66 protein-coding genes (1 of these 66 cut by a window edge) are annotated in these 57,671 nt (G+C 36.2%); 15 read left to right on the forward strand and 51 right to left on the reverse strand.

The features are described 5' to 3' along the window. Positions 1–122: 122 nt before the first annotated feature. Both NLJ82_RS21005 and gpr read right to left on the reverse strand, forming a co-directional pair. Complete coding sequence (locus NLJ82_RS21005; RefSeq protein ID WP_000534316.1) at positions 123–485, reverse strand: YqxA family protein; 363 nt, start codon at positions 483–485, stop codon at positions 123–125. Next, a complete protein-coding gene (gpr, locus tag NLJ82_RS21010) occupies positions 485–1,588 on the reverse strand; it encodes a GPR endopeptidase (RefSeq protein WP_000662638.1) in 1,104 nt (367 codons plus the stop codon). Before gpr ends, NLJ82_RS21005 begins: the two co-directional genes overlap by 1 nt. A 181-nt stretch (positions 1,589–1,769) precedes the next feature. On the opposite strand from gpr, the gene rpsT reads away from it, so the two are divergent. Continuing rightward, on the forward strand, positions 1,770–2,027 hold the full coding sequence (rpsT, locus tag NLJ82_RS21015; RefSeq protein WP_001274011.1) for a 30S ribosomal protein S20: 258 nt from the start codon (positions 1,770–1,772) through the stop codon (positions 2,025–2,027). Positions 2,028–2,111: 84 nt separating this feature from the next. On the opposite strand, the gene holA is transcribed toward rpsT, so the two are convergent. Further along, positions 2,112–3,122, reverse strand: coding sequence for a DNA polymerase III subunit delta (gene holA, locus NLJ82_RS21020; protein WP_001279920.1), 1,011 nt, complete (start codon positions 3,120–3,122; stop codon positions 2,112–2,114). Between the two features lie 345 nt (positions 3,123–3,467). Here holA and NLJ82_RS21025 point away from each other — a divergent pair, with 345 nt between their 5' ends. Then, positions 3,468–3,602, forward strand: a complete 135-nt coding sequence (locus NLJ82_RS21025; protein WP_000997609.1) for a YqzM family protein — start codon at positions 3,468–3,470, stop codon at positions 3,600–3,602. 26 nt (positions 3,603–3,628) lie between these two features. On the opposite strand, the gene NLJ82_RS21030 is transcribed toward NLJ82_RS21025, so the two are convergent. The 3 genes from NLJ82_RS21030 to NLJ82_RS21040 all read right to left on the reverse strand — a co-directional run bounded on the left by NLJ82_RS21030 (position 3,629) and on the right by NLJ82_RS21040 (position 7,185). Continuing rightward, positions 3,629–5,950: a DNA internalization-related competence protein ComEC/Rec2 gene (locus NLJ82_RS21030; protein ID WP_001993183.1), complete on the reverse strand. Its 2,322-nt coding sequence runs from the start codon at positions 5,948–5,950 to the stop codon at positions 3,629–3,631. Between the two features lie 14 nt (positions 5,951–5,964). Beyond that, positions 5,965–6,522, reverse strand: coding sequence for a ComE operon protein 2 (locus tag NLJ82_RS21035; protein WP_000439783.1), 558 nt, complete (start codon positions 6,520–6,522; stop codon positions 5,965–5,967). Between the two features lie 63 nt (positions 6,523–6,585). Then, positions 6,586–7,185, reverse strand: coding sequence for a helix-hairpin-helix domain-containing protein (locus tag NLJ82_RS21040; protein WP_002028509.1), 600 nt, complete (start codon positions 7,183–7,185; stop codon positions 6,586–6,588). A 77-nt stretch (positions 7,186–7,262) separates the two neighbouring features. Here NLJ82_RS21040 and comER point away from each other — a divergent pair, with 77 nt between their 5' ends. After that, the gene (gene comER / locus NLJ82_RS21045; RefSeq protein ID WP_001020538.1) at positions 7,263–8,090 is read left to right on the forward strand and encodes a late competence protein ComER; all 828 of its coding nucleotides are present in this window, start codon (positions 7,263–7,265) and stop codon (positions 8,088–8,090) included. 170 nt (positions 8,091–8,260) lie between these two features. On the opposite strand, the gene NLJ82_RS21050 is transcribed toward comER, so the two are convergent. The 8 genes from NLJ82_RS21050 to NLJ82_RS21085 all read right to left on the reverse strand — a co-directional run bounded on the left by NLJ82_RS21050 (position 8,261) and on the right by NLJ82_RS21085 (position 13,390). Continuing rightward, positions 8,261–9,010: a class I SAM-dependent DNA methyltransferase gene (locus NLJ82_RS21050; protein ID WP_001105568.1), complete on the reverse strand. Its 750-nt coding sequence runs from the start codon at positions 9,008–9,010 to the stop codon at positions 8,261–8,263. Then, positions 9,007–9,363, reverse strand: coding sequence for a ribosome silencing factor (rsfS, locus tag NLJ82_RS21055; RefSeq protein WP_000653200.1), 357 nt, complete (start codon positions 9,361–9,363; stop codon positions 9,007–9,009). The genes NLJ82_RS21050 and rsfS overlap by 4 nt, the downstream gene beginning before the upstream one ends. Further along, positions 9,360–9,929, reverse strand: coding sequence for a bis(5'-nucleosyl)-tetraphosphatase (symmetrical) YqeK (yqeK, locus tag NLJ82_RS21060; RefSeq protein ID WP_001078246.1), 570 nt, complete (start codon positions 9,927–9,929; stop codon positions 9,360–9,362). Before yqeK ends, rsfS begins: the two co-directional genes overlap by 4 nt. Next, positions 9,919–10,488 (reverse strand): nicotinate-nucleotide adenylyltransferase, encoded by a 570-nt coding sequence (gene nadD, locus NLJ82_RS21065; RefSeq protein ID WP_001226058.1) that lies wholly within the window; start codon positions 10,486–10,488, stop codon positions 9,919–9,921. Before nadD ends, yqeK begins: the two co-directional genes overlap by 11 nt. 131 nt (positions 10,489–10,619) lie before the next feature. Beyond that, a complete protein-coding gene (yhbY, locus tag NLJ82_RS21070) occupies positions 10,620–10,913 on the reverse strand; it encodes a ribosome assembly RNA-binding protein YhbY (protein WP_000955224.1) in 294 nt (97 codons plus the stop codon). A gap of 5 nt (positions 10,914–10,918) precedes the next feature. Further along, entirely contained in the window at positions 10,919–11,752 is an 834-nt protein-coding gene (aroE, locus tag NLJ82_RS21075) for a shikimate dehydrogenase (RefSeq protein WP_000812086.1), read from the reverse strand. Between the two features lie 15 nt (positions 11,753–11,767). Continuing rightward, positions 11,768–12,874 carry a ribosome biogenesis GTPase YqeH gene (gene yqeH, locus NLJ82_RS21080; RefSeq protein ID WP_000140795.1) on the reverse strand — a complete coding sequence of 369 codons (1,107 nt, stop codon included), beginning with the start codon at positions 12,872–12,874 and terminating at the stop codon, positions 11,768–11,770. 3 nt (positions 12,875–12,877) lie between these two features. Next, positions 12,878–13,390, reverse strand: coding sequence for a YqeG family HAD IIIA-type phosphatase (locus tag NLJ82_RS21085; RefSeq protein WP_000765311.1), 513 nt, complete (start codon positions 13,388–13,390; stop codon positions 12,878–12,880). A 247-nt stretch (positions 13,391–13,637) separates the two neighbouring features. On the opposite strand from NLJ82_RS21085, the gene NLJ82_RS21090 reads away from it, so the two are divergent. Further along, a complete protein-coding gene (locus NLJ82_RS21090; RefSeq protein WP_000850094.1) occupies positions 13,638–13,793 on the forward strand; it encodes a sporulation histidine kinase inhibitor Sda in 156 nt (51 codons plus the stop codon). Positions 13,794–13,939: 146 nt separating this feature from the next. Here the strand turns inward: NLJ82_RS21090 and NLJ82_RS21095 are convergent, their stop codons facing one another. After that, positions 13,940–14,728, reverse strand: a complete 789-nt coding sequence (locus tag NLJ82_RS21095; protein ID WP_001254997.1) for a phosphatidylserine decarboxylase — start codon at positions 14,726–14,728, stop codon at positions 13,940–13,942. A 290-nt stretch (positions 14,729–15,018) separates the two neighbouring features. Next, on the reverse strand, positions 15,019–15,732 hold the full coding sequence (gene sigK / locus NLJ82_RS21100; RefSeq protein WP_000051382.1) for an RNA polymerase sporulation sigma factor SigK: 714 nt from the start codon (positions 15,730–15,732) through the stop codon (positions 15,019–15,021). A gap of 258 nt (positions 15,733–15,990) precedes the next feature. Here sigK and NLJ82_RS21105 point away from each other — a divergent pair, with 258 nt between their 5' ends. Then, complete coding sequence (locus NLJ82_RS21105; protein WP_000667453.1) at positions 15,991–16,221, forward strand: hypothetical protein; 231 nt, start codon at positions 15,991–15,993, stop codon at positions 16,219–16,221. A gap of 54 nt (positions 16,222–16,275) precedes the next feature. Here NLJ82_RS21105 and NLJ82_RS21110 read toward each other — a convergent pair whose 3' ends face one another. After that, positions 16,276–17,769 carry a YcdB/YcdC domain-containing protein gene (locus NLJ82_RS21110; RefSeq protein ID WP_001072073.1) on the reverse strand — a complete coding sequence of 498 codons (1,494 nt, stop codon included), beginning with the start codon at positions 17,767–17,769 and terminating at the stop codon, positions 16,276–16,278. 144 nt (positions 17,770–17,913) lie between these two features. Further along, positions 17,914–18,063 (reverse strand): 50S ribosomal protein L33, encoded by a 150-nt coding sequence (gene rpmG / locus NLJ82_RS21115; protein WP_001265617.1) that lies wholly within the window; start codon positions 18,061–18,063, stop codon positions 17,914–17,916. Between the two features lie 338 nt (positions 18,064–18,401). Here rpmG and NLJ82_RS21120 point away from each other — a divergent pair, with 338 nt between their 5' ends. After that, the gene (locus tag NLJ82_RS21120; RefSeq protein ID WP_000456217.1) at positions 18,402–19,052 is read left to right on the forward strand and encodes a GTP pyrophosphokinase; all 651 of its coding nucleotides are present in this window, start codon (positions 18,402–18,404) and stop codon (positions 19,050–19,052) included. A 54-nt stretch (positions 19,053–19,106) separates the two neighbouring features. Here the strand turns inward: NLJ82_RS21120 and NLJ82_RS21125 are convergent, their stop codons facing one another. Both NLJ82_RS21125 and NLJ82_RS21130 read right to left on the reverse strand, forming a co-directional pair. Further along, positions 19,107–19,571, reverse strand: a complete 465-nt coding sequence (locus NLJ82_RS21125) for a hypothetical protein (RefSeq protein ID WP_001201014.1) — start codon at positions 19,569–19,571, stop codon at positions 19,107–19,109. 54 nt (positions 19,572–19,625) lie between these two features. Beyond that, positions 19,626–21,011, reverse strand: a complete 1,386-nt coding sequence (locus tag NLJ82_RS21130; protein ID WP_000714927.1) for an alkaline phosphatase — start codon at positions 21,009–21,011, stop codon at positions 19,626–19,628. Positions 21,012–21,272: 261 nt separating this feature from the next. Here NLJ82_RS21130 and NLJ82_RS21135 point away from each other — a divergent pair, with 261 nt between their 5' ends. Both NLJ82_RS21135 and NLJ82_RS21140 read left to right on the forward strand, forming a co-directional pair. Continuing rightward, positions 21,273–22,106: a GNAT family N-acetyltransferase gene (locus tag NLJ82_RS21135; protein ID WP_000691513.1), complete on the forward strand. Its 834-nt coding sequence runs from the start codon at positions 21,273–21,275 to the stop codon at positions 22,104–22,106. A 15-nt stretch (positions 22,107–22,121) separates the two neighbouring features. Then, a complete protein-coding gene (locus tag NLJ82_RS21140) occupies positions 22,122–23,006 on the forward strand; it encodes an alpha/beta fold hydrolase (RefSeq protein ID WP_000819828.1) in 885 nt (294 codons plus the stop codon). Positions 23,007–23,042: 36 nt separating this feature from the next. Here NLJ82_RS21140 and NLJ82_RS21145 read toward each other — a convergent pair whose 3' ends face one another. The 3 genes from NLJ82_RS21145 to NLJ82_RS21155 all read right to left on the reverse strand — a co-directional run bounded on the left by NLJ82_RS21145 (position 23,043) and on the right by NLJ82_RS21155 (position 24,966). Beyond that, positions 23,043–23,543, reverse strand: a complete 501-nt coding sequence (locus tag NLJ82_RS21145) for a DoxX family protein (protein ID WP_000236600.1) — start codon at positions 23,541–23,543, stop codon at positions 23,043–23,045. A gap of 265 nt (positions 23,544–23,808) precedes the next feature. Then, on the reverse strand, positions 23,809–24,345 hold the full coding sequence (locus NLJ82_RS21150; RefSeq protein ID WP_000267387.1) for a hypothetical protein: 537 nt from the start codon (positions 24,343–24,345) through the stop codon (positions 23,809–23,811). Positions 24,346–24,363: 18 nt separating this feature from the next. Then, positions 24,364–24,966, reverse strand: a complete 603-nt coding sequence (locus tag NLJ82_RS21155; protein ID WP_000766606.1) for a histidine phosphatase family protein — start codon at positions 24,964–24,966, stop codon at positions 24,364–24,366. Between the two features lie 170 nt (positions 24,967–25,136). On the opposite strand from NLJ82_RS21155, the gene NLJ82_RS21160 reads away from it, so the two are divergent. Beyond that, entirely contained in the window at positions 25,137–25,475 is a 339-nt protein-coding gene (locus tag NLJ82_RS21160; RefSeq protein WP_000871756.1) for a hypothetical protein, read from the forward strand. A 75-nt stretch (positions 25,476–25,550) separates the two neighbouring features. Further along, entirely contained in the window at positions 25,551–25,673 is a 123-nt protein-coding gene (locus NLJ82_RS21165; RefSeq protein WP_000071861.1) for a DUF4023 domain-containing protein, read from the forward strand. 47 nt (positions 25,674–25,720) lie between these two features. On the opposite strand, the gene NLJ82_RS21170 is transcribed toward NLJ82_RS21165, so the two are convergent. Next, positions 25,721–26,953, reverse strand: a complete 1,233-nt coding sequence (locus NLJ82_RS21170; protein WP_000819448.1) for an eIF2A-related protein — start codon at positions 26,951–26,953, stop codon at positions 25,721–25,723. 228 nt (positions 26,954–27,181) lie between these two features. On the opposite strand from NLJ82_RS21170, the gene NLJ82_RS21175 reads away from it, so the two are divergent. From NLJ82_RS21175 to NLJ82_RS21185, 3 genes are all read left to right on the forward strand, one after another. Then, positions 27,182–29,935: a S8 family serine peptidase gene (locus NLJ82_RS21175; RefSeq protein WP_000754187.1), complete on the forward strand. Its 2,754-nt coding sequence runs from the start codon at positions 27,182–27,184 to the stop codon at positions 29,933–29,935. A 191-nt stretch (positions 29,936–30,126) separates the two neighbouring features. After that, entirely contained in the window at positions 30,127–31,881 is a 1,755-nt protein-coding gene (locus NLJ82_RS21180; protein ID WP_000163098.1) for an aromatic amino acid hydroxylase, read from the forward strand. Continuing rightward, positions 31,862–32,176: a 4a-hydroxytetrahydrobiopterin dehydratase gene (locus tag NLJ82_RS21185; protein WP_000979545.1), complete on the forward strand. Its 315-nt coding sequence runs from the start codon at positions 31,862–31,864 to the stop codon at positions 32,174–32,176. Before NLJ82_RS21180 ends, NLJ82_RS21185 begins: the two co-directional genes overlap by 20 nt. Before the next feature lie 16 nt (positions 32,177–32,192). Here NLJ82_RS21185 and NLJ82_RS21190 read toward each other — a convergent pair whose 3' ends face one another. Both NLJ82_RS21190 and NLJ82_RS21195 read right to left on the reverse strand, forming a co-directional pair. Continuing rightward, the gene (locus NLJ82_RS21190; RefSeq protein WP_000009820.1) at positions 32,193–33,050 is read right to left on the reverse strand and encodes a VOC family protein; all 858 of its coding nucleotides are present in this window, start codon (positions 33,048–33,050) and stop codon (positions 32,193–32,195) included. Between the two features lie 21 nt (positions 33,051–33,071). Then, positions 33,072–33,476, reverse strand: coding sequence for a DoxX family protein (locus NLJ82_RS21195; protein ID WP_001071560.1), 405 nt, complete (start codon positions 33,474–33,476; stop codon positions 33,072–33,074). 156 nt (positions 33,477–33,632) lie between these two features. On the opposite strand from NLJ82_RS21195, the gene NLJ82_RS21200 reads away from it, so the two are divergent. Continuing rightward, entirely contained in the window at positions 33,633–34,178 is a 546-nt protein-coding gene (locus NLJ82_RS21200) for a helix-turn-helix domain-containing protein (protein ID WP_001020700.1), read from the forward strand. 32 nt (positions 34,179–34,210) lie between these two features. Here the strand turns inward: NLJ82_RS21200 and NLJ82_RS21205 are convergent, their stop codons facing one another. From NLJ82_RS21205 to NLJ82_RS21265, 13 genes are all read right to left on the reverse strand, one after another. Then, positions 34,211–34,588, reverse strand: coding sequence for a hotdog family protein (locus NLJ82_RS21205; protein WP_000025005.1), 378 nt, complete (start codon positions 34,586–34,588; stop codon positions 34,211–34,213). Positions 34,589–34,715: 127 nt separating this feature from the next. Beyond that, positions 34,716–35,174, reverse strand: coding sequence for a GNAT family N-acetyltransferase (locus tag NLJ82_RS21210; RefSeq protein WP_000276115.1), 459 nt, complete (start codon positions 35,172–35,174; stop codon positions 34,716–34,718). 56 nt (positions 35,175–35,230) lie between these two features. Beyond that, positions 35,231–35,737 carry a GNAT family N-acetyltransferase gene (locus tag NLJ82_RS21215; RefSeq protein ID WP_000469123.1) on the reverse strand — a complete coding sequence of 169 codons (507 nt, stop codon included), beginning with the start codon at positions 35,735–35,737 and terminating at the stop codon, positions 35,231–35,233. A gap of 306 nt (positions 35,738–36,043) precedes the next feature. Further along, positions 36,044–36,442, reverse strand: a complete 399-nt coding sequence (locus tag NLJ82_RS21220; protein ID WP_001258430.1) for an ankyrin repeat domain-containing protein — start codon at positions 36,440–36,442, stop codon at positions 36,044–36,046. Then, entirely contained in the window at positions 36,409–37,227 is an 819-nt protein-coding gene (locus NLJ82_RS21225) for an ABC transporter ATP-binding protein (protein WP_000626548.1), read from the reverse strand. Before NLJ82_RS21225 ends, NLJ82_RS21220 begins: the two co-directional genes overlap by 34 nt. After that, positions 37,214–38,242, reverse strand: a complete 1,029-nt coding sequence (locus NLJ82_RS21230; RefSeq protein WP_000445956.1) for a FecCD family ABC transporter permease — start codon at positions 38,240–38,242, stop codon at positions 37,214–37,216. The genes NLJ82_RS21225 and NLJ82_RS21230 overlap by 14 nt, the downstream gene beginning before the upstream one ends. A 5-nt stretch (positions 38,243–38,247) precedes the next feature. Beyond that, on the reverse strand, positions 38,248–39,195 hold the full coding sequence (locus tag NLJ82_RS21235; RefSeq protein WP_000748490.1) for a helical backbone metal receptor: 948 nt from the start codon (positions 39,193–39,195) through the stop codon (positions 38,248–38,250). Positions 39,196–39,354: 159 nt separating this feature from the next. Further along, a complete protein-coding gene (locus NLJ82_RS21240) occupies positions 39,355–39,582 on the reverse strand; it encodes a YrhC family protein (protein WP_000661449.1) in 228 nt (75 codons plus the stop codon). 126 nt (positions 39,583–39,708) lie between these two features. After that, positions 39,709–42,312: a bifunctional acetaldehyde-CoA/alcohol dehydrogenase gene (gene adhE, locus NLJ82_RS21245; protein WP_000260475.1), complete on the reverse strand. Its 2,604-nt coding sequence runs from the start codon at positions 42,310–42,312 to the stop codon at positions 39,709–39,711. Positions 42,313–42,571: 259 nt separating this feature from the next. Continuing rightward, positions 42,572–43,705, reverse strand: a complete 1,134-nt coding sequence (locus NLJ82_RS21250; RefSeq protein WP_001201909.1) for a bifunctional cystathionine gamma-lyase/homocysteine desulfhydrase — start codon at positions 43,703–43,705, stop codon at positions 42,572–42,574. A 3-nt stretch (positions 43,706–43,708) separates the two neighbouring features. Further along, positions 43,709–44,632 (reverse strand): O-acetylserine dependent cystathionine beta-synthase, encoded by a 924-nt coding sequence (locus tag NLJ82_RS21255; protein ID WP_001103857.1) that lies wholly within the window; start codon positions 44,630–44,632, stop codon positions 43,709–43,711. An 82-nt stretch (positions 44,633–44,714) separates the two neighbouring features. Beyond that, on the reverse strand, positions 44,715–45,410 hold the full coding sequence (gene mtnN / locus NLJ82_RS21260) for a 5'-methylthioadenosine/S-adenosylhomocysteine nucleosidase (protein ID WP_001217039.1): 696 nt from the start codon (positions 45,408–45,410) through the stop codon (positions 44,715–44,717). Positions 45,411–45,424: 14 nt separating this feature from the next. Further along, on the reverse strand, positions 45,425–46,063 hold the full coding sequence (locus NLJ82_RS21265; protein WP_000536319.1) for a class I SAM-dependent methyltransferase: 639 nt from the start codon (positions 46,061–46,063) through the stop codon (positions 45,425–45,427). 136 nt (positions 46,064–46,199) lie between these two features. On the opposite strand from NLJ82_RS21265, the gene NLJ82_RS21270 reads away from it, so the two are divergent. After that, complete coding sequence (locus tag NLJ82_RS21270) at positions 46,200–46,415, forward strand: YrzA family protein (RefSeq protein WP_000010984.1); 216 nt, start codon at positions 46,200–46,202, stop codon at positions 46,413–46,415. Positions 46,416–46,450: 35 nt separating this feature from the next. Here NLJ82_RS21270 and NLJ82_RS21275 read toward each other — a convergent pair whose 3' ends face one another. The 12 genes from NLJ82_RS21275 to alaS form a co-directional block, all read right to left on the reverse strand. Then, positions 46,451–47,101 (reverse strand): YrrS family protein, encoded by a 651-nt coding sequence (locus NLJ82_RS21275; RefSeq protein ID WP_000897107.1) that lies wholly within the window; start codon positions 47,099–47,101, stop codon positions 46,451–46,453. Positions 47,102–47,217: 116 nt separating this feature from the next. Further along, positions 47,218–48,972 (reverse strand): peptidoglycan D,D-transpeptidase FtsI family protein, encoded by a 1,755-nt coding sequence (locus tag NLJ82_RS21280; RefSeq protein WP_000403940.1) that lies wholly within the window; start codon positions 48,970–48,972, stop codon positions 47,218–47,220. 92 nt (positions 48,973–49,064) lie between these two features. Then, on the reverse strand, positions 49,065–49,541 hold the full coding sequence (greA, locus tag NLJ82_RS21285) for a transcription elongation factor GreA (protein WP_000179963.1): 477 nt from the start codon (positions 49,539–49,541) through the stop codon (positions 49,065–49,067). Between the two features lie 278 nt (positions 49,542–49,819). Then, a complete protein-coding gene (udk, locus tag NLJ82_RS21290) occupies positions 49,820–50,458 on the reverse strand; it encodes a uridine kinase (protein WP_000537087.1) in 639 nt (212 codons plus the stop codon). A 17-nt stretch (positions 50,459–50,475) separates the two neighbouring features. Further along, entirely contained in the window at positions 50,476–51,756 is a 1,281-nt protein-coding gene (locus tag NLJ82_RS21295) for a peptidase U32 family protein (RefSeq protein ID WP_000217969.1), read from the reverse strand. Positions 51,757–51,774: 18 nt separating this feature from the next. Then, entirely contained in the window at positions 51,775–52,704 is a 930-nt protein-coding gene (locus NLJ82_RS21300) for a peptidase U32 family protein (protein WP_000742781.1), read from the reverse strand. A 7-nt stretch (positions 52,705–52,711) separates the two neighbouring features. Then, entirely contained in the window at positions 52,712–53,353 is a 642-nt protein-coding gene (locus tag NLJ82_RS21305) for an O-methyltransferase (protein ID WP_000389089.1), read from the reverse strand. A 202-nt stretch (positions 53,354–53,555) separates the two neighbouring features. Continuing rightward, on the reverse strand, positions 53,556–54,626 hold the full coding sequence (gene mltG / locus NLJ82_RS21310) for an endolytic transglycosylase MltG (RefSeq protein ID WP_000230081.1): 1,071 nt from the start codon (positions 54,624–54,626) through the stop codon (positions 53,556–53,558). A gap of 215 nt (positions 54,627–54,841) precedes the next feature. Continuing rightward, on the reverse strand, positions 54,842–55,120 hold the full coding sequence (locus NLJ82_RS21315) for a DUF1292 domain-containing protein (protein ID WP_000392731.1): 279 nt from the start codon (positions 55,118–55,120) through the stop codon (positions 54,842–54,844). Positions 55,121–55,132: 12 nt separating this feature from the next. Next, positions 55,133–55,546 (reverse strand): Holliday junction resolvase RuvX, encoded by a 414-nt coding sequence (gene ruvX, locus NLJ82_RS21320; protein WP_001221196.1) that lies wholly within the window; start codon positions 55,544–55,546, stop codon positions 55,133–55,135. 3 nt (positions 55,547–55,549) lie between these two features. Further along, positions 55,550–55,816 (reverse strand): IreB family regulatory phosphoprotein, encoded by a 267-nt coding sequence (locus NLJ82_RS21325; RefSeq protein WP_000348590.1) that lies wholly within the window; start codon positions 55,814–55,816, stop codon positions 55,550–55,552. Positions 55,817–55,892: 76 nt separating this feature from the next. Then, positions 55,893–57,671, reverse strand: the 3' portion of a protein-coding gene (gene alaS / locus NLJ82_RS21330; protein ID WP_000811836.1) for an alanine--tRNA ligase. Its footprint extends 864 nt past the window's final position; the window shows 1,779 of its 2,643 coding nt (coding positions 865–2,643); its start codon lies off the right edge, out of view — the gene reads right to left on this strand; it ends in the stop codon at positions 55,893–55,895.

Raw genomic sequence — 57,671 nt, forward strand, 5'->3', positions numbered from 1 at the left:
TGCTTACAATACAAATCATTCTATTTATATCTTATGCGAACAAACCATAAGAGACAAACCTTTTTCAAATTAAAGAACGGCTGTCTTACAAACCTGTAAAACAACCGTCCTCCGTTTGACTCTTAACTAAAAATCCCTTTTACTTTCCCAACAACTATATCTGTTCCAAACTTTGTTATTTCATAGGCAACGCTTGCTATCGCCATACCCATTCCTTCTACAATATTAAAACTTTTTAAGCTTTCTAATTGTTTTTGTTTTTCAGTAGCGGAAAACGAACCTTCCAAAGTTTCTGATTCAGTGGCCTCACCTTTTGTTCCTGTCATATGAGCGATTTGTTCATACGACATTTGCTGATAACCTTTCATACTTTTCAACCCATGATTTGCAAGTGCCACCCCTGCTATTACCATAAGTAAGCATATAGCCACACTACATATACATAAAAGCGAAAAGCGGCTTACATGATTATCGTCACTTCCCATCAATGTGTATATGCTCCTGTATTATCTTGGTCAATTTGATGATGCAGCGCTGCATTTAAACCACTTGCTATTACATTTGCCATATCCTCTATGAAAGCATCCACTTCTTTCGGAGTCACCATTAAATTATGACCAAGAGGAGATAACACTTCATAAATTAATTTTCTCTTCTCTTCATCTTCCAGTGTACCTACAGCACCTAAAAACATATTCCGGCTCTTTTCATCCGGCATATCCTCTTCTGTTAATTTTTTCTTTTCTCCAAATGTAAAACCAGCCGGCAACAAAGATCGGGAAGGTTTATTTCCTTCTTTCATCTCCCGGCCAAAATGTTTCAAAATAAAATCAATTGTATCGCTTGTAATCGAAACGGCATCCACCACAGTCGGAACACCAATTGCGATAACAGGAATACCTAATGTTTCTTTACTGAGTTCCTTACGTTTATTCCCAACACCCGACCCTGGATGAATTCCTGTATCAGAAATTTGTATCGTACTATTTACCCTTTCAATAGAACGAGCAGCTAATGCATCAATTGCAATGACAAAGTCTGGCTTTGTCTTCTCAATGATTCCATAAATAACATCGCTCGTTTCAATTCCTGTAATCCCCATTACCCCCGGCCGAATTGCACTAACAGGCCTAAACCCTTCTTCTACACTTTCAGGTTGCAATTGAAACAAATGTCTCGTTACCAATACATTTTCTACAACTATCGGTCCAAGCGCATCCGGCGTTACATTCCAATTTCCAAGACCAACAATTAAACAACTCGCTTCTTTCGTAACGCCAACCTCTTCTAAGAAATAAGAAAATTCTTTTGCAAAAATACGCTCTACTTTTTGTTGCAGCTCCGTATCTTGTTGACGTATACCTTGTACTTCAAGCGTTAAATAATTTCCAGGTTTTTTACCCATCGATTCCGAGGCAACTTCATCAATCGTTACTTTCGTAATGGTAATACCTTCTTCTTCCCTCTCTTTTACAACAACTCCTTGTATCCCTTGTTGCTCTTCTTGGCGCTCTTGCAGCATTTGATGTGCCTCTACAGCAAGGTCCGTTCTAACACTATATTTACTTAAATCTAGTGGTTCTTTCATCGTATCTCCTCCGTCATTCATAGTAAATATCGTTAGATTTCCCAAAGTTATATAAGGTCATTCTTTCCTTTACGTGAAATTTCATGGATATACTATTGCAATTCTCTTCACCGTTTGATAGAATATCACTTGTTCTATGTTATGAATCGAGTCATTCGATTGCACCAGGGAGGTGAAAAGTATGGCAAACATCAAATCTGCTATCAAACGCGCTAAACTTAGCGAAGAGCGTCGTGCACATAACGCTTCTATCAAGTCTGACATGCGTTCTGCTGTTAAAACTGTAGAAGCTTTAGTTACTAATAACGATCTTGAAAATGCTAAAGAAGCTTTCAAAACTGCTTCTAAAAAACTTGACAAAGCAGCTCGTAAAGGTCTTATCCACCAAAACGCTGCAGCTCGTCAAAAATCTCGCTTAGCGAAACAAGTAAACGCGTAAGGCGTTTAAAAAACGATCCATTCGGATCGTTTTTTTATATACAAAAAAGTTCACGCTCTTAGCACGTGAACTTTTTTTGTTTCATCACATATGATTTAACCGCATTAAGAAAAACTCGAGCACAAGTTTTTTATCCATTTTTCCCGTTTTCATACTATAATCAGCTTCCGCTAATTCCATTATCACTTTTTTTAATTCTTCAAAAGAGAAAAACTTCGTTTGATTCATCGCTAATTTTACACGATATGGATGCACACCAATATGAGACGCGATTTGATTTTGGCCGTAACCACGCTGCTGTAACTCTTTCACTTGATGCAGTAAACGGAATTGACTTACTAATAACGCAAGCAATTTAATAGGTTCCTCCTGCTGCGTAAATAATCCATCCAAAATTTGCATCGCACCCGCGATATCTTTTTTCACCACTTTTTCTGTCAAAGCAAACACATTTTGTTCAACTGATTTTGGTACAAGCTCTGCAACGAGTTTTGGTGTAATCTCTCCGCCCATACCGACGTATAACGTTAACTTGTCCATTTCCTTCGCCAACATTGTTACATTACTTCCCACAAGCTCTAACAACAAACTAACAGCCGCATGATCAATATGCACATGTACTTCATCCGCCCGAGCAACAATCCACTTCTGAACATCCTGCACTTGCATTGCATTCGCTTCTACTACATCCGCTGTTTTCTTTAACAGTTTAGTAATTTTTTTTCGTTCATCAAGCTTTTCGTAAGGCGCAACAAAAACAAGAATAGAAAAGGGAGAAGGTTCCCCGATATATTCTTCTAAAATTTTTATATTTTGTTCCAATTTTTCTTTTTGTGAAGTTAAAAAGAGCGGTGATTTTATTAATAGCACTTTACGTTCTCCGAAAAAAGGAAGTGTACGTGCATCCTCAACCACATCTTCTAAATACGCTTCTTCTAAATCATATGTAACAACATTAAACTCGCGATCTTCCTCTTCAAGCGCTTCTGTTGTAATAAGCTTTATCGTTTCATTTATAAAAAACGCTTCCGTTCCATACAGTAAATATAATGGAGCAAACTGCTTCTTTTTAATCTTTTTATGTATATCACTCATACTTTTTCCTACTCCCTAACTTGGCAATATATATTTATACTAATGCCCTAGCTTTTGTTTTACAAGTACAAAGGAACAGGCAATATAACCCGTCCCTTTATTTATATTAAACGCCACGCAATAAGCCCCGGGTTTCTTATTGGTGTGCGGTAATCACCTTCCCTTTATTATTCGCAATAAAAATTCGAGTATAAGTGCCAACTGTTAACATGCTTGGAAACAAAAATTCACATTACTTCATGATCTAAAAGTAGTAAAAACGCTCTATTTCTCCTCACATGGAAATTGTAGATTTTTTTCTGACAATATTTTATACTAAAGTGGAATGTTGGGGAGGGATTCTAAATGAATGATTTTGAACAAAACGTTCAAAGTAAACGCAATGACGCTATTGATTCAGGGGTAGGATTTATCGTCTCATTTGGTTTTTTCGCAACACTTTTCATCATTGCAACTGTTATTAAATTTATCGGTTCTTAAAGACTGCTGCTTACTGGCAGTCTTTTTTATCTATTATGTGTTTCATCATATGTGATTTTGCTGCGAAAGGTTCCGTTTTCCCCTTTAAAAACATAGGAGATAGCCCCTTGCTTATCCGTACGCCATATTTCAATCCCCCTCTTCTCAAAACGCTCTATAACGTCCTTATGAGGGTGCCCATACCTATTACGCTCACCGGCAGAGATAACCGCTATATTAGGCTGTACGACGCTCAGAAAAGTTGTTGTAGATGACGTATTACTCCCATGATGAGCAACCTTTAAAACATCCGCTCGCAACTCTGGATACGTAGCTACTAAAAACTTCTCACCTTCTTCTTCTAAATCACCTGTAAACAACCACGTTAGTCCTCCTAATTTTGCCAACATTACAATTGAAGCGTTATTTTCACTGCTCTCCTTCCCTGTTGGCGCTAATACGAAAAATTCCGCTCCATTTATGCTCCAACTTTCTCCTTCTCTCACTTCTCTTATTTTCACTTCCTTTTCTAAAGCCTGTTTCTTTACTATTTTTTCTAATTCCGCATCTTGTTCCTTTCGGCCAAATACAACTTCTTTTACGGTTATATTTGATAATAACTGTTGCGCAGCACCTATATGATCCGCATCTCCATGCGTTATAATTAATTTATCGATCTTTTTAATACCTTCCTTTTGTAAATAAGGAATCAAAATATCATTTCCGACAGAAAATTCATGCTTTTTACGTTGCCATTCTTCCTTGTTTAGACGAATTGTTCCACCAGTATCAATGAGGTAAATCTCTTGATCATACGGGAGGCGAATTAATATTGCATCTCCCTGTCCAACATCGAGAAAGGTAACACTTCCACTTTCTCGAAAATACGGATATACATAATGGCATGTACTAATAAAAAGAAATACACCCGCAGATATAAACAGAATCCCCTTCGTCATTCGCCTTTCCCAAACCATCAATATACTAATAATACTCACGCAATATAGGGCTACAAGAAGTATAGGTGTTTGTCCGAAATTAAGACGGGTAAATGGTAAGTTTTCGCAATAACTTAAAAAATCATTAGAAAGATTCAAACCTATTGATAATACATTCCCAAGCCTTTTTGCAAGAAACGGAATGATCGGTATACATATCAAAATAACAATACTGCACGGCAATACAACGAGAGATAAAAACGGAACGTATAGGATATTTAAGAAAATACTATATGGAGAAAAATAACCGAAGTGATATAACAAAATCGGAGTACTAACGAGCTGTGAAATGAAAGAAATATAAATAGAATTTCGAATTACTCCATTACCACTCTCTAGTAAAAGCGGGGCAGATAAAAGTAAAGCAAAACTACCGACGAAAGAAAACTGAAAACCAATATTAAACACGAGATATGGATCAAATATAAGCATACATATAGCTGTTATACTTAAAGCATCTAAGCTAGATAAACGAATAGAACACATAAAAGCAATTAACATGAAAACTCCTGTTAGAGAAGCTCTTATAACAGATGGTGACGCTCCTGCTAAAATCATATATAGAGGAATGCAGAAGATAAGACATACTGTTGCTACCTCCCTTGTCACACCGCTTTTTAGCAAAATAAAATACACGATTACCATTAACAATACGATATGCGATCCTGAAATCGCCAACAAATGCACGAGACCGAATTGTTGATATTGCTCTTCAACTTCAAATGTCATTTGTTGTCTATCACCAAATACTAATGCATTCATAAAAGCACCTGATTGTTCTGGAAACATTTCTGTAACTTCTGAGATTGCTTGTTGCCTCAAAAGAAGAATCCATTGCACGAGTGACAACGATGTTTTATGGCATTCAGAAATATATGTAGCGTCCAATATGAAATGAATATTTTGCTTATATAAATAATCACGATAATTAAACCCATGGAAATTCCGAGCTATTTGTGGTTCTTTCCTCTCACCTTCGAATACACATGATACTCCTGCATGTAATTGTCGCATCTGTTTCTTTTCCAAAGCTGATTTCATTTTGTAACTTAACTGCACTATATTTTTATTCTGATCTTCAATTTGAAACGAGAGGCGATCTCCATTAATAAGAGGTGTATTATGTATCACTCCTCTTGTAGCTTCATAGGACTCTCCCAGAGGCTTGTTTTGTCCTTGAACATACGTGGTGTACATAGCGCCACTTAAACACGCTATCATACAATAAAAGAAGGTTTTACGCGAAGTACGATATAAACAAAAGAAAACATATACAACGAGACAACAAGTCAGCAATACAACTGAAGAGGAGAAGGCAATTGCAATCCCTATTATAAATGAGATTGCAACATAGCCCCATTGTCCTTGCAACTCATACCCACTCCTTATAGCATCATTTTTGCTTTCGTGAATACATGCTGTAATTCTTCCATTGATAAGTTCTCTTTTTCTAAAGATGCAAATAGTTCTTTTAACTCCATATGACGTTTTTGATCCTCTAATGCTGCAATATCATATTCTAGCGGAACGTGTTTCACCGTTACATTCGCTTTTTCAAATAACTCTACGGCATACGGATGATTTTTATAATCCTGTGCATAATAAACTGCTGTAATACCACTTTGAATAATCGCCTTACAACATTGTAAACAAGGAAAATGCGTAACATAAATTTCCGCTTCCTCCGTTTTCACGCCAAATTTTGCACATTGTAACAAAGCATTCATTTCTGCATGAATTGTACGAACACAATGATTATCAATAACGTAGCATCCATCATCTATACAATGTACGCCACCTTTAATTGAACCATTATATCCACCAGCAATAATTCGTTTATCACGAACAATTGTCGCTCCTACTGCAAGCCTTGTACATGTACTACGTAAAGATAACAAATGGCTTTGCGTCATAAAATATTGATCCCATGAAATTCGTTCCATATTCTTCACCTACTTTTTTGTCTACTTGTAGTGTAGCGAATGAAGAAAAACTTCGTCAATCTTTTACGGAATAATAATTTGATCTTTTATTTTCTCCAAAGACTTCACACCAATCCCATCAATCTCTAACAAATCTTCTATTTTTTGAAACGGACCATGTTCCTCTCGATATTTCAAAATACTTTCCGCTTTCCGAGAACCAATACCTGTAATTTTTTCAAGTTGTTCTTTAGAAGCTGCATTTATTTGAACTTTTCCCTCTCCCTTTGAAACAGCAGCTCCCTCTTGCACTTGTTCGTTTTTATTCGGTACATAAAGAAGCATTTGGTCTTGTACCATTTGCGCTAAATTTACCTTCATCCTATCTGCCTCAGGCAAAAAACCACCTGCTTTTTCAATGGCATCCTTGACCCGGTCCCCTTCTTTCATTTCATACACCCCCTCTTTAACAACAGCCCCTTTCATATCAATTACAATTATTTTTTTCTGCTGCTTTGTATCCGATATTTTCGGTTTACTTTTCTTCTCTATATCTTTCGCTTGAACATCCGTTGCAATAGCTGATTGCTCTGTATGCTCGTTCGTTTTCCAGAAAAGAAGAAAAAGCACAGTTCCAATAATAGCTGCTAATCCTAACCATTTCTTTGGAAAATCCCACATCATTTTTCACCTCTAATCATAAATTTATAACATCATTCATATTGTTTAGGAGAAAGCTGTTACGAAGGAGGGATGAAACATTGAACATAGGAATTATAGGGACAGGAAACATGGGGAATATACTAATCGATGCATTTTTAGAAACCCGTGCTACCAAACCTTCGTGCCTTACGATCATTAATCGAACGCCCGCCAAAGCATATCATATAAAGGAAAAATACCCTTCTGTTCATATAGCCAAAACTATTGATGAGGTAATCGAACGATCGCATCTTATTTTTATTTGTGTAAAGCCGATAGATATATACCCAATCTTACAAAAATACGCCGAACATTTTTCTGATGAAAAGTGCTTAGTTTCTATCACAAGTCCAATATCTCCATCACAATTAGAGACACTTGTACCTTGCCATGTTGCTCGTATTATTCCGAGCATTACAAACCGCGCCCTATCCGGCGCATCACTATTTACATTTGGAAGTAACTGCTCTGAAGAATGGCAACAAAAACTATTTCGCTTATTCAAAAACATTTCTACTCCCCTTGTAATAGAAGAAGATATAACGCGCGTTTCATCTGATATAGCAAGCTGCGGCCCTGCATTCTTTAGTTATTTATTACAATGTTTCATTAATGCTGCTGTAGATAGAACAAATATTACACATGAAGAAGCCACTACTTTAGTAAGTGAAATGGTCGTTGGAATGGGGAAACTACTCGAAAAAGGAATTTTCACATTGCCTACTTTACAAGAAAAAGTATGTGTGAAAGGCGGCGTTACAGGAGAAGGTATTCGGGTTTTAGAAGAACATGTTGGAGATATGTTTCATAAATTAATCGAGCGGACACACGAGAAATTTGATGAAGATTTAAAATGCGTTGATCAGCAATTCAATAAACACACATAATAAATACGTCATCGTCATTCCAAATCCTTTTTATAAATACTTAATTTTTCACATTACATTTTACTTAAACTAGCATTTTCACAATTCACGTATGTCATTTTCTTATTATCCTAGAACTAAAATTACAGCTTCTTCACAAAACAAAAGCAACCTTCTCGGTTGCTTTTGTTTTATCCGTTTTTCTTCGCCATGAAGAAAATACGCTCTGTTTGTTCTGTAACTTCAAGTCGCTCAAAGTCACCAGTTACACGAAGCACTGTAAAACCAGCTTCTTCAAGCCATTTCGTTAACTCTTCAACCGGATATGCACGTTGTACGTGACATTCGTCAAAACGATGGTACACATCTTCTTCTGGGTCTTGAACAAAGAATGTTAAATCATGTTCTACACTGTTTGAATCTTCACCAGGGAAGCAATTCCAAATAAGAGATATTTCTTCTCCATTCACTGTGTATGTTTCATTTTGAAATACATGATGTATTTTATATAAAGAATGTACATCAAATAAAAACAAACCATCTTGACGTAAATGATGAAACACTCTTCGGAATGTTTCTTGCACTCCATCCTCTTGCAATACATAGTTTAATGAATCACAAAAGATCGTTACACAGTCAAACTCACCTGGAACATCAAGCTCCCGCATATCTTGTTGGTAAAAAGGAATAAAATATCCTGCCTCGCCTAGTTTTTGCTGTGCGACTGCTAACATTTCTTCCGAAAGATCGACACCGATTACATCGTAACCCTTTTGTACAAGCGGAAGCGTTACATTACCAGTACCGCATGCTACATCAAGAATCTTCGCCTCTTTCATATCCGCTTGCTGCAAGCTTTCCTCTGTGAATTCCACCCATTTATCATAAGGGACATCATTCATTAGTTCATCGTACAGCAACGCAAATTGCTCGTAGTTCATTGGCCTAACTCTTCTGTAATATCTTCACGTGGCACATCGCCCCATAGACGCTCTAAATTATAGTGATTACGCTCATCTTTATGGAATACATGAGCAACTACATCTCCAAGGTCAACTAATACCCAGCGAGCTTCGTCAAAACCTTCCATACGTTGTACGTCGATTTGGAACTCGTGTGCTTTCGCTTTAATTTCACGTGCAATTGCTTGCACTTGCTTATCTGAGTTACCGTGACAAATAATGAAATAATCTGCAATTGGTGAAATACCTTGCATATTTAGGACAACCATATCTTCTGCTCTCTTATCATCAGCTGCTTTTGCTGCTAATACTAATAAATCTTTATCTTTCATTTACTCATTTCCTCCTTGATAACTGCATTGTATGTTTGGAATGTTAATGGATAAATCGTTTGATCTTTTTCCATTAAAAATTGAATTGTTCTCTTTAGCGCAAATAATAAAGCTTGATCTATATCCGTATATGCGAGTTTACGAGCTTCCTCCACCCCTGGAAACTTTCGCCCAGGCTCAATGTAATCAGCTACATAAATTACTTTATCTAACATCGTCATTTTCTCATGACCACTTGTATGATATGTAATAGCTTGCAGGATTTCAGGATCTGTAATACCTACTTCTTTTTCTACTAAGTATGCCCCAACAGGTGCATGCCATAACTCTTTGTTATAACAAAGTAAATCTTTCGGCAAACCTTCACTTTTAATGATCTCTTCCATCTCTGAAATCGCTCTACACTTCGCATAATCATGGAATATAGCTGCAACTTCAGCCTTTTTTTCATCCACACCGTATAATTTAGCAAGTTCAATTGCCGTCTCCATTACACCAATTGTGTGTATATAACGTTTTTCATGCATTTGTTGTTTCACAATATGAAGTGCTTCCTCACGATTCATACAACCCATTCCTCTCGATATATACCTGTACTTTTTCAGGAAGTAAATATTTGCATGTTTTCTTCTCTTTATATCTCTCACGTAATAAAGATGAAGAAACTGCAAACTCCGGAATTTCCACAGTGGTGATAGGATAAGGTGTATGCAATGTATAACCTGGTCTTGCAACCCCAACAAACGTTACAAGATCAAGTAACGCTTCAATGTTATACCACTTCGGTAAATACTCAACCATATCTCCACCAATAATAAAGTGAAACTGCACATCCGGATGCTTCTTCGTTAATTGTAGCATAGTGTCATACGTATAAGATGGGCCCTTCCTGCTTAGCTCTTCTAAACAAATAGAAAAATGTTCCTCTTCCTCAGTCGCAAGTTCTAACATTTGTAAGCGACTTTCTACACTTGTAATATTCCGCCCTTGTTTATGCGGCGGAATTTGGTTCGGTAAGAACCATACTTCTTCTAAATTCAAAGCATGATATACTTCATTTGCAATGAGCAAATGTCCATAATGTGGCGGATCAAATGTACCGCCAATGATGCCAATTTTTCTCAAAAGAAACGCCCCTTCCTTTTACATACAGCAACTCTCTTCATTTCCATCCGAAGAGAGTTTACTGTTAATAAAAGTTCAATTGGTTTCGATCTCTACACCATTGCTAGTGATAAAAATAGCATATGCTATTTTTATCGAGGAAGTTTAATTTGCTTGTTTTCTCTTGATTCTTTGTATAAAACAATTGTACTTCCAATTACTTGAACGATTTCCGCACGTGCACCTTTTGCAAGCTCTTCTGCAACTTCACGGCGATCGAATTCACAGTTTTGTAGCACACTTACTTTAAATAACTCACGAGCTTCTAAAGTATCTGCAATTTGTTTAATCATATTTTCATTTACTCCGCCTTTTCCTACTTGAAAAATTGGTGTTAAATGATGTGCCTGTGCACGTAAAAATCTTTTTTGTTTTCCTGTTAACATATATGTTAGCCTCCAAGCTTTCTTATAACTAATTGTTTCATTCGTTCGATATTTGGCGTGCGCCCTGTCCACATTTCAAATGCAAGCGCTCCTTGATAAACAAACATATCAATACCATTTTGAATCATTGCACCTTGCTCTTTCGCCTCACATAAAATTTTCGTTTCAAATGGATTATAAATTATATCTGATACAATCGTTCCCTTTTTCAACGAAGAAATTTGTAACGGCGTATGTTCGACACGTGGATGCATACCTATCGTTGTCGTCTGAATGATAATATCATAATTCTCTTGTTCTTCTGTTGCTTCCTCTAACGATAAAGCAACAGAATGAACAGTAGCCGTACATGCAGTAATAAGTTCTTTCGCCTTATCTACTGTACGATTCGCTACATCAATCTCTTTCACACCTACATCAGCAAGTGAAAAATAAATAGCTCGACTAGCACCACCTGCGCCAAGCAATAAAATACGTTTCTCTTGAAGTGGTTCACTACTAATTGACTGTAGCGCTTTGACAAAACCAATTCCATCTGTATTGTAGCCAATCAATTTCCCATCCTTATGAACCACCGTATTTACTGCACCAATTTGTTTTGCTAGCGGGTCAATCTCATCCAAATAATCCATAATCGCAACTTTGTGCGGAGTTGTTACATTAAATCCTGAAATACCTAACGCTTTTAAACCTCTTACTGCTTCCCCTAGCACTTCCTCTTTAACAAGAAAGGCATGATAATGGGCATCCATATTCAAGTGTTCAAATGCATCGTTATGCATAACGGGTGATAATGAATGTCCAATTGGATTTCCGATTACACCATATAATTGTTTCATAAATCCCTCTCCATATTAAATTAAAGATTTACGCAATGAAACACTTACTCCTTTTGGTACGTGTGCAACAATTTTTGCTCCCGGTTCGTTCACAGTAACCCATCCTAATCCAGAGAATACAACATCCGTTTTTGGTTCACGAATATTAAACTCGTATTTCACTAGCTCTGGCATATTTTCTAATTCTTCTGGTGTTGGCGGGCTTAGTAAATCCCCTGCATGATTTTTATACAATTCATCTGCTTTCTCAAGCTTTGTACGATGGATTGTTAAACGATTTGAGAAGTGACAAGTAAATGCGCGACGACCGCCACTTACGTAATCAAAACGTGCCAATCCGCTAAAGAACAATGTTTGTTCTTCATTTAATTGGAATACCATTGGCTTAATTTCTTTTGTTGGTGTAATAAGCTTTAAGCTTTGTTTTCCAACATAATGAGCCATTTGATGGTGGTTAATAATACCTGGCGTATCATATAAAGAAGATTCTTCGTCTAACGGGATATCAATTAAATCAAGCGTTGTTCCTGGGAAATGAGATGTTGTAATTACATTTTCAGTCTCATCACTAAATTCTTTAATCATACGATTAATGAATGTTGATTTCCCTACATTTGTACATCCAACAACGTAAACATCTTTTCCGCCGCGGTAATACTCAATCGCATCTGCCAGCTCAGCAATCCCTTGTCCTTTCGCTGCACTAATTAAAAAGACATCTTCTGGCTTTAATCCTAGCTGCTTTGCACTATAGCGCATCCAATGCTTTACTTTATCATGTTTTACTGACTTAGGAATTAAATCCGCTTTATTCCCAACAAGTAATACTTTATTATTTCCCACGAAACGATGTAAGCCAGGTAACCAGCTACCATTAAAATCGAAAATATCTACAATTTTAACTACTAACGCATCCGATTTTCCAATACCGTTTAGAATACGTAGGAAATCATCATCTGTTAATGAGACATCTTGAATTTCGTTATAATGTTTCAATCGAAAACAGCGTTGACAAATTACTTGTTCTTTTTCTAAAGATGAGGCAGGAGCATATCCCACTTCATTTTTATCTTCTGTTTGAATTTCTACACCGCAACCAATACATTTAATTGTTTCAGTCAAACTTTATTCCTCCCAGTTAATTAAACCTTTTTTCTTCATGTTTCTCATAATTCTTCGTTCAATTTTTCGATTAAAGCGCGTTACTAATCCGTCTGTTTGTGCTACTGGTACAACTAAAATTGTATGCAGTCCAACTCGGTTTCCACCTAACACATCTGTCAGTAACTGATCCCCAATTACTACAACTTCATCTGGTTGCAACTGCATCTCTCGTATCGCACGCTTAAACGCACGAACAAATGGCTTACGCGCACTATGAATAAATGGAATGCCTAATGGATCAGCAAAATCTTTCACTCGTTGCTCATTATTATTTGAAACGACCGTTACTTGAATGCCTTGCTCTTTCATTTTCAAAAACCATTCTTCAAGTTGTGGCGTTGCATTTGGACGATCCCATTCAATTAAAGTGTTATCTAAATCAGTAATAACACCTTTAATTCCACGTTTCTTCAAATCTTCTGGTTGAACATGATATACATTTTTCACATATTCATTTGGTAAAAATAGTTTCAATTTCTTTCACCTCTTTGAGGAGTTTTCATAAAAATTTTTCGACAACATATTTCGATATATGGCCTGTGGATAAAATTGTACACATTTTCCACATTAATATTTCAGTTAATTTGGAATTTACTAACAATCTATACACATTTTATCCACCTAGGTATGTGGATAACCACCCGTTTGTGACTGTCATATTTTTTTGGTACATTAAATGCAACAACGAATCAATCCTTATATTATTAGGAGGTGACTCACCTTGAAAACAAAACATATGGAACAGTTATCTACTGAGTTACTCACTGAGTCTTATTATAAAGCAAAAGAACTAAAATTAAATCCCGACTTCATTTTACTTATAAAACAAGAAATTATTAGACGCTCATTAGAGGACAAGCTTGTCAAATCGTCTTGATTACATATAAAGAGGAATTTTAATTAACTAACTTGTAAAAAGAGCCATCCTGCGATGGCTCTCGAATAAACAAGTACTCCCATCTAGGGAATTTCATCATTACGCATCTTTGTCCATAAATCTTGCTTACAGTTATAAAATCTTTTTTACTTATGAGCCAATCGAGTAGCAATCTTTTCACCAAGGCGAAGCTCTTGTCCACTCTTCAATTCTTGCACTACTTCTATCATATCTTTTTCAAACAATAACACAACTGTTGAACCGAATGTAAAGTATGCCATTTCTTCACCTTTTTGAACAGTGTCTCTTTCATGCAGCAGCTCAATACTATTTACAAACATAGCTCCTACTTTTACAAGCGCCATATGTTCACCGTCACTATTCACTTCTGTAACGGAGCGATAGTTTTTTGACAATGGTTCTTTCCCGTATTCCATACCAGCTGCATTTACCGGATATGATTTTCTACCGAGTACAAATCTTTCAGTCACAGAACCAGAAAGCGGACTATGAATACGATGATAATGACTTGGGCTTAAATAAATAACCATATATGTACCACCTGCATATCGCTGTGCACGTTCTTCATTACCTAGCATATCCACAATCGAATAACGCTTGCCTTTAATATCAAATGTTTTTGTGTCCTCAATAGGACCGTGATCAGCAAAAACACCATCAACAGGACTAACGATACTCGATGCATCTGTATCAATACTACGCTTTCCTTCTTTTAGCTTACGTGTAAATAATTCATGCAATGTTCTATATTCCTTCAAACCCTTTTCCATCTCATCTTGATTAATTTGAAATACTTTCGCATACGATGGAATAATGATAGAGCTCAAACGAGATTGTGCAAATTTACGTAATATATAAGAAGTAAAACGACCATTTGTAAGTTCGATCATAAGTCGATATAATGTACGTCGCAAATTGCGGAACCTCCTAATCAGTCTATAACTTTAGCTTCCCCTTCTTTTCCTTCTATATCATATGTAAAATTAGTTCTTATTCCCACATATCATATAGAACCGCCATATTATACATGCAGAAAACTAAGTACGGTATCATTCTTAAATTGTTTAGCACCTTCTAATATTACAGATAGAATCCGTCATTTTCAACAGTGAACATGGATTTCTTCTGAACACAACTCTTTTTCTTTCCTTATTTCCAAAAAGAAAAGCAGCCCATTTTAAAATACAGCTGCTTGTAATGTACATTATTCTTTTGCTTTTTTCTCTTTCTCTGCTCTTACAAATTCATGGAACATTTTCATTAAAGCGCGCTTTTCAATTCTTGATACGTAGCTTCTGGAAATACCAAGTGCCTTCGCAATCTCTCGTTGCGTCTTCTCCTTATCAAGCCCCAGTCCAAAACGCTTCACGATTACTTCTTTCTCTCGTTCGTCTAAAATATCGATATACTCTTTAATCTTTTCTAACTCCATACTAAGCTGGATCATATCAATTACATCTTCAGACTCCGATTTTAATATATCAATAAGCGATATTTCATTCCCCTCTTTATCTTGCCCAATTGGATCATGAAGTGAAACGTCCTTTTTCGTTTTCTTTAATACACGTAAATGCATCAAAATTTCATTTTCAATACAGCGTGCTGCGTATGTTGCAAGTTTCGTTCCTTTTCCTGCCGAATAGCTCTCGATTGCTTTAATGAGCCCGATTGTACCAATTGAAATTAAATCTTCTGCATCTTCCCCTGTATTTTCAAATTTTTTAACGATATGAGCTACAAGCCGTAAATTATGTTCAATTAACAGATTCCTCGCTTGAGCATCACCTTGCTCCATTAACTCTAAGTACTTTCTCTCATCGTCTGATGATAATGGCTGCGGAAACGCATTGTTCTTCACATAAGAAACAAAAACAAACACTTCTCGAACCATATATCCAATTGCGGCGAATAGACTCAAACCTTTCACCTCCGCCAAAATAGTGGTCTTTACTAAGTGTATGTGGGCATGAGGTTGTTTGTGTCTGTACGATATCATTCCCGTATGTTTTTAAGCATAATAATTGTCTCATAAAGCTTCACTACGTATACTTAAACAAAAGATTGGAGAGTGGAATATGAAATATTTCATTTCCCTCTTGTACCTGAGTAGCTTGTAAGAGATGAACTCCTTGTACGCTCTTGCAAGCTACTTGTACTACAAGGAGGGATTACAAATATGAAATTTGAAAGAACACGTGCTTATACAAGACACCAACGTCAACGTACAATGCGTCGAAAAATGAATATTGCAAAACACGCATGGGGATATACTCCTGAAATTGCCGGTATTTTTGCAAAAGGAAAAGTTCACTGTTCTTGTGGAATGTGTACAATAAAGTGGAGAACAGAAGGACCGCCTGCTAGTGTACAGAAGTGGTTATATAAAATTGATACATACGAAGAATAATCGTTCTTTCTAAAAAAGGTCTTCTCTCGAAGACCTTTTTCCCTATTTAAAAGTTTATTTACTCCAAATTTTCTCCCCTGTATGCGCATCAATATAACGAATTTCTCGACTACAGTCGAAGGGTTCTTTATGATTTTCATCCGTTGTTTGTTTATATAGCAATTGATATATCGTTTCCTCTACATCATGATCTATAGACCATTCTAATTTAACTCGGATAGCATCTCTGTATATTTCTAACGCTCCTTCTTTCGTTACTTTTGGTGTTGTTTCGTATGTAAGTAATTTTTTTATAAGGTTGCTAGACTCTCCAGAGTAGTGCATCACAGCACCGTTTTCCGCATTAATGTTAATCATAAATTGGTTATACTCTGCCGGAATATCATTTATATATATAGAAAAAATAAATCTTTCAATCCCATCTTCAGCTTCTTCACGTTCCTCCCAAAGACGCAGATATTGTGTGATATCTGGAATAACTTGTTCCAAAAATTGAAGTGCTTTTTGTAAACATTCCTCTCTAGGCAGTATTTGCTTTACTTCTTTATCATCTGTCAATTTTATAAAACCAGTTAATTCATTGGTTAATTTATCAATTGTAACGCTGACTAAATTATCATATTTCAGCATCGGTAAATGCTTTTTAAAGAATTCATTCATTAAATATGGATTCTTTTCTTCTTTCTGTTTTTGTAATTCCCCCTTCAAAACAAATTTCATCCTTATTTCATTATCATTTTCCGTCTCATCTACTTTTGCAAATCTTTCTTTATCCCAGTCAAATAATACGAATATGTCATCTTGCCGGCTACCTTTTTCTATTTTTTCAACAACTACTGCTGGCGGTAATTTATAATGTTCTGGCCCATATAAATCTTTACCTGTACTTGCATCAATACATGCATGACTAGGCTCTGGTTCATATACAAGATGGTACCCTTTTACTTCTTCCCCGTTTTCATACTCACATGAAGAGTATGTAAAATCTACAAATACAAGTCTCATATCTTGTCTAGCTTTCAAATTTTCTAAAACGACGTTCTTCTCAACAATGTCACTTGGCCATGATGGTTTTTTCTCTATCGCTTTTTGTCCATTGTAATGGAAATTCACAACATTTCCTGAAGAGTGAACTTGCACAACACACCCTGTATTCGGCAATGGATAGCCATTTACTTCTTGCATATAATTTACTTCTTTCCAACCGTGCCAATCATCCTTAACAGTTACATATGTATAAAATTCATATCCTTCTTTTGTATATTTTTTTAAGAATGTATTTGCAATCTCTCTTGCTTTATTATCCTCTATCACTTCCTCACCGCTTGAAAAAGAATCCTCCTCTTCTACCCTAAAGTCAATTAAATTACCAGTATGTCTATTCAACGTAATCTGTATTGTTTTCTCCTCATCCGCTTTATGCTCCCACCATAATAGATGATATGGGTCATCCACACCTTCTTGATCATCTACAACAAGCCTATAATCATCTGGAATGTCCATAATATGAGCCACTTGCTCTTTTCTTTCTTTATCTTTTTGATTCATCATACCGCTCCCTTTATTACAATTTAAGGTAATTATAACAAACAAAAGAAATATAAAGTGAAACTTTAATCAGCCCTCACCAATCGGGCTTTTACGGGCAAATAGCGGGATAAACGAAAGAAGACTAGAGATATCTCTAGTCTTCTACTTCGTTTCACGATGTAACGTTACTCGCTTTAATCGTGGACAATATTTTTTTAGTTCGATGCGCTCTGGATTGTTTCGTTTATTTTTTTTAGAAATATAATTACGATCACCGCACTCTGTACAAGCTAATGTAATATTTACACGCATATGTAATTCTCCTTTCTTTTAAAGATCGCAAACTAAAACGTAATGATTACGATTTAAATATTATATAACTTCATTCTATTTGTCAATTGCAAAAAAAGACAAAAAGCTGAAACAATTAGTTCATACGAAATTCACACGAATCTATTACTATAGGAATTGTACATAGTGAATTTATTAACAATCACGTTTATTCATATAGAATTTTTATTGGAAAGGAGTTGAAAGTATGAAAACTAAATATCGCTTTATGATCTCATCATTTGCTGCTTGCGCCTACATGATTTGGTGTTTAGTATAATAACAACCTCACTTGTAAATAGGAAAAGGTGTGTATATAAATGGAATATAATCAATCAACAGTTAACTACTGGAAAGCTTTTGTACTACCATATACATTTGCTTTAGAAGAGTTAAAAACTAAATTTGAAATTATGAACCGGGAAGCCCAATTTTTAGAGGATTACAACCCGTTTGAACATATAAAAACAAGATTAAAACAACCTGAAAGTATTATTAAAAAACTTGAGCGTAAAAATTTATTACCGACAGTTGAAAATGCGCAAACGCATTTACAAGACATCATTGGCATTCGTATTACATGTTGCTTCGTAGAAGATATCTATCATTTGAAAGAAGTCATTCAAAAGCGTGAAGATATGGAAATCATAGAGGTAAAAGATTATATCGCTAATCCAAAACAAAATGGATATAAAAGTTTACACATGATTATTAAATATCCTTTATCACTGAATTCTGGTACAAAAGAAGTCTTTGCAGAAATTCAGTTACGTACGCTCGCAATGGACTTTTGGGCAAGTTTAGAACATAAACTTTATTATAAATATGAAGGAAAAATACCTGAGTATTTAAAAGATGAACTACATGATGCCGCAATGAAAGCTGAAGATCTTGATAATAAAATGGCAACCATTCGCCAAGATATTGATGATATCGAAGCATGCTCAGATCAAATTATGTTACCACTATAAAAAAAGGTTCTCGTCAATGAGAACCTTTTTGCGCTATTTACGGAAAATTTCACTTTATTTCTTCTCTATCGTGCGAACCTCTTCAATTTTCCAGCCATCCTCTTCTTTTCCAAGTGCATACTGTACTTTTTTCTGAAGAGTGATTTCTCCATCTATTTCCTTTTCTTTTGTTTCAACAACAACATATCCTGGTTTACTAGCTTTTATGTCTATATGTTCCAATTCAATTTTTTTATTTCCCTTTTGAAAAGCTGCTTCTTTTTGCGTTTTTAAGTCTTCAGCACTAGGCATGTTCTTTGAAAATAACTCCATATGTTCAGTAAGATTTTTTTCATTTGTCGTCCGTACAAATTTCTCTATCACACCTTGAATCGTTTTCTCTTCTTCTTTCGTTATTTGTACCTTTCCTTCAGCTTTTGTAGTAGCTTTTTGTTCTATCTGATTCTCTTTGGATTGACATCCAACTAGCAATAATACACCTATTAGAAAGGGTCCTATCCCCCTGAAAAAAGCTCTCATCTTCCCATCTCCTAAAAAGAAAAGTGAGGCATTTCGCCTCACTTTCGTTTATAATTAGCGTCTTCCTTTATTCGGGTCGCCACCGCCAACAATATCAAAGACACGTTTCGCGATATTTGTATTCTCTTGAACGCCAGAGAACAAGTATTTACCAGGGCCAAATGCATATACGTTTACATCTTCTCCTGTATGTCCACCTGTTGTCCATCCTGTAACCGAACGCTTATTGAAAATATCTTCAATCGCATTATCAATCTTTGTTACATCTTTTGAAGGAGCAATATCATTTACCGCTTTAATTTCTTCAGGTGTTAATTGTAAATCAATATATTTTTTCAATGTTTCTTCTACATTTGCACCGTTTGCAATCTCATTTGCCATAAAGTCTGGTGTGCGTTTTGCAGCTTTAATTGGATCTACTTTAAAGTTATACTCACCATTTGCACCTAAAGATAATCCACCAGTAGCGTGGTCTGCCGTTGCAATAACTAACGTATTTTTATCTTTTTTCGCAAACTCAATCGCAGCTTTAAATGCTTTTTCAAAGTCTTCCATTTCACTCATTGCACCAACGATATCATTATCGTGTCCTGCCCAGTCAATTTGACTTCCTTCAACCATTAAAAAGAAACCTTTTTTATTTTTGTTCAAACGCTCAATTGCTGCATTTGTCATTTCTTCTAATGAAGGTGTCTTCTCATTGCGGTCAATCATTTTATCTAAACCGCCTGGTGCAAATAAACCAAGAATTTGATCATTTTTATCATTTAACAATTGATCTCGATCTGTTACGTAACTATAACCAGATTTCTTAAATTCTTCTGTAAGATTGCGATCTTTTCTAACAAAGTTTTTTACGCCGCCGCCAAGCATAACATCTACTTTATGCTTCCCTTTAATTTTCTCATCAAAATAATCATTTGCAATTGCGTCCATATTTTTACGACTAATGTCATGCGCACCGAAAGCAGCTGGTGTTGCATGTGTAATTTCAGAAGTAGCAACTAGTCCTGTTGATTTCCCCTTTTCTTTCGCTTGTTCAAGAACAGTCTTCACTTCTGCTTTATCATTATCAACTGCAATTGCCGCATTATATGTTTTAATTCCTGCTGACATAGCTGTTGCTGCAGATGCAGAGTCTGTGATATTTTCATGTTCATCTTCTGGATATGTCTTTTGTGTTCCTACAAGATGTTTATCAAACTCTGTAGATTCCATCTCAAAAGTTTTTGGATTATCTTTCATATAACGGTGAGCTGTCATATATGAAGGGCCCATACCATCCCCAATTAATACAATGACATTTTTAATCTTTGCATTGCTTCCGTTCTCATCTGCACTCACTTCACTAGAACGTGTAAAATTCCATGTTGCTACCGAAGTAACTGCTAATGATGCCACAACTGCAAATGGCCATGCTTTTTTCACAAACTTTTTCACTGTCTTGTCCCCCTAATTAGGTTATTCATTTCCCACTATCAAATTTAATAGAAGACTATTAAGAGAAAATTAGTTATATGTAAATTTTTTGTTAACTTATGTAAATATCAGTTATAATTTGTATAAGTTTGTCTTTTCATATCAACCATCTTCACCTTTACAATCAAAATATAAACAAGTTGGATTTCATTTAACGTAAATCTCTTATTTAACATTTTCCATCTACTTTTATGCAAATTAATAGAAATGTGGTGAGCATTTATGAAAATAATAAAGCTTGATGAATCTTTTATTTTTGATTTACTCGACCTTTGTAAAGCTATTGGATGGTTACAAAATAAAGCATTTATGAAAAAACAATTCGAAATGTATCTTTCTCTCGGTACACTTGTCGGTTATATGCATGAAAATAAACTGATTGCAGCTGGAGGAGTCTTTTCTTTTAAAGAAAGTTTTTCTACTATTGGCATGTTAATCGTCCATCCTCATTTTCAAAGACAAGGCATCGGGCGTATTTTGCTTAATCACTGCTTAGAACACACTCTTACAAAACAACCAATTGCACTTATTGCAACAAAAGCTGGCGAGCCTCTGTATACATCATGCGGATTTCAAACAGTAACGACGATTCATCGTTTTGAAAAACAAACTACTAAGACACATATCACTCATACAAAACAAATAAAAGAAAAAGATCTTATATCGCTTATTTCCCTCGATCAAATTACAACTGGTGCCGATCGTTCTTTACTTTATTCATTACTATTACCAAGAACGAGCCACTCTTTTAAAATTGAGAGACATAACTGTATAGAAGCTTTTTCCTTATGCATACAAAAAGATAATATATTATGTATCAATCCACTTATCGCCAAAAGAGAAGAAGATGCTATTCAATTACTACAAAACATATGTGAATGTTGGAATGGTACAGTAAGAATTGATGTCCCACATTCACAATTTTCATTTCGCAAATTTCTTCAAATAGAAAATTTCCAAGAAACGCTCCTTTCACCTCTTATGATAAAAAATGGTAGCGAACTTCCTGGAAATCGTAATATGCTATTTGCTATGATAGATACAGCGTTATGTTAGAAAGGGGACACCTAATTGAAGCGATTTAGCTATTTTATGGTAGGTTGTCTTACTCTTACACTATTAGTAGGATGTAGTGCAGCAGAAAAGCCAGTAGAACAAGTAAAACAAGTTAAAAATACACTTACAGCAAAACTAGCTACCGAGGAAAAAATGGTAGAAATAGATGGTCAAACCATTTACTTCAAAAAGATTGGCAATGAAAAACCACCTTTACTTATGATCCATGGATTTGGAGGATCGTCAGATGGTTTTCAAAAGATTTACTCAGACTTAGCAAAAGATCATACAATTATTTCTGTAGATGCTTTAGGATTCGGGCGCTCATCTAAGCCGATGGATTTTTATTATTCTTTCCCAACTCATGCAAATTTGTATTATAAATTAATGAAAAAACTAGGTTACGATTCGTTTGCAATATTGGGCCACTCAATGGGCGGAGAAATTTCTCTTAATTTAACATATTTATATCCAGAATCCGTTACCCACCTTATTTTAACTGATGCTACGGGCGGTCCTCATACACTCGTTAATAAACAAGGATCACCAAGACCACAGTTGTCGACTGATTTAAATACCGTTTCTGCCATTGCAGATTATGATGAGAGCAAAGTGAAATTTAAACGTAATGATGAAGAGCATTACAATAAAATGAAATTATGGCCTAGACGTCTTCAAATCAACGCAAATGAAATAAAACAACCGACCTTAATTATATGGGGAAGAAATGATAGTAGCGTTTCGTGGAAAGAAGGAGAAACGTATCATCAATTCTTAAAAAATAGCACTTTCCATATTATCGAGAAAGGCTATCACGCACCATTTCGTCAGGAACCACAGGAGTTTGTAGGGTATGTGAAAGATTTCTTTGGCAAAAACCCTATAATAACTGAAAAATAAACGGGTATCTCATTTTGAGATACCCGCTTTCATATATTAAGCAGCTTGCTTTTGGCGTTTTTGAGTTTTTGAACCTAATACTTTTGGAATAACGAAACCATCTATTCCAAATTTCCCAGCGTTCATACCGGACACAAGAACAAACATAGATAAGATAACCATTTCAGGGTTCACACCAATTGACCCACTAAACATATAGGAAAAGTTCATTACAAGACCGAAAAAGACCGCTGTTTTTGTTAAACAGCCTACAATTAAACCAATTCCGACTAAAATTTCTCCCCACGTTACAAGTGTATTAAATAGATCAACGTTTGGAATTGCGAAATCTTGTAAAAATGATGCCCACCAAGATTGAACAGCCGGTTGTGCTCCTTTAGATTTTTCAATTGCACCTTGTAAATAACCCGTTGCATCGAATCCTTTCCCTTGTAGTTTTCCAATTCCAGCCATTAACCATGTGTAACCAAGATACACTCGAATTACCGCTAACACAAAAGAAACTGCTTTGTTTTCTCTTAAAAATTGAATAACCATATATTCCTCCTAAATTTGTAATTAAGTTAGTTACAAGTTATAAAATAACATTAGTTACTTATTTTTTAAAATGTTAATTATGAATAATTCGTGAAATGTGTAGGAAACATCAAAAACTAACGTTTATATAGTAACTTTTATTACCTGTAAAAACTTGAACATATCATACCATAAGTGATAATGGTTTTCATTGAAGAAAATGTAAAAAAAATGTGAGTTAAATGTGAAACACGTTTATTCGAATATAGAATAAACGTGTTTCACACTACTTATATAATCGAAATGTATGTGTCTCTTTATCAATTAACCGTGCTTCTTCAAAAGCCTCTCCTAACGTTTTTTCATGGTTAATAAGCCCGTAAAATAAGCGTATTGTAAACATAAGTGCTGCATTTGCATCTACATAATCTATCGATCCAATATACGATTTCGCTCCACTGCGTAAAAAAGATTCTGCTAGTTTTTTCTCCCCTAACGTACACCCGCTATTCACAATATTTGTATTATGCAATTTTGCATATTTATAAATTTCTTCTGCACCAAAGTATCCGCTCGGTTCATCTTGTTCATATATATCTTCACCTAACTCTTCCATGACAAACTTGCCTTCCTCACCATGAAAGCAAAAGACGACATAATTAATATCGTTATATAAACCCTTTCCAGAAAGAATATCGATGAATTCTTTCGGTCTACTAATCCAGTACGTTATAACTTTCGCCCCAAAGTATTCAAGTGATGCTCGGATTGATTGTGCCTCTAAATCAGAATTAAAGCCAACTACTAGTGCAACATTCCACATACACCCACCATCCTATAATTAGATCTCCTCAATCAAAATTTTAAGGGATACATCCATTTCATATATACCCGTTTCTTGCAAAAAATCAGCTCTAGTTAAAACGACTTTTTGTAAATATTGCCGATACGCAGTAATTGTCCCGTCGTGAGATACAATGCAAATTCTTTCAGCGCCTAGCTGACAACACCAAAGAAGAAATTCATCTACGATTTGCTGAAAACGATTCTCTGGAATAGTATTTATACCTTCCGTCCATAGCTGTTTATTTGTACTTTTCTCTATCAGAAAATGTGGAAATAAATTTGTTATTACCCCCTGATCTACTATGTGGTCACATGGTAATGTTTTTGCTCCTTCTCGATAAGGAAAAATACGTGGGGATGCATATGGATGGACGATTTTTTGACAAGCTACTTTCTCACTCCATATCGCCGCCGTTTGTAAAGTTCTAATTGTAGGGCTAGCGATTAATATATCCGTTTCCTGTAATGGTACATTGTATTGAATGAATCCAGCCTGATTCCTTCCCTCATCCGTTAATGGTGGATGAAGCACTTTTAAACTTGCCGGCAAATCTTTTGTATGTTCTCCTTCACCGTGCCGAACAAAGATGAGTTTCATACCCATCCTCCTCTCACTATAAAATCCTCTTACATATTTCTTCCCTATTCCATCCTTTATTCCTGCTATATGAAACATCGATATGTAAAAAATATTTGACACAACGAATTGGAAAACATTACAATTATATGTGTAAAATACTTTTTACAAGAGAGAGGAGAAACATGCATATGAAATGGCTAACCATCTTAATTGGCATGATTATATGGGGATATATAAACGGATTTTTTAGCAGTGATAAAACTGCTAACCCTTGGATTACAGATGATGAACGCGAAACAAAAATTAAGCAAAAGGCAATCATTGCAAGCTGGTCCGGTGTTTTTATGTTTTGTACCATTAATCTCTTAAACAAATGGTTAGGTATAGAAACGAGTAATACATCACCATACTTACCAACTTCTGTCGCAACTATTTTAAAAGAAAATGTAGAGTTACAAATTTTATTTATGCTATTTATTACGTATGGCATATTTTACGTATACTATCGAAGAAAATTAAGCGCTTAACTTTTTATCTCATGATTATCCTCCTAAATGGTTATAGTAATTAGGACAAGATGAAAGGAAAGGAGCGATAGAAAAATGAGTAACTCGAATGACTTTTTAGATACACTGCATGAAAAACAAGCAAAAGATGAACAAAATAGAAAACGTCAGGGAAACGGAAACCCAGCGAAAAAGAAGCCAAATAAAACGCATAAATAATAATAAAAAATCTGCTTAAAATTATCTTTTAGGCAGATTTTTTATTGTTATTTCACCGATATAACATTTCCCCAATTCCATTTCTCATAATACCACTCTGGTACATCTATATTTTCAATCCACTTCATTTCATGCTTTCCATCTCTATGAGCAAGCCATACATCTGCTTTCTTACGGTCTGAACGTATCCATATTAATTGATTGCTCTTCTTCATAAAGATTGGATGATAATCACCCTGCTTATGAGGTGGCTTTGTGATTCGATGCTGTACATTGCTTGTACTATCAACCTCATATAAAGATGGTAGTGGCCTTTTTTCTGGCAATGTTTCAAATCCTCCCTCTTTTGCTCGAGAGACGATAATTACGTTATCGTTCTTCCATGCAAAATCCCAATCAACATATCCTTGCGGCGTAAATGTGTTCTGCTGAAGTGCTGGCAGTTCTTTTACTTTTAAATGTTTATTCTCTAACGCAACTCTCCCGCTTCCTTCAATATAGGCCAATATATTGTTGGCTGGCGCCCATTTGAACCATTGTGTGTTTAATAACATTTGATCTACCTTTTCAAAACGACTACCATCTGCACGAACTAAGCAAAGCGTATTGCTATCAGCTGACCATGAAGCTGTCGGTACTGCTAAAAATGAAATCCACTTTTGATCTGGCGACCACTGAAAGCCACTTGCAACTAATGCTAGGAAATCATCATGTTCATTTGGTAATGCATACAAATGCTTCATTTTGTGAGGATTCATATGTGCATCTTTTTGCACTTCATATAGCTGAGCCCCTGTCCATCCTGTTGGAAGTAAGTGTGCTTCAGAGGATACAAAAAACTTCTTTCCATCAGGATACCATGCATAATCTCCTACACCTGCCGATACATTTTCAAAATCTGTATTCTTTTTTTCTACATCAAATGTATGTAATGTACCTGTAAATATAAATGCAATTATATTTTCTGTTGGTGACCATTGATAATTCGATGCTTCTGAGTGAAACGGCGTAACTTTCTTTCCATCTTTCAGCCGATATAACTCAAGACTACCTTGTTTCTTTCCTTTTACATATGCCAGCCACTCTCCATCATGAGACCACTTTGGCCCTGTTATATACTCTCCTTTTGTAAGTTGTTTTTCTTTTCCATCAACTTTAATCCAGAGGTCATGATGACGAATAAAAGCAATTTTCGCTTCATTATTTTCTGCGCTACTATTAATGGATGAACATAAAAATACGACTAACATTGTACCAACGCTTACTATGAACCGTTTCATAACACCCCTCCATTTCCCTCATAGCATTCCTCAATGTCCACCTACAATATGTAAAAAATACCCATTCGACATAATCAGAAAAAATTTCCCAAGAAATTTTAAATTCATAGAGGATTGGTATGAATTATGTCGAAAATATAGTTTAGCTAACATCCGATTATGTAATTCCAAATCAATTTGTAAGATTACTTTTCGGAATATTAGCACTTTTTATTAGGGGGAGTTTCAATGAAAAAAACTACATCTACACTATTAAGTATGGCGCTCGTCTTTTCCAGTTTTGGAACTTTAAGCGCACATGCTGAATCGCTGCAAAAGGAGAAACAATTTAGTCCACAGTTAAAAGCGAACATTGAACAATGGGGAGAAAACAAAATTGCGCAAAATGTTGAAACAAAAACATCAAAAGAAATTTCTGTCATTGTAGAATTACAACATGCTCCACTCGCTTCACAAAGTAACATTCAGCATGCTCCAGATTTACAAAATAATCATGCACAGTCTTATCATACCGAGCTTAAAAAAGCACAAGAAGATACGACTAAGAAAATAAAAGAAAAAGCACCTGGTGCAAAAATTAAAGAAGTGTATAATACGTTATTTTCTGGATTCTCTATTTCAGTTCCTGGAGATCAAATTACCGCTCTTGCTTCTTTACCCGAAGTAAAAGCAGTCTACCCGAACTTAACATATAAATTACATGAAACATCAAAAAGCACTACTAATGAAGAGGCACCAAATATCGGCGGACCGACAATTGGTGCAACTGAAGCATGGAATTTAAAAGACCCATCTGGCAAACCGCTTGATGGAAAAGGTATGAAAGTAGCGATTATCGACTCTGGTGTAGACTATACACACCCTGACTTAAAAGCAAATTATATCGGTGGATATGACACAGTTGATGAAGATAACGATCCAATGGATGGTAACGTACATGGTACTCATGTAGCTGGAATTATTGCTGGTAACGGAAAAATTAAAGGCGTTGCTCCAAATGCTTCTATTCTAGCCTATCGTGTAATGAATGATGGTGGAACTGGTACAACAGAAGATATCATTCAAGGTATTGAACGAGCAATCCAAGACGGTGCTGACGTTTTAAATTTATCTCTTGGACAAAGCTTAAATACACCTGATCAGCCTGTAACATTAACATTAGAACGTGCAGCAAAACTTGGGGTTACTGCAGTTGTTTCAAATGGAAATGATGGCCCACATCCTTGGTCTGTTGATGCACCTGGAAATGCAAGCAGCGTTATATCAGTTGGAGCATCTACTGTTTCTATTCCGTTTCCAACGTTCCAAGTAGCTGGTTCCAGCAAAACATATCAAGGGTTACCGTTATCAAAGTCCGATTTCCCAATAGGAAATGATTCCCCTCTTGTATACGTTGGCTATGGTAATCCAAGTGATTATGCAAAACAAGATGTGAAAGGGAAATTTGCACTTGTTTTACAAGGTACTTCTAGTACGTTAGTAAAAGCAGAACAAGCGAAACAAGCTGGTGCAGTTGGTGTACTATTCATTTCTACAGAAAAAGAAATCAATATTATGCCAGAATATTTTATGCGTGAAAATCTAGCCCTTCCAGTTATGCAATTATCAAATATAAACGGTGAAGAGTTGAAAAACTTAATTACAAAGCGTAAGAAAAATATAAAAATTGGCCAACCAAATCCAACCGAATTGATTGCTAACTTCAGTTCCAGAGGTCCGTCACAAGGAAGTTGGCTTATAAAACCAGATATAATTGCACCTGGCGTACAAATTACGAGTACAGTACCGAGAGGCGGCTATGAATCTCATAATGGTACAAGTATGGCTGCTCCACAAGTAGCTGGAGCGGTTGCCCTCTTGCGTCAAATGCATCCTGATTGGACGACAGAGCAATTAAAAGCATCCCTTGCCAATACCGCAAAAACTTTAAAAGATGTGAATGAAAATACATATCCTATTATGACACAAGGATCTGGTTTAATTAACATCCCGAAAGCAGCTCAAACAGATGTATTAGTCAAACCTAACAATGTGAGCTTCGGTCTTATTAAGCCAAACAGTGGTAAAGTAAAACTGACGCAAAATATTACGTTACAAAATCTATCTAGTAAAAAGAAAAGTTTTTCAACTCGTGTGGAATTGCTAGATACAAACACAAAAACAAAAGTAAAAACTTCTGTACCTTCATCGATTAGCATACAGCCGAATAGTAGTACCGAAAAACCATTTACTATCACTGTCGATAGTTCGCTACCCCAAGGTGTCTATACTGGAAATGTGTATATAAAAGAACAAGGTAAGAAGGAAGAAACTCGCATTCCATTTACATTTAGTATCGATCCTAAAGATTACAAACGTATAGATGGACTCGAAATTATTAATTCTACATTTAGTCCAAATGGTGACCAAATATTAGACGATAATCTCATCAACTACTATTTAGTTGCACCTGTGGATGATGTAACATTGCATGCAAATTTAGTTACAAAAGAACGTGTAACGTACCAAGGGATTATCCATCAAGCTAAAAATGAAACAGCTGGATATAAACCTTTCAAATGGGATGGTACAAAAGCAGATGGTACTCCGTTAGCTGACGGTCTATACCAAATCGAAGCAGTTGCCTCTAATTCTGGTGGGGAAACAAAACAAACAGCTGCTGTATTTCTTGATAGAACTGCACCTAAGTTAACATACGAAATTGACCAAGAAAACCTTGTAATCACAGGAAAAGTGGATGATATCTTACTAGATTGGATGACAGAATCTGGTTGGGTAGCACCTGGAACTCCAGTGAGACTACAGTATGAAATCAACGGAAATGGTGTATGGGAAAGTGCATTCCTAAATCCTTGGGAGAAAAATTACGGCATTTATTTAGATCGTACTCAATTACAAGAAGGTAAAAATATAATTCACATTGTAGCAACAGATGCAGCTGGAAATACATCTAATTTAAATGTTGATTTAGATGTGAAATAAGGTAGTAACCCGATTCTTTCGCCCCTATCGGATTTTCCGATAGGGGCTTTTTCTATTTCTCACAGAAACAAATGTTAAATAATTCCGAATCTTATGATAAAATTTTATAAGCGCTTACAATTTTGAAAGGGGGTGATACAAGCTATACGAAACCGATACTTAATTTTATTTAAAAAAAGGAGGATGTCTAAATGACAAAGAAAAGAGAAATTCCATCGCATTTAAAACCATTCGTATCCACACAGCATTATGATCAATACACACCGGTGAATCACGCTGTGTGGCGTTACATTATGAGACAAAATCATAGTTTCTTAAAAGACGTTGCTCATCCAGCCTATGTAAACGGATTACAATCATCTGGTATTAATATAGATGCAATTCCAAAGGTAGAAGAAATGAATGAGTGTTTAGCACCAAGCGGCTGGGGTGCTGTAACGATTGACGGGCTTATTCCTGGCGTAGCCTTCTTCGATTTTCAAGGACACGGATTATTACCAATCGCAACAGATATTCGCAAAGTAGAAAACATCGAGTATACACCTGCTCCAGATATTGTACACGAAGCTGCAGGACACGCACCTATTTTACTTGATCCTACATATGCAAAATATGTGAAACGATTTGGACAAATTGGTGCAAAAGCTTTCTCTACAAAAGAAGAACATGATGCATTCGAAGCTGTTCGTACATTAACGATTGTAAAGGAAAGCCCTACTTCTACTCCTGATGAAGTTACAGCTGCTGAAAATAATGTACTTGAAAAACAAAAGTTAGTTTCTGGCTTATCAGAAGCAGAACAAATTTCACGTCTTTTCTGGTGGACAGTAGAATATGGATTAATCGGAAATATAGATGCTCCAAAAATATATGGTGCTGGTCTCCTTTCTTCTGTTGGCGAAAGCAAACATTGCTTAACAGACGCTGTAGAAAAGGTTCCATTCTCTATAGAGGCATGTACAAGTACAACTTATGACGTAACAAAAATGCAACCACAACTATTTGTTTGCGAATCATTTGAAGAATTAACAGAAGCACTTGAGAAATTCTCTGAAACGATGGCCTTTAAAACAGGTGGTAAAGAAGGATTAGAAAAAGCAATTCGCTCTGAAAATCATGCAACTGCTGAATTAAATAGCGGATTACAAATTACAGGCACATTTACCGAGACAATTGAAAACGATGCAGGCGAATTGATTTACATGCGAACGAATTCGCCAACAGCATTAGCAATTCACAATAAACAACTAGCGAATCATTCTACGTCTGTACACAGTGACGGGTTTGGAACACCAATTGGATTACTCACTGAAAATATTGCATTAGAAAATTGTACAGATGAACAATTACAATCATTAGGAATTACAATCGGAAATAAAGCAGCATTTACTTTTGCAAGTGGTATTCATGTAAAAGGAACAGTAACAGATATTGTAAAAAACGATAAAAAAATTGCGCTTATTTCCTTTATCAATTGCACAGTTACTTATAACGACCGCGTTTTATTTGATGCTTCATGGGGCTCATTTGATATGGCTGTTGGTTCAACAATCACTTCGGTATTCCCAGGTGCCGCAGATGCTGCAGCATTTTTCCCAATGGATGAAGAAATCCAAGAAATTCCTGCTCCACTTGTACTGAATGAACTTGAACGTATGTATCAAACCGTTCGCGATATCCGAAATGAAGGTATTTTACACGACGCGCATATCGAGCAATTAGTAGCAATTCAAGAAGTATTAAATAAATTGTATCCGAAAGAATGGTTACTTCGCCTTGAAATATTAGAATTGCTTTTAGAGCATAACAAAGGGCATGAAACATCAGCAGCATTATTACAACAACTTTCTACTTTCACAACGGATGAAGCTGTAACACGTCTTATTAACAATGGTCTTACGCTACTTCCAGTAAAGGATGTGAAAAATGATGCTACGATTAACTGAAGAGGAAGTTCAAGAAGAATTATTGAGGTTAGATAAATGGGTAGTAAAAGATGAAAAATGGATTGAAAGAAAATATATGTTTTCCGACTACTTAAAAGGAGTCGAATTTGTCTCTGAAGCCGCCAAACTATCAGAAGAACATAATCACCACCCATTTATCCTTATCCAGTATAAAGCAGTCATTATTACTTTGTCATCTTGGAATGCAAAAGGTTTAACGAAACTCGATTTTGAGCTTGCGAAGCAATTTGATGAACTATTTGTCCAAAATGAAAAAGCCATTATAAGAAAGTAAAAAGGAGAAGCCTTTATTAGGCTTCTCCTTTTATTTTGAAATGGATACAATGTCCAAATGGATCCTCTACTTGTAATATTCCATCTTTGTACGTAGCAATCTTGCCAATATTTTTTAAGCTTTCACATACTTGCTCTTTTTGTTTTTCATTTGCTAATACAATTGTGAAATATTTCAAGCCAACGGAATTTGGCATTTGCGGTAGTATTCCTTCACCTTGCCACGTATTTAAACCGATATGGTGATGGTAGCCACCTGCCGATACAAAGAGCGCCCCATTACGAGCTGGGATCGTTACTTCAAAACCAAGACCATCCACATAGAAACGTTTCGCTTCTTCCAAATCAGCTACATGGAAATGAATATGTCCCATCACAGTACCAGCTGGAAATCCATTCCATGTAATTCCTTGCTGCAATAATTCTTCACCAGCTAACGGGTTACTAACAAATGGTAGCTCTCCATTCTCATCACGCCAAACTTCTTTTTGACGATCATGATAAATTTCAATCCCGTTCCCATCTGGATCAGCTAAATAAAGGGCCTCACTAAAGTAATGGTCAGCTCCGCCGTGCAGTGGATATACCATTGCTACAAGATGACGAAGGATATTCGCTAAATCCTGTCTACTCGGTAATAAAATTGCGTAATGATATAAACCAGTTCTCCCTCTTTGTTTTGGTAAAGCTTCTTTCTTTTCTTCAATGATCAGGAGTGGTTCGTTATTTTCATTCCCAAATGTAACGACCATTTCATCTTCTTTTAGTACTTTCATACGTAGTACTTCTGTATAAAACTCTAGTGATTTCTTTATATTTGATACATATAAATGAACAACATCAAGTGTTGTATCGGGATGAAGTTGAAAACTCATCTTGTTAGCCTCCCATTTAAATTAGTTCTTCTTTGACATTTTCTCTTTTAAGAAATTATCTACAAAACCATCCGCTTTCGCAACAAATAAGTAAACACCCATCGCTAACAACGCAAGCTCTAATTCGAAGCCAGGATTTTTTCCATCTCCTAATAAACCAGCTGACCATTTTACTTTTACAATTGCTCCAACCATAACTAGTGCAAATAATAATCCAATATATCTTACACCTAAACCTAGAATTAATAATAGACCGCCAACTAATTCAACTGTTGCTACACCGTATGCAAGTCCTCCTGGTAAACCAATGCTTGTGAACCACCCTGCAATATTGTCAATTCCCGATTGGAATTTTGTTAAACCGTGCATAAAGAACGTTACCCCTAACACGATACGAATAATTAAGTTACCAATATGTTGATTCATTTCTTTCTCTCCTTTATAGTTTTCTTATACAAAACTTTTATTTACATTACAAAACATACACTAATTTTTTTTATTCGTCAATTCATTTTCACTGGGAAAATATATATTTTTTTTGCTATGATACAAATAGTTGTTTATAAAAAGGAGCTTGATTTTATGAATATTGGTTCTGCAATACGTGAAATTCGTCAACGTAGAGGCATAACAATTGCACAAATTTGTGAAGGAACAGGTCTTTCTAAAGGATTTATGAGTCAGGTTGAAAATAATAAAACATCACCATCTATCTCAACTTTAGAAACAATCTCCAATTTTTTAAACGTTCCTCTTCCCTATTTATTGTTAGAACAAAAAGATCGATTGAAAGTTGTCAAAAAGGTAGAGCGTAAATATAGTGTATACGGAAAAGATGAACAAAGAATTGAACATGTTGCAGAGCAAGGTGGCCTTCGCCTAAATCTCGTAGAAATTCCTGCTGGGTTTCCGAAAGAAAACACACCAAATGCCCATGAAGGGGAAGAATGTCACCTTGTATTACGCGGAAAACTAGAAGTTCAACATGGAGAAGATATTGCAATTGTAGAAGAAGGGGATTCTTTCTCCTGGAATGCATGTGTTCCTCATATCGTTCGTAATATAGGAGAAGAAACTGCATTATTACTCATCTCTAGTCATGCAGAAAATCGAAAACGTGTTTATTAAATAAAAAAGAAGCCTGTAAATCAGGCTTCTTTTTATCCTCTTATAACTCCATAGCTTGTCCCAACTAGTACAGTCTTTTCGTGTTGATTACGATAAACTGACTCGATTGAAACCTTTTTGTATCCTTCCATCTGTTCAACATTCGTTAAAGTTAATTCACAAGTGATCGTATCTCCTGCAAAAACTGGTCTAATAAACTCACTTACTAATTCTCTTGCTATGTAATGTAATTCTTCTCCTACTTTCGTTCCAATACTAGCAGTCAATAAACCATGAACCATTAAACGTCCATTTTCATCATATTCCATATGATGCCTACCTTTATCCCCTGTAATGTTTGCAAATTCAAAAACTTCTTCCTCAGTAAATCTTCTTTCATATTTAAATACATCCCCAACTTTTATACTCATTTTTATCCCCCTAATAATAAACAGAATTTTCTTTCATTTTATCATAAAATGAGTCTCAATTCATTTTCTATTATAAAAAGAATGAAAAATACTTATAGCTGTACTATTTTTTTTGCTTTTCACTCCTTTACCGATGCCCATCCCTTTTTGCGGCTTGGTATCCATAGTACGCACATGTTCCATTTCTCGATAACTCTCTCACCTCAAAACCACAACTTCTATAAAAATCAAAATTACTCGCAGAAGTATGCGCAAACCAGTCACCATGTGGCAATTTTTGCAAACAAAGAGCAACAAGTTTCTTACCTAATCCCTTCCCTCTATATTCACATTTCACAACTAAATTTACTATGTTGGCGACCATGATTCCATCAGAAATGACTCTAACCATCGCAATCATCTCTTCTTCATCCCAAATTGTGAATGCCCATGTTGAATTTTCAAATGCTATCGTGAATTTTTCAATTTGCCAAGAAGGGATATTATCATTGCTCCAACCGGCATCTTCGAATAAAGTCTTAATTGCATATGCAGGTACACCATTCGTTCCCTCACGAATAATAAGTCCATTATGATAAATGTACATGTAATCCCCCCTTTATTTTTATATACCATTCTTCAAAAGATGCAATTCACCTTTTTTCATCCAACGCGCTTAATGGAATAAACGAGAACATCCATCCCATGAAATGAAGTTGTTTTCTCATAACTAAGCCCCGTTTTTCTAGCAACAAAGATTGAGGCGGGGTGATCCGGATTAATAAGAGAAATTAATTTATTCATTCGTAACGCTTGGAAGCCATAATCTCGAAATGCTGCCGCTGCTTCTTTCGCATACCCTTTTCCCCAATATTTAGGTAATAACCAATAACCAATTTCAATTTCCTCTTTTCCATTTATTTGCTGCTTAACTAATCCTGCATGACCAATTCGTATTCCCGTTTCCTTTTCAATCAATACAAATAAACCGAGACCGTTTTCATAGCTAGGAATCACCCACTCTTCCAAACTTTTTTTACACTGCATATATGTTTTTAACGTCCCATTTCCAATATAGCGCATTACCTTCTCATTTCCCCATAATGAAGCGTAGAACTGTAAATCATCCATTGTATATTTGCGAATTTGTAAACGATCTGTATGAAACATTTCTGCACTCCTTCCCACGAATTTGTACTTACCTATACGATCATGTTTTGGATATATACTAAATGTTACTATCTATTATAAAGGAACTAAATAATAAATACAGAATATTCAATCTCTAAAGAATTAAAAAAAGGCAGTAGACAAATATTGTCTACTGCATCCATATCATAACTAGCATAAAGAAAACTACAATTGAGGGGGGTGTAGGATTTTCAAATACACTAGGTATTTATCCCGTTCTAACGGGCGGTAAACTTTCCAATTATATGAAAGTGAAAAGTTTACCGCACATAAGAACTTTGGCGGTCATTGAGAAAGCACCGTTAAGTAGTCAAATACACGCTGTGCTTTTTCTCCGCCCATTCGTGCATGTTGAAGAAGAGAAATACCATGGGGGCCAGATGCATGTAATGCTTCTGGTTGTGCTACTAAAATAGCTTGTACAACTTCTAATTCTCCAAGCATAGCGGCCGCGAAAATATCCATTCGAGCACCCTTTTCTAGTAAATAGAGAGCAATATCTTTACGACCTACATGTGCCGCTGCTCCTAACGCACTTTCCCAATCTGATCCGCCCCAATTGTAAGAGGCATGAAGTAAAATTGGCGATTCAGCTAACAGTTCTTGTACTTTTTCTAAATCTCCGTGAGCTGCCATAACAAATTCCCTTACTAACTCAGTGGTAATACATTCTTCTGTTCGCATCTTGCTCCTCCTTTTTTAGAAATTCGTTTTGGTGTAAAAAATGGCTTGTCGCTTTCTTGAAAAATATCTACATCTATGCCAAATACATGCTGAAACATTTCATGACATAACACTTCTTCTGGTATACCGTCATACTGAAGCTGCCCTCGCTTTAATACGAGTAAACGATCACTATATTGAGCCGCTTGGTTAATATCATGTAAAACCATTACAATTGTCATGCCAAATTCCTCATTTAATCGTTTCACAAGTTCCATTACTTCCAACTGATGAACGATATCTAAAAAAGTTGTTGGCTCATCCAATAATAAGATGTTCGTACGTTGTGCTAGCGTCATTGCAATCCAAGCACGTTGTCTTTCTCCTCCTGATAAAGATTGTAAAAGACGATATTCATACCCTTCAAGATTTGTAACAGACAATGCCCAATCAACAATTTCTTCATCCTCTTTATTTAAACGATCTCTCCATGATTTATGAGGGCCTCTTCCAAATTCAATTAATTCTCTCACTGTTAAATCTAATTGATGATCATGCATTTGTGGTAACATCGCTAATTGCTTCGCTACATCAGCACTTTTCATCGTATGAATACTTTTTCCATCTAAAACGATATCTCCTTCGCTTTGTTTAAGTAGTCTTGCCATTAAACGAAGCAAAGTAGATTTCCCCGATCCATTCGGTCCAATTAAACTAACGACCTCTCCAGCTTTAATATGTACATTCATATTTTGCATTTGAAATCTTTCAGAATGTGCGTAAAACACTTTATTAACGGAAATCACGCTGTTTTCCCCCTCTATGAATTAAATATAAGAAGAACGGACCACCTAAGAAGGATAGTAAAATACCGACAGGTAATTCAATTGGATCGAACCAACTTCGAGCTATCGCATCTGCGAAAACAAGTAATATACCTCCGCCAAGGCATGATAATGGCAGTAAATATTTATAGTCATTTCCAACTAATAAACGTAACATATGTGGTACGACAAGGCCGACAAATCCAATAAGACCAGAAACACTAACTGCTATTCCAGCTAATAATGTGCTTACTACTATTAAATAAAAACGGCTTCTCTCCACGTTATGACCTAATAATTTCGCCATTTCATCCCCAAGCATTAATACTCGAATATGCTTAATACCAAAGAAAGCCAATACAATAGCGAATATTGCATAATAAATAATCATGTTTAAATGTGCCCAACTCACGCCACCAATGCCACCCGCTAACCACGGTAATACGGATTGTACTTTGTCACTATGTAATAACATTAATGCTGACGTCGCTGCACCAATTAATGCATTAATTGACACACCTACTAAGACAATTCTTGAAGGTGGTGCCCCTTTTTGCCATGATAAAGCATAAATGATCATCGCCGTTATGAAAGCTCCTAAAAACGCACCGAGTGGTAAAAACGCCATATGCTGAGGGAATAAAATCATAATTACAATTGCGACAAGGCCTGCTCCAGATGACACCCCGATAATACCAGGGTCTGCAAGAGGATTTCTCATCACCCCTTGCAGGAGTGCGCCAGATGCAGCTAAACATGTTCCTACTATAAATCCAACGAGCACTCTTGGTATACGAAGGTCCCATACAATTCGATGAACTGTCGAACCTTCATCTTGTATCCCTGTTAGAATATCACGTAAAGAAAAGGATAAGCTTCCTGCGAAAAGGCCGTAAAAAAGACCTAAAATCGTTAATAGCACTAAACTAACTGCTATGATCCACCTTTTTTTGGCAAAAGGATGTTCCTTTTCCCTTACTACTTCACTACTTTCCATACTTATCATTTCCTTACATCTTGTATACTTTTATACATAAAGTCCATCGCTTCTGTAACTTTTGTTCCAGGATTTGATCCAAATAAGTCTGGTGGCAAAATAACTACGCGATTTTGTTTTACTGCATCTAAATTTTTCCACGCTTCATTTTTCATCATTTCGCCTTCAAATGCTTTTTTAACGCTATTTGGATCTCCATGTGTAATTAAATAAATCACATCAGGATTCGCCTCAATAATGCGTTCTACACTTAGCTGTGCATATTGCGGATATTCCTTCATTTCTGGAAAATCAGCTGCAATATTTTTCCCACCTGTTTTTTCTAAAATATCACCTGATAAAGAGGTTGGTAATGCTGCTAAATAAGTACCAGGTGCTCCATACACTAGCAATGCTTTCACATCACTCTTTTTCTCATATGTCTTCATTTGATTCGTAATTTTTTGGTTAAGTTCTTTCGCTTTATCTTCTTTCTTCATTATCGTTCCGTATAGTTCAATATTCTTTTGAATATCTTGTACAGAATTCGCAGAAGAAATCATTACTTTCGTTCCTTGCCCTTCAACCGTTGGAACATTCTTTTGGAACCCATTATTAGCAATAAGTACATCGGGCTTTAAGCTAGCAATTTGCTCAAAATTCGGCTGATGTGCATTCCCGATTACTTGTACTTTCTTTATATCCTCTGGAAGAGTTATTTTTGCATCCGGACGACCCACTATTTTTCCGCCTAAAGCATGAATAATATTCATGTCTCCCATACTTAATGTTGCAAAACTCTCTGGCACTTTATCGAATGTTACCTTTCTTCCTGACAGGTCGGTAACTTCTATTTTCTCTTTTCCTTTTTCTGTTTTTGTTGCCGCTGTTCTTTCGTCTCCTTTTGCACTGCAACCTATTAATAAGAAAAAAACAGATAAAATCGCTGTAAATAGCGTAATAGATTTTTTCATTCTTCCACCTCTAATTGATAATGATAATCATTAACTACTATTCTACTTTAATTGATAAGGATTATCATTGTCAATATAAAACGCATACATTTTCTAGAAAAAAAACAAAAAGCGTTACAAAAAAGATTCCCTCTTTTTGTAACGCACTATTTACCAATATTATTCACATTCGTTTCCCTCTAACTCGTCTCGCATCACTTTCACACGCTGAAAGAAAAAGAAAGATAAACTTAAAAATATAACGATGCTTCCCATCATAACAAAAAATTGTATCGTTTCTTTTGCTCCAGTCGGGATCAATAAGCCAACCATTAACAATGTACTTACAGCGAGAAGAATTTGTCCGAACCGAGTATAATCTTCTATCTTTTCTTGTAATTCCTTCATTATATTCTCACTCCTCCATTTCACTGTATCATATTCTATTAAACTGAAAGACAAGTAAATACAGCCATTCGGGGAGATGTTTTCCAAAAGAAAAAGAGCCGCTTTATTGCGACTCTTTTATAACCATTACTCACCTTTATATGCTTTCATATAAATTTCTTTCAGCTCTGAAATGAGAGGTAATTTGGGATTAGCTGTTGTACATTGATCTTCAAAAGCTCTTTCTGCTAATAATCCAACAACCTCTTCAAATTGGTCTTTAGCAACTCCTTGTCCTGCAATACTCATATTTATATTTAAACTTTTTCCGAGCTCAATAATTGCTTTGACAAGTGATTCCACACCTTCTGCAGTCGAACTTGCTGGAAGCCCGAGCATTCTCGCAATATGTGCATAGCGTTCATCGGCTACAAAGTGCTCATATTTTGGGAACAATGCGTGTTTTCTTGGCTTAATAGCATTATAGCGAACTACGTGCGGCATAAGAATTGCATTCGCACGCCCATGTGGAATATGAAATTCTGGTCCAATTTTATGTGCTAAGCTGTGATTAATACCTAGAAAAGCATTTGCAAATGCCATTCCTGCGATTGCAGAAGCATTGTGCATTTTTTCTCGTGCTTCTTCATCATTTCCATCTTTAAATGCTCTTGGTAAATATTTAAATACGAGATCAATGGCCTTTAATGCTAATCCATCTGTATAGTCATTTGCTAAAACAGACACATACGCCTCGATTGCATGCGTTAATACGTCCATGCCAGTGTCTGCTGTTACATGTGGTGGTACTGTCATTACAAATTGTGGATCAACAATTGCTACATCTGGCGTTAATTCATAATCCGCGAGTGGATACTTTATATTATTTTTCTTATCTGTAATAACCGCAAATGGTGTCACTTCTGATCCTGTTCCAGATGTTGTTGGAATGGCAACAAACTGCGCCTTACTTCCTAATTCCGGATATTTACATGTACGTTTTCTTATATCTAAAAACTTCTGTTTAATTCCATAGAATGTTGTTTCTGGGTGCTCATAGAAAAGCCACATCCCTTTTGCTGCATCCATCGCTGAACCACCACCAAGTGCGATAATTACATCCGGCTGAAAACTTCTCATCATTTCCGCACCTTTAAACACAGTTTCATCTGATGGATCTGGCTCAACCTCAAAGAAAACTTCAACTTTCACATCATTTGCATGTTTACGTAAATAATGCGAGACCGTATCTACATATCCGTGCTCAACCATTCCTGGATCTGTTACAATAAATGCACGTGAAATGTTAGGCATATTTGCTAAATATGCTGTCGCATGTTTTTCAAAATAAATTTTTGGTGGTAATTTGAACCACTGCATATTCTTTTTTCTATTTGCCAACCTTTTTATATTTAATAAATGCGTCGCTGTTACGTTTTGAGAAACCGAGTTTTTCCCGTAGGAACCGCAACCAAGCGTAAGTGATGGAATAAATCCATTATATATGTCACCGATTCCACCTTGTGATGAAGGGGCATTTACAATAAGGCGGCAAGCTTTCATACGTAATCCAAATTGCTTTTGCACTTCTTTATTTACAGAATGGATAACTGCTGAATGTCCTAAACCACCGAGGTTTAACATTTCTTCACAATATGTAAATCCTTCTTCTAATGAATTTGCTTTTACACAAGCTAATACTGGACTTAACTTCTCACGAGATAGTGGATATGCGGCTCCGATGCCTTGTATTTCAGCTACAAGCATTTTTGTATTTTTAGGTACAGTAATTCCAACTAATTCGGCAATATACTGTGCGGGTTTCCCTACAATATCACTATTTACTGCACATGTATTTTCATTAATAACAAGCTTTTCTAATTTACTTCCCTCTTCCTCGGTTACAAAATAACAATCATTTGCAATCATTTCTGTTTTCACATCATCATAAATTTCCTTGTCTACAATAATTGCTTGTTCTGATGCACAAATCATACCATTATCAAATGTTTTAGATAAAATCAAATCATTAACCGCTCGTTTTATATGCGCTGATTTCTCTATATAACATGGTACATTACCAGGACCTACACCTAGCGCTGGTTTTCCAGTAGAATAAGCTGATTTCACCATACCTGCTCCTCCAGTTGCCAAAACAAGCGCAACACCTTCATGGTTCATTAATTGTTTCGTTGCTTCGACAGAAGGTCTTTCAATCCACTGAATACAATGTTTTGGTGCCCCCGCCTTCACCGCTGCATCGTATACTGCTTTCGCGGCTGCAATAGAACAGTTTTGTGCTGAAGGATGAAATGCGAAAATAATTGGATTTCTCGTTTTTATCGCGATTAATGCTTTAAACATTGTTGTCGATGTTGGATTCGTTACTGGCGTTACCCCAGCTACTACACCGACGGGCTCCGCAATTTCTATTATTTCTTCATGAGGGTCTTCGTGAATAATTCCTACTGTTTTATCTTTCTTTATGCTATGCCAAATATATTCAGTAGCAAAAATATTTTTAATACATTTATCTTCGTATACACCACGACCTGTTTCTTCAACAGCCAACTTCGCAAGTGGCATATGTTGATCAACACCTGCTAATGCCATTTCATGAACAATGTTGTCAATTTGCTCTTGTGTAAAACTTTCTAATGCTTGTAAAGCCTTCCGACCGTTATTCACTAACGTATCAATCATTTCTTTTACTTCCTGCATTTCATTTACAACTTTCTCTTTGACTACCATGTAAATTCCTCCTATTCTGCTGTCTTGGACTAAATAAGACCCTATAGGTCATAATCAGTCCCGATTAGCGCAAAAAAATAGAATTGCTTTCCTACATGAACTTCATAGTTTGTGAAGTATTTCACAAGTTTATTCGTGAGTAACACTTCATGAATTCAATATACATGAAATCATTTCATTTGTGTATGTCTATTTTGTGAAATGTTTCACAAAATAGACGTAATAAAAATGCACTGCCTATATTAGCAGTGCATTTTTATTATGCTAACGCTTGTGCTAAATCTTCAATTAAATCTTCTCCGTCTTCAATACCGACAGAAATTCGAATTAATGTATCTGTAATTCCTAATTCTTTACGACGATCTGCTGGAATTGATGCATGCGTCATTTGAGAGGGGATAGAAATTAAACTTTCTACTGCTCCTAAACTTTCAGCCAGCGTAAAGTATTGTAATCTCTCAAGTACTTTATTTAATGTTTCTTCGCTATCTACATCAAATGAGATAATAGCACCAAATCCATTTGCCTGTTCTGTTGCCAGTTCATGGTTTTGATGTGACTCAAGGCCTGGGTAATATACTTTATTTACTTTTGGGTGGTTATTTAAAAACTCAGCAATTGCACGTGAATTCGTTTCATGCTCTTCCATTCGAATTCCTAATGTTTTTAAACCACGAAGTAGTAAGAAACTATCTTGCGGACCAAGAATGCCACCTGTTGAGTTTTGTACAAAGTGAAGGTCTTCTGCTAATTGCGGGCTATTTACAACTACTAGACCTGCAACTACGTCACTATGACCTCCTAAATATTTCGTTGCACTATGAAGTACAATGTCTGCTCCTAAAGAAATCGGCGACTGCCAATATGGCGTCATGAATGTGTTATCAATAATTGTTAATAAATCTTTCTCTTTAGCAAGAGTAGATATTTTTTTAATATCAGTAATTTTTAGTAACGGATTCGTTGGTGTTTCTACATAAATCGCTTTCGTATTTGGACGAATCGCTTCTTCAACTTCCTCTAAGTTTGTTGTATCTACAAATGTATGCTCAATACCGAAGCGGTTTAACACTTTCGTAATCACGCGGTACGTTCCGCCATACACATCATCTGTTAAAATAACGTGGTCACCTTTTGAAAACAACATAATTGTAGCTGTAATAGCCGCCATTCCTGAACCAAATGCGAAACCAGCATGGCCGTTTTCTAATACCGCAATCATTTCTTCTAAAGCTGCACGTGTTGGGTTTCCTGTACGTGAATATTCATATCCTTGATGCTTACCAACTGCTTCTTGTTTGTACGTACTCGTTTGATAAATCGGTACATTTACAGATCCAGTTGAAGGTTCTCCTATGCGAATACCATGAATTAACTTTGTCTTTGCTCTCATTTTTTATTCCCATCCTTTGTATATGTCTTTACTTAAATAGCGCTCACTACTATCAGGAAAAATCGTTACAATATTTGTACCTGGCGCCGCTTTCTCTGCTTCAAGTAAACTTGCATGAAATGCTGCTCCTGAAGAGCTCCCAACAAGAAGTCCTTCTTTTTGCGCTAATTCTTTCACTCGTAAAAATGCATTTCGATCAGAAATCGTATGAATTTCATCAAAATAAGATGTTTTCAAAAATGGCGGGATGAATTCAAGGCCAATCCCTTCTGTTTCATGTGAGCCAGCTTTACCACCATTTAAAATAGATCCTTCTGGTTCCACAATAACCGTTTTTATATCTACATTTTTTTCTTTTAAATAAGATGCAGTCCCCATAAACGTACCGCCAGTTCCTGCTCCAGCAACAAATATGTTAATCTCTCCATTAAGTGCCGACCAAAGTTCAGGTCCTAATGTTTTAAAATATGCACGAGGATTTGCCTCATTTGCGAACTGACTTGGAGAGTATGAATTCGGTATCTCATTTACTAACTCTTTTGCTTTTGCAATTGCACCGGTCATTCCTTGCTCAGTCGGCGTATGCACGACCGTTGCGCCTAGTGCTTTCATTAATTCTTGTTTTTCAATGCTAAATTTCTCTGGTACACAAACGATAACGTGTAAATCATGTTGTAACGCTGCGAGTGCCAGTCCAATACCAGTATTTCCAGCTGTCGGTTCAATAATTGTTCCGCCCTCTGTAACAAGCCCTTTTTCTAGCGCATCTTCGATTAATTCTCTTCCTAATCGGTCCTTAACGCTTCCGCCTGGGTTATAAAATTCAAGCTTTGCAAATAAACGGACCCCTTCTGGAAGTGAAAAACGAGTAATTTCCACAATTGGTGTATGACCAATTAACTCATGAACTCCACGATATACATTCATCGTGTTCTCCCCCTTATTTGCCAATAAAGAAAAGGCAACTGTATGTATTTTCTTTATATGAGACAGTTGCCTTTTTGTTACATTACTTTAACTCTTCTAATACTTTTACGATAAAGTTTGTAGAATGAAGAGCTGCTTGATCTAAAAATTGATCAAATGAAACATTTGATTCTTTACCAGCAATATCAGAAAGTGCACGAATGATAACAAACGGAACTTCATATTGGTGGCATACTTGTGCAACAGCTGCTGCTTCCATTTCTACTGCATAAAGGTTTTCAAATTTATCACGAATGGCTGCAACTCGGTTCGGATCACTCATAAATGAATCACCTGTTGCAATCATACCTTTTACAACTTGAATATTTTCTTCTGCCTGCATACATTTTTCAGCTAATGCAACTAATGCTTCATCAGCTTTAAATCCAGGCGGCATTCCTGGTACTTGACCATACTCATAGTTAAATGCTGTTACATCTACGTCATGGTGACGAACTTCTGTTGAAATAACGACATCCCCAACATTTAGAGAATGATGGAATCCACCAGCTGAACCAGTATTAATGACTTTTTCAGGCTTATATCTTTCTAATAAAATTGTCGTTGACATCGCTGCATTTACTTTACCAATACCAGACTTTAACAAGATTACTTCATGTCCTGCTAATTGCCCTTTCGTAAATTCACAACCCGCAACCGTTTCTGTTTCTGCTTGTTCTAATTTATCACGTAAAATACGTACTTCTTCTTCCATTGCTCCAATTACAGCAATTCTCAATCTAATCCCTCTTTCTATTGCTTAGTTGCCTCCATTACCCACACGAAATGATTTAATCTCGTAAACGTTACATGGAAGCCATTGTTTTCAAAAATAGTCTGCATAACTGGAATACGTGTATAGTATTCCGTTTGCAAATCGTTTGCTAACTGATGAAAACCTCTTTGTTTTGCTGCTTCAACAGTTTTATCATATGCATCTTGATCTGCAAATATCGTATCAGCAAACACTATTTTACCACCTTTGTTTAGCAATTGACTATACTTCGCAATCGCTACATTTTTTTCATCATCTGTTAAATGATGAAATGCATAGGTGCTTACTATGGTATCAATGGAATTCGGGACTTCAAACGAAAGAAAATCACCTTCTGTAATGGAAAACTCTTTTGGCAATTTCTCTTTTGCAATCATGCGCATTTCACGTGACGGTTCTATACCGTAAACTGTGCGGCCAGCAAGTAATAATTTATTTGTTAAATTACCTGTACCGACACCAAATTCTAATACGTTACCAAATGACTTGTTAACTACATCCTCTAGAATGTCCTCATAATGGGCGAAAACTTCTTTATATTGTATATCTTCGCCTTGTACAAATGAGTCGTACGTATGAGCCCACTCATCAAATAAACCATTAAATTCTGTACCCATAAAAATTCCCCTTTTTCTTATCGGTTTTATCAGTATGATATTCCCTCTTTCTAAAAATGTCAATTGAAATGTACATGGTATTTCCTTCTTTTCTTTGTTACACTATAGTTGATTACATAGGAGAGGGGCCGTCTTCATGTCATTTACCTTTGAAATGTTAGAAGATAAAGTAGAATTTTTTGAAGCGGGAGACTTAGCTTCTTTAGAACGTAAAATCAGTGAACAAATCGATAATAATAAAGCACTTATGCTTGAAGTTCATCACATCTCGCATCAAATGGTTATGGATCCTGAAAGTAAAAGACCATATTATAGCGCGGTTGTTCATTTTAAATTAAAGAAATTACGCTAACTAAAAAAGAGAAGCTCCTAAGGAGCTTCTCTTTTTTAGTTTAGAGTTTGAACAAGTACTGGTTTCCAGCCTTCATTGTCTACCCAATCAATATTTACATAATATCTTTTACCTGTTTGTTTATCTTGTACGTTACCGTAAGCTTTATTCTTACCGTTATTTCCGATTCGATGAATAATTAATTGCTCTACTGGAACGTCAATTGCAGCTGAAATCGCTTGATTCATCTCATTCCAATCTGCTGTACCTTTTTTAAACGTCATCGCAGGTGTTGCACCTTGCTCTGTGCCTACTGGCTTCCAAGAAGGTTTCGTATAAGCGTCAGTTGCCTTTGGCTGTGTTTTTTCAGCTGGTACTTTCTCGTTAGCTTTCGCTTCTTCTTCAGCTTTTTTCTGTTCTTCTTCAGCCTTTAGCTTCTCTTCTTCTTCTTTCTTCTTAGCCTCTGTTTTCTCTTGTTCATTCTTCTTCGTCTCTTCTTTGCCTTTAGCTTTCTCAGACTTATTCTCTTTCGTTGTTTGCTGAGCTACCTTTTTATCGCTAGAAGACGCTTGCTCTTTCGTGTCAGGAACAAACAATTGATATGCTACAATAGCTACTGCTACTAGTACAATAGCGATTGCAATATTTAAAACACCGTTTTGACGACGTTTTTGTTGTTTCTGTTGGAATCTAGATCCTCCTGCCATTCTTCAAACCTCCATGCAGTTTTTCATACTTGCTATTGTAACATTAAATCTAGAAAGGTTGAACATTTACAATAATATTTTCATGAAATGAAAACATTTTACCATGAATTGCAAGATTACTTTTCATTCTCTAATCGATAGATTGATTCTACGATTGCTTTAAAAATAGGTGTAACTGCATTTACATTGCTACTCGTTTCTATATCCACGACAACTAAAGCATATCTTGGATTTTCATATGGAAAATAACCTGCAAACCAACGATTCTCTTTCGTTCCTTTTCCTGTTTGTGCTGTCCCAGATTTTCCAGCAACGCTTAATGGTAATGAACTAAATGCTGCTCCTGTGCCTTTCTCCGTTGTTACAACGCTCCTTAATAACTGTTGTAATGTTTTCACTGTTTCATATGAAAGCTGTTTTCCACCTAATGTATGGTCTTCAAATGTATAAAAATCCGTTCCATTTTTATACATTATTTTTTCAACAGCTTTCACTTCCATCTTTTCTCCCCCTCTAGCAATCGTCGCCATCATATTTGCAATCGCTAGAGGTGACATACGTACATCTTTCTGTCCAATTGCTGTTTGCGCTACCGCTTTTTTACTATTCTTATTTCCTTCACTCCCCCAAATCGTAACACTTTTCTCCTCTGGCATTTGCTCAAAATGAGTTGTATGAAATACAGAACCTCTCCATCCAACCTTCTCAGCGCCTCCTAAAGCCTCTACATAAGTTTCTAACACCATCTTATCCTTTTGTATTAGCTCATTTCCTAACTCTGAAAATGTCCTGTTACAGCTTCTAGCAAAGCTCTCTTTAAAACTAAGTGTCCCCATCCTAACTTGTGGGTGATCTTCACCATATAAATCTTTATTACAATTAAATACGCGATTAAAAACATTTTCATTTTGATCAATCGCTGCGGCCGCAATTATTGTTTTAAAAACAGAACCGGGAAAGTGTGGTGTTAACATTTGATTTTCAAGTGTAGTTTTATATAAACTCTCATCTTTCACCTGTACAGATGGTTTGCTAACCATTGCTAAAATTTCATTTTTCTTTACATCAAGTAGCACTACTCCTCCCTTCTTAATTTCACTTGCTTCAACTACTTCTTCTGCTTTTTTCTGTAACTCGTTATGTAAAGTAGTTTGAATCGTCACTGGATAAAACGGATTTCCAGGCGATGTATATTTCGCTTGTTTTCCAAAAATCGGTTCTCCTTGCCGATCCACTTGATACAATACTTTTGCCTCTCCATCGGTCAAAAGAAATTCATCAAATGATTGCTGCAATCCTGAAATGCCAATCGGTGTTTGTTTTGAAATTTTTCTAACTTCTCCGTATCGTTTTTGAAATTCTCGTTCATTCTCACCCACATCACCAATTAAATGATTCATCACGCTAGTTTGCCGCAAACGAACTTCAGCTGCTACAATGCCTAATACATTTAATTGATTCACCTTCTCCATCTGCTCTCGTTCCAAGCGAAGTGGTTCATTTCCTCTTTGCAGGATAAATGCACTTTTCTTATGTTTCATTTGACTTTCAATCTCTTGTCTCGACATACCAATGATATGCGCAATTTTCTCCAACATGTTATTTTTTAATTGTAGAAATGGAAAAACAATTAAAACAGGATACTTTTTCTCACCTATCTCCTTACCATTACGATCTATAAAATGGCCGCGTCCATCATCTACCGTAATGGATTGCGTCCGTTGTGTAACACTTTTTTCAATTAAGTTAATCTTACGATCCGTAAATGATTCCGTATCGATAATTTGTATTTGAATTAAACGACAAAGTAACATAAACATGACACATATAAAACAAATTAAAACAATTGTAATTCTCCGTTTTATTTCCATAAAAAAACACCTCGTCTAGTATAGTTTGGACGGAGTGTTTCATCTTTTATACAAATAAAAAAATCACTCGCTTTTACACGAGTGATTTTTAATTATTTTACAGAGATAATCTCTACTTGCATTTCTCCACCTGGAGTTTGGATTGCTACCTTCTCGCCAATTTGCTTACCTAATAAGCTTTTTGCGATTGGAGAATCGTTAGAAATTCTCCCTTCAAATGGATCTGCTTCTGCGCTACCTACGATTGTGTAAGCTTCTTCATCTCCATCTGGTAGTTCTTTAAATGTTACTGTTTTACCTAATGTAACAACTGTAGATTCTTCACCGTTATCTGTGATGATAACTGCGTTACGAATCATGTTTTCTAATTGTGTAATACGTCCTTCTACGAACGCTTGCTCATCTTTCGCTGCATCATACTCAGAGTTCTCAGAAAGATCTCCGAAGCTACGTGCAATCTTAATGCGCTCTACAACTTCTTTACGTTTTACCGTTTTTAAATCCTCAAGTTCGTTCTCTAGCTTTTGCTTACCCTCTTGCGTCATAGGGTATGTTTTTTCTGTTGCCATATTTTCCACTCCTTTTATATACCAATCCCCCGAAAAAAAGAGGAGTTCCATATGAAAACTCCCCCGCTTATATGTAAAGCGGAGGTTTCTAGCACGCCTGTACTAGCGGAGTTGTCACATACAACCCCGTATTCCCAATTCTTCTTTATATAAAGAAGATATGTATGGAAAGTTGATATAAATATGCCCTCACCTATATATAGATGAGGTTGCATGTTTCATTGTATTCGATAGGAAGGGAAAAAATCCCTTCCTACCGTATATCTTTTACTATGCTATTACAAATTTACTTTTTGTTCAAGAATTGTTGCAATTTTTGTAACCATAATATCAATTGCAACGTGGTTTTGTCCACCTTCAGGGATAATAATATCCGCAAATTTCTTAGAAGGCTCAATAAATTGATTGTGCATTGGACGTACAACATTTACATATTGATCAATAACTGAATCCATCGTACGACCACGTTCTTTAATATCACGCTGCATGCGGCGCAGGATACGAAGGTCAGCATCTGTATCAACGAATAACTTAATGTCCATTAACTCACAAAGACGTGGGTCTTCTAAAATAAGAATTCCTTCTAAAATGATTACATCTTTCGGCTCAACTGGAATAATTTCATCTGAACGCGTATGCAATGTATAGTCATATACAGGTTTCTCTACTTGTTTATATGCAAGCAACTGCTGCAAATGTTCAATTAACAAATCATTATCAAACGCTAATGGATGATCATAATTTGTTTTTAAACGTTCTTCCATTGGTAAATGGCTTTGATCTTTGTAATAATAATCTTGCTCTAAGATTAAAATGGAATGACCTTTAAAATGGTCAAAAATCGCTTTCGTTACACTTGTCTTACCTGACCCTGAACCACCAGCAATTCCAATTACAACAGGCTTATTCGTCCCCATTCGACTATCACTCTTTCTTATTGAAGTATGCTTTTGCGCATCATATTATTCACATACACTGGTTGATCCACTTTGAATTTCACGATCTGCAACGGATGTCTCGCTGCATCTAATTCGTTTCCATCCTCATCCCAAATTTTCTCCACCGTCTGCGTAAAGTTTTCTATTTCTGGTCCAAAGAACTCCACTTCATGTCCTGGTTTGAAATGATTACGTTGCTCAATCGTTACGATGCCCGTTTCTTCATTATAATCTAACACTAAACCAGCGAAATCATACGTTGTTTTCTTACTATGATTTCCAAACATTTGCTCTTGATGTCCTGGAACCCCTTCAAAGAATGCAGGAGCTGTATCACGATTTGCACATTTATCAAGCTCATCTAACCATTCTTGTTTAAACTCAAAGTTATCAGGATCCGCACAATATGCATCAATTACTTTACGGTATACTGTCGCTACAGTAGCTACGTAATGGATTGATTTCATACGTCCTTCAACTTTTAAGCTATCAATTCCAATTTCAATCATTTTCGGAATTGATAAAATTAAATTTAAGTCTTTTGGACTCATTGCAAAGTGAGCATCTTCTTCTTGAAATAGAGGAAGCTCTTTTGCATCTTTATGTTGTGATACTGTTTGAACTAAATCATAGTCCCAGCGACAAGATTGACAACAACCACCACGGTTAGAGTCACGCGCTGTCATATGGTTACTTAGCGTACATCTTCCTGAATATGCGATACACATTGCACCATGGACGAATGCTTCAATTTCAATATCCACTTTTTCTTTAATCTCTTTCATTTCTTCATAGCTTGCTTCACGAGCTAATACAAGACGATGTAAACCTTCTTCTTTCCAATACTGTGCTGCTTTCCAGTTGGATAGTGATTGCTGTGTGCTTAAATGCACCTCAACAGAAGGCGCTACACGTTTACAAGTCTCAATGATAAGCGGATCAGCAACGATAATTCCCGTTACGCCAGCTTTTTCAATCCCTTTTAAATATTCCTCTAGCCCGTCCATATTTTCATTATGTGCAAAGATATTTGTTGTTACATATATTTTTGCTCCATATTTCTTTGCAAATTCCACACCTTCTGCCATTTCTTCCAGTGTAAAGTTACCTGCATTCGAACGAAGACCAAATTCTTGTCCACCTAAATATACAGCATCTGCCCCGTAATGGATAGCTACTTTTAATTTTTCTAAGTTACCCGCAGGGATTAACAGTTCAGGTTTCTTCACAATAACGCGTTTGCCATCGATCACTCGTGAAATTTCTTGTACAGTCATTTCCTACACCCTCCTCGTTTAGTAAACCGTCTCTTTAAAGAAGAATCCTGTATCTAACGGACGATTCACCGGTTGCATTTCTTCTATCTCTTTATATAAGTCGTCTTTCACGTCGTAATACGCATCACGATCTTCTACACATAAATCAATTGCTTTACGATATTTCTTCGTTACCTCAATAATGTATGCAGAGCTTTTTAGTACACCATCAACTTTTAAGCTATCAATTTCAGCATCAATTAGCTCTTCTAACTCATCGATGAAACAAATATCATTTGGACTCATAATGTGAGTACCATTTTCATCTTCATAAATTGGATATTTATTGTTACGCTCTGGGTCATATAAGAACATATTCTCTTCATATTTTTTCTTTTCAATGTCAAGATGACGTCCTTGATACTCAAAGTAGTTTCCTACTAACGAACGCTTCGACTGGAACATACAAGTCATACCGTGAATTTGCACTTCAAGTTCCACTTCAGCATTTTCTTTTAATTCAACAATTTCATCTAAGCTAAGCTCGCGAGCTAATACAGCACGTTTTGCTCCTCTTTGTCCCCAGTAGTTACAAGTAAACCAGTTTGTTGCTGTTGTTTCTGTATTCCAGTGCAATTGCATATTTGGCGCTACTTCGCGAACCGCCATTAATACTGCTGGATCTCCGAAAACAATTGCATCTACATGTACTTCGTTTAAAAATGCAACATAGTCTGTTAATTCTTCTACTTTATCGTTGTGGAACATAGCGTTCATTGCTACGTATACTTTTACACCATTTTCATGTGCAATCTTCACAGCTTGTTTCACATCTTCACGTGAAAATTCCCCTGCTAAACGTAAACCAAACTTTTGCTCACCGATCATTACCGCATCTGCTCCTGCTTTCGCAAGAGGTTCGATATCCGCCACTGCTTTTGGTGTTACTAACAATTCTGGTTTCTTCATACCTTGGTCACCCTTTCTTTTTACTAACAGCTACTCCATCACCAATTGGGAAAATCGTTGTATCATATCCTTCATGGTTCATAAGCCATTCATTGTACGTCTTAATACGACGGATTAAACCACGTGTACGTCTGTTTTCAATTTTCTCTTTCGTCGTTACAAGGCCATGGTACATAACATTATCTGAAATAATTACGCCACCAGGATTTAATAACGGTTCATATAAGTCAAAAAAGCGACGATATTGTCCTTTTGCTGCGTCAATAAAAATAACGTCAAATGTTCCATGTTCTTCTACTTGCTCGCCTGTTTCTAACGCATCACCGTAAATAACGGAAATACGTTCTTTAACTGGTGAACGTTCTATATATTCAAGTGCTTTTTCATATCGATCGCGATTGCGCTCAACTGTCACAATGCGAGAATTTGGAATAGCTTGCATCATACGAATACTAGAATAGCCAATTGCTGTACCTAGCTCTAAAATGCTCTTCGGTCCAATTAAACGTAAAAATTGCAACATAAATTCCATTCCAAGTCGATCCATAATTGGCACATGATTTTCTTTCGCATAGTCTTCCATTTCAAGAATTAATTTATCTTTCGGATCAATAAATGATAATAGGTACTCGTTAACTGCATCCTCCATAATGGTCCTCCTTATTTACATGGAGAAGTGCCTCTATGACGTCTTTTCACACATAGAATGCAATAAAAATACAAGCCAGCTTTATCCTTAGCTTGTACGTCCCGTTTTGATATTAAAAACGATTCTTCTGCCAGTTTTTAACCCGATATATTTTACCACAAAAAAGAGGGATGTGCGACCTTTTTCGCTATCCCTCCCCATTTCACTGCTTTTTCGTAATATATTTTTGCTTTAGTGCATTATGCTCTTCCAATGTTTTCGCATAGTACACTTCACCAGTTGGTGCAGCTAAGAAATAATAATAATCTGTTTGCGCAGGCTCTAGCGCTGCTTCCACTGAATGTTTACCAGAGTTTGCAATCGGGCCCACCGGCAATCCTTTCACAACGTACGTATTGTACGGTGAGTTTATCTTTAAATCTTCGTATAATACACGTTGTTTATGCTTTCCAAGTGCGTATAATACCGTTGGATCCGTTTGAAGCGGCATACCTTTTGCTAAACGATTATAAAAGACACTAGAGATCTTTTGACGATCTGTAAAGCCTGTTGCCTCTTCTTCAATAAGTGAAGACAATGTTAAAAGCTGATGCACATCCCAGTTTTTCGCTTTCATTTTTGCTTCGTTTTGAACAATAATTGCATTCGTTTTCTCAAGCATTTGGATAACAATTTCTTCCAAAGTTGTATCTTTTTTATAGAAAGAGTACGTCGCAGGATATAAATAACCTTCTAATGGATATTTAATATTGCTATCAAAGATTTTATCCGTTAACAGCTTGGGATACTTTTGCTGCATTTTTTGAATAAATGCTTTATCGTTTAATTGACGTACAACATCATCTTTATTCCATTTTAATTCGTTTGCAACCGTTTCTGCAATTTCAGTTACTTGTGCCCCTTCTTTTACCGTCACTTTATAAAGTGCTGGACGATGTACATTACCAGATGACATTTGCTCAATAACATCTTTTGCACTCATTGAAGGATTTAATAAATATGTACCCGCTTGTAAATTTTTAGATTTAGCCTTTGTATAAAAACTAAAAACTGTACCGTTTTTCACAGCACCTTTTTCTTCTAAAATCTCACCAATTTTACTAGTAGATGATCCCTTTGGAATTTCTACTTCAATCTCTTTTTTATTCCCGCTATCAACCGGTCCTAATGCGGATGAAATATACGCATAGACTGAACCACAAACTAAAAGCAGTGCAATAATCGAAAATAAAAAAATGCGTCTGCGCTTCTTTTTCACTTGATTCTCTACCAAAACTCTTCCTCCTTATTCAATTGTAGGCCATATGTACATCTTTCTATACAAAACGATGAAAAATCACAATACATTTACCTATCATTTTTGACAGATACTTTATTTTCTACAATCCGTCTCATTATACTACAAAGGATTACGCAGTTTCGACAAAAAATCTTTCATTTTACATATAAAAAAGGCGGACGATATACCGTCCACCTTTTCAGTACTTATTATTCAGCTTCTTGCTCATCAGCAATAGTGTTAAATGTTTCTTGTACCATTTCCCACTCTTCTTCAGATTCGATTGGAAGTAATACTCCGCCCTCTTCTTCATTTTGCTCATAAGCCATTGCATCATAAATTGGGTCTCCATCTTCGTCTACTTCACCGATTGGAGAGAAGATTACGTATGATTTTTTACCAAATTTTTCAGCATCAAAAGTGAAAATAATTTCACATAAATGTTCGTTACCTTTTTCGTCTACAATTGTAATTTGACGTTCTTCCATTTTGGTCACCTCTTATTTTCTATCTAAAAATCCTTGTAAGATTACGACTGCAGCCATCTTATCAATTACTTGCTTTCGCTTCTTACGGCTTACATCGGCTGAAATGAGTAGACGTTCCGCTGCCATCGTTGACAAACGCTCGTCCCACATTACAACGTCTAATTGTAACAGCTCTCGTAGGTTTTCTGCAAATTGTTGGCATGCTTCACCACGCGGGCCAATTGTACCATTCATATTTTTAGGTAAACCTACTACTATCTTGTCCACATCATACTGTTTTACTAACTCAGAAATGCGGTCAAAACCAAATTGACCTCGTTCTTCGTTAATCTTGATTGTTTCAAGCCCTTGCGCTGTCCAGCCCATTTCGTCACTAATTGCAACTCCGACTGTTTTTGTACCTACATCTAAACCTAATATCCGCATAAATTACTCCTCACGATGATGTTTCAAGTAAGACTTCACAAGCTCTTCAATTAATTCATCACGTTCAAGCTTGCGAATGATGCTTCGTGCATCTTTATGGCGAGGTATGTATGCTGGGTCTCCACTTAATAAATAACCGACGATTTGGTTAATCGGATTATAGCCTTTTTCTTGAAGTGCATCATACACAGTTAAAAGTACATCATTTACATGGACACTCTGTTTTTCATCTTGAATGCTAAACTTCATTGTTTTATCAAAACCGTCCATTTCAAGCACCTCACTTATATAGTAAGTATAGGGAGAAGAACTTCTCCTCTCCCTACCATTGTACACTACTATCTGTTTATTTTGAAACAGATTTAACGTACTCTTGTACAAATGCTAAAGCTTCCTCAACTTGCGCTGGGTTTTTACCGCCCGCTTGTGCCATATCAGGACGGCCACCACCGCCACCGCCACAACGAGAAGCTACTTCTTTCACAAGTTTACCAGCATGGTAACCTTGGCTAATTAAATCTTTCGTTACGCCAGCTAAGATGTTTACTTTGTCATCATTTACAGACGCTAATACGACAACCGCAGATTCTAATTTATTCTTCAGATCATCCATCATCGTACGTAAGTTATTCATATCTGCAACATTTACTTTCGCTGCTAATACGTTCACGCCATCAACTGTCATTACAGAATCCGTTAAGTTTCCAGCTTCGATATTGCTTAATTTCGCAGCAAGAGATTCATTTTCTTTTTGCAGTTGTTTCACTTCAGCAAATAGACCATCAACTCTTGTTAAAATATCTTTCGGATTTGTTTTCATTTTTCCTGCTGCTTCTTTTAATAAACCTACTTGATCGTTCATTAATTCGTATGCAGACTTACCAGTTACTGCTTCAATACGACGAGTTCCTGCACCGATACCAGACTCAGCAACGATTTTGAAAATACCGATAGAAGCTGTATTATCAACGTGACAACCACCGCAAAGCTCTAAGCTGTAATCGCCAACTTGTACAACGCGTACAACATCTCCGTATTTTTCACCGAATAATGCCATTGCGCCCATTTCTTTCGCTTCTTCGATTGCTTTTTGAGAAATCTCAACATCAATACTTTCCCAAATTTTCTCGTTTACAATACGCTCAATTTTTTCTAATTCGTCAGCTTGTACTTGACCGAAGTGAGAGAAGTCAAAGCGTAGACGTTCAGAAGTTACAAGAGAACCTGCTTGGTTAACGTGTGTTCCAAGTACGTCTTTTAATGCTTGGTGTAGTAAGTGAGTCGCTGTATGGTTCTTCACAACGCTACTACGGTTTTTCGTATCGATAATAGCTTTTACAGCCGCATCTTTCGTTAATGTACCTTCTTCAACTACAACTTTGTGCAAGTTTTGGCCGTTTGGTGCTTTTTGTACGTCTTTTACAAGAACTTTCACGCCATCAGCAAGAAGATAACCACGGTCTGCAATTTGTCCACCGCTCTCAGCATAGAATGGTGTTACATCAAGCATTAATTGTCCTTCTTCACCAACTTGTAAGCTGTCTGTGTATTCACCGTTTTTCACAAGTGCAACAACGTTACTTTCTGTTGCAACTGTACCGTAACCAACGAACTCGCTCGCTACTTTCACTTCTCCAAGGACACCGCCTTGAACTTGCATAGAATCAACATCTTGACGAGCAGCACGTGCGCGCTCACGTTGTTTTTCCATTTCATTTTCAAAACCTTCATGATCAACAGTCATACCAGCTTCTTCGGCATATTCTTCTGTTAATTCAATTGGGAAACCGTATGTGTCATATAGACGGAACGCATCTACTCCAGAAATAACCGTTGTTTTTTCTTCTTTAGCTTTTGCGATAACTTCAGCTAAAATTGCTTCACCATCATGAAGTGTTTCGTGGAAACGCTCTTCTTCATTTTTCACAACTTTTGCAATGAAATCTTTCTTTTCAAGTACTTCTGGATAGAAGTCTTTCATTACTTCTCCAACAACCGGTACTAATTCAAACATGAATGGACGGTTGATGTTTAATTTCTTCGAATAACGAACCGCACGACGTAATAAACGACGTAATACATAACCACGGCCTTCGTTAGATGGAAGAGCACCGTCACCAACAGC

The organism is Bacillus paranthracis (genome assembly GCF_024296885.1).
GTDB lineage: Bacteria > Bacillota > Bacilli > Bacillales > Bacillaceae_G > Bacillus_A > Bacillus_A paranthracis.

Excerpts from the sequence above, each read along its gene's own strand:
- NLJ82_RS21160 (WP_000871756.1), top strand. The coding sequence starts at position 25,137 with ATGAAATGGCTAACCATCTTAATTGGCATGATTATATGGGGATATATA.
- NLJ82_RS21150 (WP_000267387.1), bottom strand. The coding sequence starts at position 24,345 with ATGTGGAATGTTGCACTAGTAGTTGGCTTTAATTCTGATTTAGAGGCA.
- NLJ82_RS21165 (WP_000071861.1), top strand. The coding sequence starts at position 25,551 with ATGAGTAACTCGAATGACTTTTTAGATACACTGCATGAAAAACAAGCA.
- NLJ82_RS21215 (WP_000469123.1), bottom strand. The coding sequence starts at position 35,737 with ATGTTTCATACAGATCGTTTACAAATTCGCAAATATACAATGGATGAT.
- NLJ82_RS21200 (WP_001020700.1), top strand. The coding sequence starts at position 33,633 with ATGAATATTGGTTCTGCAATACGTGAAATTCGTCAACGTAGAGGCATA.
- NLJ82_RS21195 (WP_001071560.1), bottom strand. The coding sequence starts at position 33,476 with ATGAATCAACATATTGGTAACTTAATTATTCGTATCGTGTTAGGGGTA.
- NLJ82_RS21300 (WP_000742781.1), bottom strand. The coding sequence starts at position 52,704 with ATGAAGAAACCAGAATTGTTAGTAACACCAAAAGCAGTGGCGGATATC.
- NLJ82_RS21265 (WP_000536319.1), bottom strand. The coding sequence starts at position 46,063 with ATGGGTACAGAATTTAATGGTTTATTTGATGAGTGGGCTCATACGTAC.
- yhbY (WP_000955224.1), bottom strand. The coding sequence starts at position 10,913 with ATGTTAACAGGAAAACAAAAAAGATTTTTACGTGCACAGGCACATCAT.
- udk (WP_000537087.1), bottom strand. The coding sequence starts at position 50,458 with ATGGGGACGAATAAGCCTGTTGTAATTGGAATTGCTGGTGGTTCAGGG.
- NLJ82_RS21205 (WP_000025005.1), bottom strand. The coding sequence starts at position 34,588 with ATGAGTATAAAAGTTGGGGATGTATTTAAATATGAAAGAAGATTTACT.
- NLJ82_RS21275 (WP_000897107.1), bottom strand. The coding sequence starts at position 47,101 with ATGGCAGGAGGATCTAGATTCCAACAGAAACAACAAAAACGTCGTCAA.
- NLJ82_RS21240 (WP_000661449.1), bottom strand. The coding sequence starts at position 39,582 with ATGAAGGAATTACAAGAAAAGATAGAAGATTATACTCGGTTCGGACAA.
- NLJ82_RS21040 (WP_002028509.1), bottom strand. The coding sequence starts at position 7,185 with ATGATGTGGGATTTTCCAAAGAAATGGTTAGGATTAGCAGCTATTATT.
- NLJ82_RS21125 (WP_001201014.1), bottom strand. The coding sequence starts at position 19,571 with ATGAGAGCTTTTTTCAGGGGGATAGGACCCTTTCTAATAGGTGTATTA.
- rpsT (WP_001274011.1), top strand. The coding sequence starts at position 1,770 with ATGGCAAACATCAAATCTGCTATCAAACGCGCTAAACTTAGCGAAGAG.
- holA (WP_001279920.1), bottom strand. The coding sequence starts at position 3,122 with ATGAGTGATATACATAAAAAGATTAAAAAGAAGCAGTTTGCTCCATTA.
- aroE (WP_000812086.1), bottom strand. The coding sequence starts at position 11,752 with ATGAAACAATTATATGGTGTAATCGGAAATCCAATTGGACATTCATTA.
- yqeK (WP_001078246.1), bottom strand. The coding sequence starts at position 9,929 with ATGAATCGTGAGGAAGCACTTCATATTGTGAAACAACAAATGCATGAA.
- NLJ82_RS21235 (WP_000748490.1), bottom strand. The coding sequence starts at position 39,195 with ATGAAAAAATCTATTACGCTATTTACAGCGATTTTATCTGTTTTTTTC.
- NLJ82_RS21210 (WP_000276115.1), bottom strand. The coding sequence starts at position 35,174 with ATGTACATTTATCATAATGGACTTATTATTCGTGAGGGAACGAATGGT.
- NLJ82_RS21315 (WP_000392731.1), bottom strand. The coding sequence starts at position 55,120 with ATGGAAGAACGTCAAATTACAATTGTAGACGAAAAAGGTAACGAACAT.
- NLJ82_RS21250 (WP_001201909.1), bottom strand. The coding sequence starts at position 43,705 with ATGAGAGCAAAGACAAAGTTAATTCATGGTATTCGCATAGGAGAACCT.
- NLJ82_RS21155 (WP_000766606.1), bottom strand. The coding sequence starts at position 24,966 with ATGAAACTCATCTTTGTTCGGCACGGTGAAGGAGAACATACAAAAGAT.
- NLJ82_RS21270 (WP_000010984.1), top strand. The coding sequence starts at position 46,200 with ATGTCATTTACCTTTGAAATGTTAGAAGATAAAGTAGAATTTTTTGAA.
- NLJ82_RS21005 (WP_000534316.1), bottom strand. The coding sequence starts at position 485 with ATGGGAAGTGACGATAATCATGTAAGCCGCTTTTCGCTTTTATGTATA.
- NLJ82_RS21305 (WP_000389089.1), bottom strand. The coding sequence starts at position 53,353 with ATGGAGGATGCAGTTAACGAGTACCTATTATCATTTATTGATCCGAAA.
- NLJ82_RS21185 (WP_000979545.1), top strand. The coding sequence starts at position 31,862 with ATGATGCTACGATTAACTGAAGAGGAAGTTCAAGAAGAATTATTGAGG.
- NLJ82_RS21120 (WP_000456217.1), top strand. The coding sequence starts at position 18,402 with ATGGAATATAATCAATCAACAGTTAACTACTGGAAAGCTTTTGTACTA.
- NLJ82_RS21105 (WP_000667453.1), top strand. The coding sequence starts at position 15,991 with ATGAAATTTGAAAGAACACGTGCTTATACAAGACACCAACGTCAACGT.
- NLJ82_RS21170 (WP_000819448.1), bottom strand. The coding sequence starts at position 26,953 with ATGAAACGGTTCATAGTAAGCGTTGGTACAATGTTAGTCGTATTTTTA.
- NLJ82_RS21255 (WP_001103857.1), bottom strand. The coding sequence starts at position 44,632 with ATGAATGTATATCGTGGAGTTCATGAGTTAATTGGTCATACACCAATT.
- NLJ82_RS21220 (WP_001258430.1), bottom strand. The coding sequence starts at position 36,442 with ATGCGAACAGAAGAATGTATTACCACTGAGTTAGTAAGGGAATTTGTT.
- gpr (WP_000662638.1), bottom strand. The coding sequence starts at position 1,588 with ATGAAAGAACCACTAGATTTAAGTAAATATAGTGTTAGAACGGACCTT.
- NLJ82_RS21110 (WP_001072073.1), bottom strand. The coding sequence starts at position 17,769 with ATGAATCAAAAAGATAAAGAAAGAAAAGAGCAAGTGGCTCATATTATG.
- rsfS (WP_000653200.1), bottom strand. The coding sequence starts at position 9,363 with ATGAAAGATAAAGATTTATTAGTATTAGCAGCAAAAGCAGCTGATGAT.
- NLJ82_RS21050 (WP_001105568.1), bottom strand. The coding sequence starts at position 9,010 with ATGAACTACGAGCAATTTGCGTTGCTGTACGATGAACTAATGAATGAT.
- NLJ82_RS21135 (WP_000691513.1), top strand. The coding sequence starts at position 21,273 with ATGAAAATAATAAAGCTTGATGAATCTTTTATTTTTGATTTACTCGAC.
- rpmG (WP_001265617.1), bottom strand. The coding sequence starts at position 18,063 with ATGCGTGTAAATATTACATTAGCTTGTACAGAGTGCGGTGATCGTAAT.
- NLJ82_RS21025 (WP_000997609.1), top strand. The coding sequence starts at position 3,468 with ATGAATGATTTTGAACAAAACGTTCAAAGTAAACGCAATGACGCTATT.
- greA (WP_000179963.1), bottom strand. The coding sequence starts at position 49,541 with ATGGCAACAGAAAAAACATACCCTATGACGCAAGAGGGTAAGCAAAAG.
- NLJ82_RS21280 (WP_000403940.1), bottom strand. The coding sequence starts at position 48,972 with ATGGAAATAAAACGGAGAATTACAATTGTTTTAATTTGTTTTATATGT.
- NLJ82_RS21295 (WP_000217969.1), bottom strand. The coding sequence starts at position 51,756 with ATGACTGTACAAGAAATTTCACGAGTGATCGATGGCAAACGCGTTATT.
- NLJ82_RS21180 (WP_000163098.1), top strand. The coding sequence starts at position 30,127 with ATGACAAAGAAAAGAGAAATTCCATCGCATTTAAAACCATTCGTATCC.
- NLJ82_RS21175 (WP_000754187.1), top strand. The coding sequence starts at position 27,182 with ATGAAAAAAACTACATCTACACTATTAAGTATGGCGCTCGTCTTTTCC.
- NLJ82_RS21035 (WP_000439783.1), bottom strand. The coding sequence starts at position 6,522 with ATGGAACGAATTTCATGGGATCAATATTTTATGACGCAAAGCCATTTG.
- NLJ82_RS21325 (WP_000348590.1), bottom strand. The coding sequence starts at position 55,816 with ATGGACGGTTTTGATAAAACAATGAAGTTTAGCATTCAAGATGAAAAA.
- ruvX (WP_001221196.1), bottom strand. The coding sequence starts at position 55,546 with ATGCGGATATTAGGTTTAGATGTAGGTACAAAAACAGTCGGAGTTGCA.
- NLJ82_RS21230 (WP_000445956.1), bottom strand. The coding sequence starts at position 38,242 with ATGGAAAGTAGTGAAGTAGTAAGGGAAAAGGAACATCCTTTTGCCAAA.
- NLJ82_RS21190 (WP_000009820.1), bottom strand. The coding sequence starts at position 33,050 with ATGAGTTTTCAACTTCATCCCGATACAACACTTGATGTTGTTCATTTA.
- NLJ82_RS21145 (WP_000236600.1), bottom strand. The coding sequence starts at position 23,543 with ATGGTTATTCAATTTTTAAGAGAAAACAAAGCAGTTTCTTTTGTGTTA.
- adhE (WP_000260475.1), bottom strand. The coding sequence starts at position 42,312 with ATGGTAGTCAAAGAGAAAGTTGTAAATGAAATGCAGGAAGTAAAAGAA.